General features: G+C 35.6%; 63 protein-coding genes, 1 tRNA gene, 3 pseudogenes and 2 riboswitches (1 of these 69 only partly in view). Of the genes and pseudogenes, 50 read left to right on the forward strand and 17 right to left on the reverse strand.

Annotated elements, in window-relative coordinates; translation table 11 throughout:
- Both DN410_RS15635 and DN410_RS15640 read left to right on the forward strand, forming a co-directional pair.
- Positions 1-380: the end of a DEAD/DEAH box helicase gene (locus DN410_RS15635; RefSeq protein WP_149177183.1), read on the forward strand. The gene continues 931 nt to the left of window position 1, outside the view; the window shows 380 of its 1,311 coding nt (coding positions 932-1,311); its start codon lies off the left edge, out of view; the stop codon is at positions 378-380.
- 134 nt (positions 381-514) lie between these two features.
- On the forward strand, positions 515-1,411 hold the full coding sequence (locus tag DN410_RS15640; RefSeq protein ID WP_000912452.1) for a deoxyribonuclease IV: 897 nt from the start codon (positions 515-517) through the stop codon (positions 1,409-1,411).
- Positions 1,412-1,435: 24 nt separating this feature from the next.
- Here DN410_RS15640 and DN410_RS15645 read toward each other — a convergent pair whose 3' ends face one another.
- Positions 1,436-1,690, reverse strand: coding sequence for a DUF2624 domain-containing protein (locus DN410_RS15645; RefSeq protein WP_001048965.1), 255 nt, complete (start codon positions 1,688-1,690; stop codon positions 1,436-1,438).
- Positions 1,691-1,839: 149 nt separating this feature from the next.
- On the opposite strand from DN410_RS15645, the gene DN410_RS15650 reads away from it, so the two are divergent.
- The 4 genes from DN410_RS15650 to DN410_RS15665 all read left to right on the forward strand — a co-directional run bounded on the left by DN410_RS15650 (position 1,840) and on the right by DN410_RS15665 (position 4,990).
- On the forward strand, positions 1,840-2,718 hold the full coding sequence (locus tag DN410_RS15650) for a YitT family protein (protein WP_000435965.1): 879 nt from the start codon (positions 1,840-1,842) through the stop codon (positions 2,716-2,718).
- Positions 2,719-2,959: 241 nt separating this feature from the next.
- Positions 2,960-3,730 (forward strand): metal ABC transporter ATP-binding protein, encoded by a 771-nt coding sequence (locus DN410_RS15655; protein ID WP_149177184.1) that lies wholly within the window; start codon positions 2,960-2,962, stop codon positions 3,728-3,730.
- The gene (locus DN410_RS15660) at positions 3,730-4,563 is read left to right on the forward strand and encodes a metal ABC transporter permease (protein WP_149177185.1); all 834 of its coding nucleotides are present in this window, start codon (positions 3,730-3,732) and stop codon (positions 4,561-4,563) included. The genes DN410_RS15655 and DN410_RS15660 overlap by 1 nt, the downstream gene beginning before the upstream one ends.
- A 13-nt stretch (positions 4,564-4,576) precedes the next feature.
- The gene (locus DN410_RS15665; protein ID WP_001054515.1) at positions 4,577-4,990 is read left to right on the forward strand and encodes a Fur family transcriptional regulator; all 414 of its coding nucleotides are present in this window, start codon (positions 4,577-4,579) and stop codon (positions 4,988-4,990) included.
- A gap of 80 nt (positions 4,991-5,070) precedes the next feature.
- Here the strand turns inward: DN410_RS15665 and ispG are convergent, their stop codons facing one another.
- The 3 genes from ispG to yqgB form a co-directional block, all read right to left on the reverse strand.
- Entirely contained in the window at positions 5,071-6,180 is a 1,110-nt protein-coding gene (gene ispG, locus DN410_RS15670) for a flavodoxin-dependent (E)-4-hydroxy-3-methylbut-2-enyl-diphosphate synthase (RefSeq protein ID WP_179958626.1), read from the reverse strand.
- 164 nt (positions 6,181-6,344) lie between these two features.
- Entirely contained in the window at positions 6,345-6,710 is a 366-nt protein-coding gene (locus tag DN410_RS15675; protein WP_149177187.1) for a hypothetical protein, read from the reverse strand.
- 64 nt (positions 6,711-6,774) lie between these two features.
- Positions 6,775-7,533: a protein YqgB gene (yqgB, locus tag DN410_RS15680; protein WP_000021890.1), complete on the reverse strand. Its 759-nt coding sequence runs from the start codon at positions 7,531-7,533 to the stop codon at positions 6,775-6,777.
- Positions 7,534-7,770: 237 nt separating this feature from the next.
- Here yqgB and DN410_RS15685 point away from each other — a divergent pair.
- From DN410_RS15685 to glcK, 14 genes are all read left to right on the forward strand, one after another.
- Positions 7,771-7,844: transfer RNA gene (locus tag DN410_RS15685), tRNA-Ile, on the forward strand.
- Between the two features lie 224 nt (positions 7,845-8,068).
- Complete coding sequence (sodA, locus tag DN410_RS15690; protein WP_071712990.1) at positions 8,069-8,680, forward strand: superoxide dismutase [Mn]; 612 nt, start codon at positions 8,069-8,071, stop codon at positions 8,678-8,680.
- A 118-nt stretch (positions 8,681-8,798) separates the two neighbouring features.
- A complete protein-coding gene (locus tag DN410_RS15695) occupies positions 8,799-10,076 on the forward strand; it encodes an MFS transporter (RefSeq protein WP_149177188.1) in 1,278 nt (425 codons plus the stop codon).
- Positions 10,077-10,185: 109 nt separating this feature from the next.
- Positions 10,186-12,312: a peptidoglycan D,D-transpeptidase FtsI family protein gene (locus DN410_RS15700; protein WP_149177189.1), complete on the forward strand. Its 2,127-nt coding sequence runs from the start codon at positions 10,186-10,188 to the stop codon at positions 12,310-12,312.
- Positions 12,313-12,647: 335 nt separating this feature from the next.
- Entirely contained in the window at positions 12,648-13,565 is a 918-nt protein-coding gene (locus DN410_RS15705) for a PstS family phosphate ABC transporter substrate-binding protein (protein ID WP_149177190.1), read from the forward strand.
- A 27-nt stretch (positions 13,566-13,592) separates the two neighbouring features.
- Positions 13,593-14,543 (forward strand): phosphate ABC transporter permease subunit PstC, encoded by a 951-nt coding sequence (pstC, locus tag DN410_RS15710; protein WP_149177191.1) that lies wholly within the window; start codon positions 13,593-13,595, stop codon positions 14,541-14,543.
- Position 14,544: 1 nt separating this feature from the next.
- Positions 14,545-15,411, forward strand: coding sequence for a phosphate ABC transporter permease PstA (pstA, locus tag DN410_RS15715; protein WP_149177192.1), 867 nt, complete (start codon positions 14,545-14,547; stop codon positions 15,409-15,411).
- A gap of 28 nt (positions 15,412-15,439) precedes the next feature.
- Positions 15,440-16,255 (forward strand): phosphate ABC transporter ATP-binding protein, encoded by an 816-nt coding sequence (pstB, locus tag DN410_RS15720; RefSeq protein WP_000226681.1) that lies wholly within the window; start codon positions 15,440-15,442, stop codon positions 16,253-16,255.
- A gap of 171 nt (positions 16,256-16,426) precedes the next feature.
- The gene (phoU, locus tag DN410_RS15725; RefSeq protein ID WP_149177588.1) at positions 16,427-17,083 is read left to right on the forward strand and encodes a phosphate signaling complex protein PhoU; all 657 of its coding nucleotides are present in this window, start codon (positions 16,427-16,429) and stop codon (positions 17,081-17,083) included.
- A 344-nt stretch (positions 17,084-17,427) separates the two neighbouring features.
- Positions 17,428-19,782 carry a sugar phosphate nucleotidyltransferase gene (locus DN410_RS15730; protein ID WP_149177193.1) on the forward strand — a complete coding sequence of 785 codons (2,355 nt, stop codon included), beginning with the start codon at positions 17,428-17,430 and terminating at the stop codon, positions 19,780-19,782.
- Between the two features lie 69 nt (positions 19,783-19,851).
- Positions 19,852-20,001 (forward strand): 50S ribosomal protein L33, encoded by a 150-nt coding sequence (gene rpmG, locus DN410_RS15735; protein ID WP_001265616.1) that lies wholly within the window; start codon positions 19,852-19,854, stop codon positions 19,999-20,001.
- Between the two features lie 105 nt (positions 20,002-20,106).
- The gene (locus tag DN410_RS15740; protein WP_149177194.1) at positions 20,107-20,685 is read left to right on the forward strand and encodes a 5-formyltetrahydrofolate cyclo-ligase; all 579 of its coding nucleotides are present in this window, start codon (positions 20,107-20,109) and stop codon (positions 20,683-20,685) included.
- A gap of 102 nt (positions 20,686-20,787) precedes the next feature.
- A complete protein-coding gene (locus DN410_RS15745) occupies positions 20,788-20,988 on the forward strand; it encodes a YqgQ family protein (protein WP_000253699.1) in 201 nt (66 codons plus the stop codon).
- Between the two features lie 19 nt (positions 20,989-21,007).
- Positions 21,008-21,991 (forward strand): glucokinase, encoded by a 984-nt coding sequence (gene glcK / locus DN410_RS15750; protein ID WP_149177195.1) that lies wholly within the window; start codon positions 21,008-21,010, stop codon positions 21,989-21,991.
- Between the two features lie 78 nt (positions 21,992-22,069).
- Here the strand turns inward: glcK and DN410_RS15755 are convergent, their stop codons facing one another.
- Complete coding sequence (locus DN410_RS15755) at positions 22,070-22,243, reverse strand: DUF2759 domain-containing protein (protein ID WP_000524846.1); 174 nt, start codon at positions 22,241-22,243, stop codon at positions 22,070-22,072.
- A 170-nt stretch (positions 22,244-22,413) separates the two neighbouring features.
- On the opposite strand from DN410_RS15755, the gene DN410_RS15760 reads away from it, so the two are divergent.
- Together DN410_RS15760 and DN410_RS15765 are read left to right on the forward strand one after the other, a co-directional pair.
- A complete protein-coding gene (locus DN410_RS15760) occupies positions 22,414-23,043 on the forward strand; it encodes an MBL fold metallo-hydrolase (protein WP_149177196.1) in 630 nt (209 codons plus the stop codon).
- Between the two features lie 9 nt (positions 23,044-23,052).
- Positions 23,053-24,165, forward strand: a complete 1,113-nt coding sequence (locus DN410_RS15765) for a class I SAM-dependent methyltransferase (RefSeq protein WP_149177197.1) — start codon at positions 23,053-23,055, stop codon at positions 24,163-24,165.
- Positions 24,166-24,314: 149 nt separating this feature from the next.
- Here DN410_RS15765 and DN410_RS15770 read toward each other — a convergent pair whose 3' ends face one another.
- The 4 genes from DN410_RS15770 to metI form a co-directional block, all read right to left on the reverse strand.
- Positions 24,315-24,605, reverse strand: a complete 291-nt coding sequence (locus DN410_RS15770) for an ArsR/SmtB family transcription factor (protein ID WP_000894377.1) — start codon at positions 24,603-24,605, stop codon at positions 24,315-24,317.
- A gap of 435 nt (positions 24,606-25,040) precedes the next feature.
- Positions 25,041-25,553: a cysteine hydrolase family protein gene (locus DN410_RS15775; RefSeq protein WP_149177198.1), complete on the reverse strand. Its 513-nt coding sequence runs from the start codon at positions 25,551-25,553 to the stop codon at positions 25,041-25,043.
- 169 nt (positions 25,554-25,722) lie between these two features.
- Positions 25,723-26,886: a cystathionine beta-lyase gene (metC, locus tag DN410_RS15780; RefSeq protein ID WP_149177199.1), complete on the reverse strand. Its 1,164-nt coding sequence runs from the start codon at positions 26,884-26,886 to the stop codon at positions 25,723-25,725.
- The gene (gene metI / locus DN410_RS15785; protein ID WP_149177200.1) at positions 26,883-27,995 is read right to left on the reverse strand and encodes a cystathionine gamma-synthase/O-acetylhomoserine thiolyase; all 1,113 of its coding nucleotides are present in this window, start codon (positions 27,993-27,995) and stop codon (positions 26,883-26,885) included. Before metI ends, metC begins: the two co-directional genes overlap by 4 nt.
- A 93-nt stretch (positions 27,996-28,088) precedes the next feature.
- Positions 28,089-28,198: riboswitch (SAM riboswitch) on the reverse strand.
- A gap of 202 nt (positions 28,199-28,400) precedes the next feature.
- A riboswitch (SAM riboswitch) is annotated at positions 28,401-28,510 on the forward strand.
- Between the two features lie 70 nt (positions 28,511-28,580).
- On the opposite strand from metI, the gene DN410_RS15790 reads away from it, so the two are divergent.
- From DN410_RS15790 to DN410_RS15815, 6 genes and pseudogenes are all read left to right on the forward strand, one after another.
- A complete protein-coding gene (locus DN410_RS15790) occupies positions 28,581-30,413 on the forward strand; it encodes a bifunctional homocysteine S-methyltransferase/methylenetetrahydrofolate reductase (protein WP_149177201.1) in 1,833 nt (610 codons plus the stop codon).
- A complete protein-coding gene (metH, locus tag DN410_RS15795) occupies positions 30,413-33,811 on the forward strand; it encodes a methionine synthase (protein ID WP_149177202.1) in 3,399 nt (1,132 codons plus the stop codon). Before DN410_RS15790 ends, metH begins: the two co-directional genes overlap by 1 nt.
- A gap of 18 nt (positions 33,812-33,829) precedes the next feature.
- On the forward strand, positions 33,830-34,888 hold the full coding sequence (murG, locus tag DN410_RS15800) for an undecaprenyldiphospho-muramoylpentapeptide beta-N-acetylglucosaminyltransferase (RefSeq protein WP_149177203.1): 1,059 nt from the start codon (positions 33,830-33,832) through the stop codon (positions 34,886-34,888).
- A 95-nt stretch (positions 34,889-34,983) separates the two neighbouring features.
- The gene (locus tag DN410_RS15805; protein ID WP_000817964.1) at positions 34,984-35,244 is read left to right on the forward strand and encodes a DUF3966 domain-containing protein; all 261 of its coding nucleotides are present in this window, start codon (positions 34,984-34,986) and stop codon (positions 35,242-35,244) included.
- A 93-nt stretch (positions 35,245-35,337) separates the two neighbouring features.
- Positions 35,338-35,698, forward strand: a pseudogene (locus DN410_RS15810) (nucleoside 2-deoxyribosyltransferase).
- A gap of 80 nt (positions 35,699-35,778) precedes the next feature.
- Positions 35,779-36,267 carry a hypothetical protein gene (locus DN410_RS15815; protein ID WP_149177204.1) on the forward strand — a complete coding sequence of 163 codons (489 nt, stop codon included), beginning with the start codon at positions 35,779-35,781 and terminating at the stop codon, positions 36,265-36,267.
- Between the two features lie 25 nt (positions 36,268-36,292).
- Here DN410_RS15815 and DN410_RS15820 read toward each other — a convergent pair whose 3' ends face one another.
- Positions 36,293-36,604, reverse strand: a complete 312-nt coding sequence (locus DN410_RS15820; protein ID WP_063222956.1) for a hypothetical protein — start codon at positions 36,602-36,604, stop codon at positions 36,293-36,295.
- Positions 36,605-36,856: 252 nt separating this feature from the next.
- Here DN410_RS15820 and DN410_RS15825 point away from each other — a divergent pair, with 252 nt between their 5' ends.
- Positions 36,857-37,072, forward strand: coding sequence for a DUF3912 family protein (locus DN410_RS15825; protein ID WP_149177205.1), 216 nt, complete (start codon positions 36,857-36,859; stop codon positions 37,070-37,072).
- A gap of 87 nt (positions 37,073-37,159) precedes the next feature.
- Positions 37,160-37,552: a hypothetical protein gene (locus DN410_RS15830; protein ID WP_149177206.1), complete on the forward strand. Its 393-nt coding sequence runs from the start codon at positions 37,160-37,162 to the stop codon at positions 37,550-37,552.
- Between the two features lie 75 nt (positions 37,553-37,627).
- Here DN410_RS15830 and DN410_RS15835 read toward each other — a convergent pair whose 3' ends face one another.
- The 3 genes from DN410_RS15835 to DN410_RS15845 all read right to left on the reverse strand — a co-directional run bounded on the left by DN410_RS15835 (position 37,628) and on the right by DN410_RS15845 (position 40,192).
- On the reverse strand, positions 37,628-39,022 hold the full coding sequence (locus DN410_RS15835; RefSeq protein WP_149177207.1) for an L-cystine transporter: 1,395 nt from the start codon (positions 39,020-39,022) through the stop codon (positions 37,628-37,630).
- 107 nt (positions 39,023-39,129) lie between these two features.
- Positions 39,130-39,372 (reverse strand): DUF2626 domain-containing protein, encoded by a 243-nt coding sequence (locus DN410_RS15840; RefSeq protein ID WP_000440717.1) that lies wholly within the window; start codon positions 39,370-39,372, stop codon positions 39,130-39,132.
- A 124-nt stretch (positions 39,373-39,496) separates the two neighbouring features.
- The gene (locus DN410_RS15845; protein WP_029439920.1) at positions 39,497-40,192 is read right to left on the reverse strand and encodes a helix-turn-helix transcriptional regulator; all 696 of its coding nucleotides are present in this window, start codon (positions 40,190-40,192) and stop codon (positions 39,497-39,499) included.
- A 205-nt stretch (positions 40,193-40,397) separates the two neighbouring features.
- Here DN410_RS15845 and comGA point away from each other — a divergent pair, with 205 nt between their 5' ends.
- From comGA to DN410_RS15895, 10 genes are all read left to right on the forward strand, one after another.
- On the forward strand, positions 40,398-41,441 hold the full coding sequence (comGA, locus tag DN410_RS15850) for a competence type IV pilus ATPase ComGA (RefSeq protein ID WP_149177208.1): 1,044 nt from the start codon (positions 40,398-40,400) through the stop codon (positions 41,439-41,441).
- Positions 41,434-42,465: a competence type IV pilus assembly protein ComGB gene (comGB, locus tag DN410_RS15855; RefSeq protein WP_149177209.1), complete on the forward strand. Its 1,032-nt coding sequence runs from the start codon at positions 41,434-41,436 to the stop codon at positions 42,463-42,465. Before comGA ends, comGB begins: the two co-directional genes overlap by 8 nt.
- Before the next feature lie 11 nt (positions 42,466-42,476).
- A complete protein-coding gene (gene comGC / locus DN410_RS15860; protein ID WP_001178698.1) occupies positions 42,477-42,776 on the forward strand; it encodes a competence type IV pilus major pilin ComGC in 300 nt (99 codons plus the stop codon).
- Positions 42,773-43,228: a competence type IV pilus minor pilin ComGD gene (comGD, locus tag DN410_RS15865; RefSeq protein ID WP_149177210.1), complete on the forward strand. Its 456-nt coding sequence runs from the start codon at positions 42,773-42,775 to the stop codon at positions 43,226-43,228. The genes comGC and comGD overlap by 4 nt, the downstream gene beginning before the upstream one ends.
- Positions 43,221-43,523 (forward strand): hypothetical protein, encoded by a 303-nt coding sequence (locus DN410_RS15870; protein ID WP_000829520.1) that lies wholly within the window; start codon positions 43,221-43,223, stop codon positions 43,521-43,523. The genes comGD and DN410_RS15870 overlap by 8 nt, the downstream gene beginning before the upstream one ends.
- Positions 43,493-43,960 carry a competence type IV pilus minor pilin ComGF gene (gene comGF, locus DN410_RS15875; RefSeq protein ID WP_149177589.1) on the forward strand — a complete coding sequence of 156 codons (468 nt, stop codon included), beginning with the start codon at positions 43,493-43,495 and terminating at the stop codon, positions 43,958-43,960. Before DN410_RS15870 ends, comGF begins: the two co-directional genes overlap by 31 nt.
- Positions 43,957-44,328 carry a competence type IV pilus minor pilin ComGG gene (comGG, locus tag DN410_RS15880; protein ID WP_149177211.1) on the forward strand — a complete coding sequence of 124 codons (372 nt, stop codon included), beginning with the start codon at positions 43,957-43,959 and terminating at the stop codon, positions 44,326-44,328. Before comGF ends, comGG begins: the two co-directional genes overlap by 4 nt.
- Positions 44,329-44,502: 174 nt before the next feature.
- A complete protein-coding gene (locus tag DN410_RS15885) occupies positions 44,503-45,153 on the forward strand; it encodes a 2OG-Fe(II) oxygenase (RefSeq protein WP_149177212.1) in 651 nt (216 codons plus the stop codon).
- A 121-nt stretch (positions 45,154-45,274) separates the two neighbouring features.
- Positions 45,275-45,772 (forward strand): shikimate kinase, encoded by a 498-nt coding sequence (locus DN410_RS15890; protein WP_149177213.1) that lies wholly within the window; start codon positions 45,275-45,277, stop codon positions 45,770-45,772.
- A 38-nt stretch (positions 45,773-45,810) separates the two neighbouring features.
- On the forward strand, positions 45,811-46,011 hold the full coding sequence (locus DN410_RS15895; RefSeq protein ID WP_000106081.1) for a YqzE family protein: 201 nt from the start codon (positions 45,811-45,813) through the stop codon (positions 46,009-46,011).
- A gap of 67 nt (positions 46,012-46,078) precedes the next feature.
- On the opposite strand, the gene DN410_RS15900 is transcribed toward DN410_RS15895, so the two are convergent.
- The gene (locus tag DN410_RS15900; RefSeq protein ID WP_149177214.1) at positions 46,079-46,711 is read right to left on the reverse strand and encodes a VC0807 family protein; all 633 of its coding nucleotides are present in this window, start codon (positions 46,709-46,711) and stop codon (positions 46,079-46,081) included.
- A gap of 141 nt (positions 46,712-46,852) precedes the next feature.
- Positions 46,853-46,970 (reverse strand): annotated as a pseudogene (locus DN410_RS15905) (GTP pyrophosphokinase).
- Positions 46,971-47,043: 73 nt separating this feature from the next.
- Between DN410_RS15905 and DN410_RS15910 the strand changes: the two are divergent.
- Complete coding sequence (locus tag DN410_RS15910) at positions 47,044-47,271, forward strand: hypothetical protein (protein WP_000032701.1); 228 nt, start codon at positions 47,044-47,046, stop codon at positions 47,269-47,271.
- Positions 47,272-47,375: 104 nt separating this feature from the next.
- Complete coding sequence (locus tag DN410_RS28515) at positions 47,376-47,507, forward strand: hypothetical protein (protein WP_000064669.1); 132 nt, start codon at positions 47,376-47,378, stop codon at positions 47,505-47,507.
- A 37-nt stretch (positions 47,508-47,544) separates the two neighbouring features.
- Here the strand turns inward: DN410_RS28515 and DN410_RS15915 are convergent, their stop codons facing one another.
- Positions 47,545-48,339, reverse strand: coding sequence for a YqhG family protein (locus DN410_RS15915; protein ID WP_149177215.1), 795 nt, complete (start codon positions 48,337-48,339; stop codon positions 47,545-47,547).
- Positions 48,326-50,008 carry a DEAD/DEAH box helicase gene (locus DN410_RS15920; RefSeq protein ID WP_149177216.1) on the reverse strand — a complete coding sequence of 561 codons (1,683 nt, stop codon included), beginning with the start codon at positions 50,006-50,008 and terminating at the stop codon, positions 48,326-48,328. The genes DN410_RS15915 and DN410_RS15920 overlap by 14 nt, the downstream gene beginning before the upstream one ends.
- A gap of 390 nt (positions 50,009-50,398) precedes the next feature.
- On the opposite strand from DN410_RS15920, the gene gcvT reads away from it, so the two are divergent.
- The 8 genes and pseudogenes from gcvT to DN410_RS15965 all read left to right on the forward strand — a co-directional run bounded on the left by gcvT (position 50,399) and on the right by DN410_RS15965 (position 57,098).
- Positions 50,399-51,499: a glycine cleavage system aminomethyltransferase GcvT gene (gcvT, locus tag DN410_RS15925; protein WP_149177217.1), complete on the forward strand. Its 1,101-nt coding sequence runs from the start codon at positions 50,399-50,401 to the stop codon at positions 51,497-51,499.
- A 20-nt stretch (positions 51,500-51,519) separates the two neighbouring features.
- A complete protein-coding gene (gene gcvPA, locus DN410_RS15930) occupies positions 51,520-52,863 on the forward strand; it encodes an aminomethyl-transferring glycine dehydrogenase subunit 1 (protein WP_149177218.1) in 1,344 nt (447 codons plus the stop codon).
- Positions 52,860-54,335 carry an aminomethyl-transferring glycine dehydrogenase subunit 2 gene (gene gcvPB / locus DN410_RS15935; protein ID WP_088230939.1) on the forward strand — a complete coding sequence of 492 codons (1,476 nt, stop codon included), beginning with the start codon at positions 52,860-52,862 and terminating at the stop codon, positions 54,333-54,335. The genes gcvPA and gcvPB overlap by 4 nt, the downstream gene beginning before the upstream one ends.
- 289 nt (positions 54,336-54,624) lie before the next feature.
- The gene (locus DN410_RS15945) at positions 54,625-54,828 is read left to right on the forward strand and encodes a DUF3929 family protein (RefSeq protein WP_000639159.1); all 204 of its coding nucleotides are present in this window, start codon (positions 54,625-54,627) and stop codon (positions 54,826-54,828) included.
- 70 nt (positions 54,829-54,898) lie between these two features.
- The gene (locus DN410_RS15950; protein ID WP_149177220.1) at positions 54,899-55,090 is read left to right on the forward strand and encodes a hypothetical protein; all 192 of its coding nucleotides are present in this window, start codon (positions 54,899-54,901) and stop codon (positions 55,088-55,090) included.
- Positions 55,091-55,206: 116 nt separating this feature from the next.
- Entirely contained in the window at positions 55,207-55,581 is a 375-nt protein-coding gene (locus DN410_RS15955) for a GntR family transcriptional regulator (protein ID WP_149177221.1), read from the forward strand.
- A gap of 3 nt (positions 55,582-55,584) precedes the next feature.
- On the forward strand, positions 55,585-56,457 hold the full coding sequence (locus DN410_RS15960; protein WP_149177222.1) for an ABC transporter ATP-binding protein: 873 nt from the start codon (positions 55,585-55,587) through the stop codon (positions 56,455-56,457).
- Positions 56,438-57,098: pseudogene (locus DN410_RS15965) on the forward strand (ABC-2 transporter permease). Before DN410_RS15960 ends, DN410_RS15965 begins: the two are co-directional and overlap by 20 nt.
- The last annotated feature ends 26 nt before the right edge of the window (positions 57,099-57,124 follow it).

Below are 57,124 nucleotides of genomic sequence, written 5' to 3' on the forward strand. Positions count from 1 at the left end.
ATATTGAAGGAATTAGCCATGTTATTAACTATGAGCTTCCATCAGATTTAGATTTCTTCGTTCACCGCGTTGGAAGAACAGCACGTGCAGGTCATTCAGGTATTGCAGTGACGATTTATGATCCAGCAAACGAAGAAGCATTAGATAGCTTAGAAAAACAACGTCATATCGAGTTCAAACATGTAGATTTACGTGGAGATGAGTGGGCAGATTTAGGTGAACGTCGTCGTCGTAAGAGTCGTAAAAAACCAAATGATGAAATGGACGTTATGGCAACAAAAGTTGTTAAAAAGCCGAAAAAAGTAAAACCGAACTATAAACGTAAACTTGCAACAGAACGTGACAAAGTGAAGAGAAAATATAGCAATAAAAAAAGATAAGGGACTTCCCTTATCTTTTTTTATCCCGCTATTTGCAGGGATAATAATCAGTGGGGAATGGAAAAAACAATTCACTACATATTTCTACAAATTATGCTATCATTATATCTATTGTATATTGAAGAGGTGATTGTATGTTAAAGATTGGATCTCATGTTTCCATGAGTGGTAAGAAAATGTTATTAGCAGCAAGTGAAGAGGCTGTTTCATACGGTGCAACGACGTTTATGATTTATACAGGTGCACCGCAAAATACAAGAAGAAAACCAATTGAAGAATTGAACATAGAAGCAGGAAGAAAACATATGGAACTAAACGGTATTGAAGAAATTATCGTACATGCGCCATATATTATTAATGTTGGGAATACGACGAAGCCAGAAACCTTCCAATTAGGTGTAGACTTCCTTCGCATGGAAATTGAAAGAACATCAGCGTTAGGTGTGGCGAAACAAATCGTCCTTCACCCAGGTGCGCACGTTGGTGCAGGAGCGGATGCTGGTATTCAACAAATTATTAAAGGGCTGAATGAAGTATTAACGCCAGACCAGACGGTTAACATTGCATTAGAAACGATGGCAGGAAAAGGAACAGAATGCGGCCGTAGCTTTGAAGAAATTGCAAAAATTATTGATGGTGTAAAATATAATGAAAAGCTATCTGTATGCTTTGATACGTGCCATACGCACGATGCAGGATATGATATTGTAAATGACTTTGACGGTGTATTAAACGAATTTGATAAGATTGTTGGCATTGATCGTTTACAAGTACTTCATATTAATGATAGTAAAAATGTACGCGGCGCAGGAAAGGACCGTCATGAAAATATTGGATTCGGTCATATCGGTTATAAAGCGTTGCATCATATTGTACATCATCCGCAGTTAATGAACGTGCCGAAAATTCTTGAAACACCTTATGTAGGTGAAGATAAAAAAGATAAGAAGCCACCATATAAATTTGAAATCGAAATGCTGAAAAATGGTACGTTTGATGAGGGAATTCTTGAAAAAATTAAAGCACAATAATAAGGAGGGGGACTTTTCCCCTCCTTATTTTAGTAGTTGTTGAAATAAAGTATTTACTTGTTGGGCAGTAGCAGGGGAGGTTACTTTTGCTATTTGCTTTAAGAGCTCTAGTCGTTCGTCATTATCGTAAATGTTAATATTCTTTCCTTTCATAAGTAAAACAATTTGATCGGCTTGGGCAGTCGTAATAGAAACTTCATATTCTTTACTATATTTCAATAACTCTTTTGTAGAAATATGATTTAATTTTTTATTTACAAGTTGTTTAATGAGGTTCATTGAGTTATCCTCCTTCACACGTTCTTCTATCGAAATATATGAGTACGTAGCTTGTACATATTCGTATAGAGTTTCTTTTTTTATGAGAAAAAGAAGCGTATGTTATAATATAAGGACAAAACTATAGAAAAAGAGTATAGGGAGGACTTATGGAGCAAAAGCAACATCGAAAAGAAAGTGTTATCCATCTTATTTATCGTTTAGTTATGATTGTTTTTGGGGCAGCATGTGCGGCGGTAGCAATTGAACTATTTTTAATGCCAAATAAAATTATTGATGGTGGAATTATTGGTATTTCTCTTATTTTAGATTATCTTACTCCTAATATTTGGTGGTTAAGTTTCTCAACTTTGGTTGTTGTTCTCAATATTCCGTTTATGTATTCAGGTTATAAGCAAATCGGAAAAACATTCATGTTATCTTCGGCATTTGGTATTGTAGCTTTAGCATTTATTGAATCAACGTTACATGCTGTGCCGCCGTTTACAACAGAGCCCATTTTAGCGACAGTGTTTGGTGGTCTTATTTTAGGACTTGGTGTAGGGCTTGTTATTCGCCATGGTGGATCAATGGACGGAACAGAAATTATGGGTATTTTATTAACGAAGAAATTGCCTTTTTCAGTTGGCGAATTTGTAATGTTTGTGAACTTATTCATTTTTGCATGGGCAGCATTTGTATTTGGTGTTGAACAAGCTATGTATTCTGTTATGACGTACTACATCGCATTCAAAACAATTGATACAGTCATTCAAGGTTTAGATGAAACGAAAGCCGTTTTAATTGTATCAGATCAATATGAGGAAGTATCAAATGCGATTTTGCATCGTCTTGGTCGTGGAACTACAAAGCTTGTAGCGAAAGGCGGTTACACGGATAAAGAAAAAGAAGTGATCTATGCAGTTGTAACGCGTCTGGAAGTGACAAAGTTAAAATCAATTGTGTATGAAATTGATGCGAATGCGTTTGTCACGATTATGAGTACACAAGAGACAAATGGTGGTAAGTTTAAATCGGCAATTCACTAAAAAATTTATTCAGTAAAAGCCATCACCAATCGGTAGGTGATGGCCTTATCTAATTAAAGTTTCACTTTATAGGAATATTTATCGAAAGCAGAGAATTTTTCTCTGCTTTTTGTTATAATAGTAAGGTTTCTTGAAATAAAAGATATATTTTAGGCAGATTGGTTTACAACTATAATAAGCTGTACTATAATTCAAATAGATATAAATCGGAATCATTCTGAATTAAAATAGGTGAGATGCTATGAATAATATATTGGAAATAGAAGGATTAACGTTTCGATACGAAGATCGCAACGTGTTAGAAGATATTAATTTGCAAGTTCCGAAGGGGGCTTTTTTAGGTTTAGTTGGGCCGAATGGTTCAGGGAAATCGACTTTACTTAAATGTTTATTGGGTGTTTTAAAGCCAAAACAAGGAAGTATTCGATTGTTTGGTATTGATAGTAAGAAGTTTAAAGAATGGAATAAAGTTGGTTATGTATCGCAAAAGGCAAATAGTTTTAACTCAGGTTTCCCAGCAACAGTTTTTGAGGTCGTGTCAATGGGACTTGTTTCGAAAAAAGGTCTTTTTCGCTTTCTTACGAAAGATGATAAGAAAAAAGTAGAAAAAGCAATTGCTGATGTAGGTATGAGTGAATTTCAAGGACGCAATATTGGAGAACTTTCTGGTGGACAACAACAACGTGTATTTATTGCTCGCGCACTTGTAAGTGATCCACAATTGCTTATTTTGGACGAGCCTACTGTTGGGATCGATGTGAAAAATGTAGAAAGCTTTTACGAGATATTAGAGGATTTAAACAAAAGGTTGGGCATTACGTTAGTTCTTGTTACGCACGATATGGGAGCAGTTACCGAGAAGGTAACACATGTTGCATGCTTAAACCAACATCTACATTTCCATGGTAATGTAGAGAAATTCCGAGAGTTAGAAGATGCAGAAATGTCCGTTTTATATGGGCATCATGTTCACCGTTTAGAACACGAACATGAGCATCACGGGAGGATATAATGATACAAGATTTTTTACAATATGACTTTTTACGTCACTCTTTATATGCAGGGATTTTAATAGGACTTGTCGCACCCCTTATCGGTGTGTTTGTTGTAATTCGCCGTATGTCGCTTATTGCAGATGCATTGAGTCATGTGACGTTATCAGGTATTGCGGCAAGTTTATTACTCGAAAAAACAATTTTTACAGGTGGATTTTTAAATCCTCTATATATGGGGATGATTTTCTCGATAGGTGGAGCGTTACTAATTGAGAAGTTACGAACTGTATATAAGCATTATCAAGAATTAGCGATTCCAATTATTCTTTCAGCGGGAATGGGAATCGGTGTTATTTTCATTTCGCTTGCCAATGGATTTAACACAGATTTATTTAGTTATTTATTCGGTAGTGTAAGTGCTGTTACAAGTACGGATTTAATTATTATCGGTATTGTAGCAATTGTTGTTATTGCAACGATTATTTTATTATATAAAGAGTTGTTTTTACTATCATTTGATGAAGAATATGCTGTATCAACTGGTTTGAGTGCAAAGTGGATTCACTTTATTTTTATTATTTTAGTTGCGCTTGTTATCGCGGTCTCAATGCGTGTTGTAGGTGTTCTTCTCGTATCATCTTTAATGACATTACCAGTTGCAGCAAGTATTCGTATTGCGAAAGGATTTAAACAAACCATTTTCTTTTCCATTTTATTTGGTGAAATTGCAGTAATTGGTGGAATGTTTGCTTCGTATCAACTGGATCTAGCACCAGGTGGTACAATTGTTATGATAGCGGTTCTTATTTTAATCGGTGCAATTTTATGGAAGAAGAAAAAAACTGCATAAAGTAGGGATAGGTATGAATCTAACAGAAGCTTTACGCCTAATGAAGGAAAAAGGATACAAACATACGGGGAAAAGGGAAGAGATGCTGAGATTATTCGCAGCTCATAATCGTTATTTAACTGCGAAAGATGTTTTAGAGCATATGAAGGATGATTATCCTGGACTCAGCTTTGATACGATTTATCGTAACTTAACGGTTTTTGCTGAAATTGGTGTTTTAGAGCAAACGGAATTAAATGGTGAAAAACATTTTCGTTTTACATGTTCAATTATGGAACATCATCATCATTTTATTTGTTTAGATTGTGGAGGGACGAAAGAGATTACTTCCTGCCCAATGGATTTTATGAATAAAGATTTTAACGGTTATGAAGTAACGGGTCATAAGTTTGAAATATACGGCCGTTGTCCAAAGTGTGCAAAATAAAAGCTCGTCGGTTATAGAACTGACGAGCTTTTTTGCATAGAAAAGAAGGTTGCTCACAAATGCTGTGGGCAACCTTCTTTTTATTGTTCTTGTGTTTCTTTTTCTTTTTCTTTTTCTCGTTCAGCAGCCATTTCAGCAGCGATTACATCGATTTCTTTTTTCAGTTCTTCTACCATTGTTTCCTCTGGTACTTTACGAACGACTTGCCCTTTACGGAATAATAATCCTTCTCCGCGTGCACCCGCAATACCGATATCAGCTTCACGAGCTTCACCAGGGCCGTTTACAGCGCAACCAAGTACTGCAACTTTAATTGGTACTTGAAGTGTAGAAATATATTCTTCTACTTCATTAGCAATGCTAATTAAATCAATTTCAATACGACCACAAGTTGGACAAGAAATCAGTGTTGCTGCATTAGATGCAAGACCGAATGACTTTAATAGTTCACGCGCAACCTTTACTTCTTCAACTGGATCAGCACTTAATGAAATACGTAGTGTATTTCCGATGCCTTTGCTTAAGATTGCACCAAGACCAGCGGCACTCTTTACAGTTCCAGCAAATAATGTACCGGATTCTGTAATACCTAAATGTAATGGATAATCAAAAGCACGAGAAGCTTTCTCGTATGCTTCGATTGCTAAGTTAACATCAGAGGCTTTCATTGATACGATAATATCATGGAAATCTAGGTCCTCTAAAATTTTAATATGGTGTAGTGCGCTCTCAACCATACCGTCAGCAGTTGGATATCCATACTTCTCTAAAATATGGCGTTCTAATGAACCGGCGTTTACACCGATACGGATTGGAATACCGCGCTCTTTTGCCGCATTTACAACAGCTTCTACTTTATGGCGACGGCCAATGTTACCTGGATTGATACGTACTTTATCAATGCCACCTTCAATTGCTTTTAAAGCAAGGCGATAATCAAAATGAATATCAGCAACAAGTGGAATGTTGATTTGTTTTTTAATATCAGCAATAGCATTTGCTGCGCGTTCATCTGGAACGGCAACACGAACAACTTGACAGCCAGCTTCTTCTAAACGTTTAATTTCAGCAACTGTTGCTTCAACATCATGTGTTTTTGTTGTTGTCATACTTTGTATAATTAATTCATTATTACCGCCAATTGTTAAATTACCGACTTTAACTGGACGTGTTTTTGTACGATGAGTCATTTCATTCACGAATAGATCGCTCTCCTTATAAAAGAAGTTTCTTATTTAGTCCCTCATATCAATGATAGTATACGTGATACAGGGCTATAGAAACCGAAGTGCTCGGTTTCACTTTTACTATTGTATCAGCGCCTTTATGTAATTGACAAGGATTAAGTGATAGCTTATTGATATAACGGGAATTTATAAGACTTTCCAATTTGTATTTTTGTAGCAGTGGTACTTTTATTTAATTGTTTAAAATCATCAATCACTTTTTCAATAGAAGGAATTTTTTTCTTATTAATTTGTTCTGTAATCGAGAGGACTGTTTCACCAGTTTTTACTTCGATTGTTTTATAAGCTACATCAGTTTCTTTTTCTGCTTTGGTATCTTTATCCTGTTTTGTATCTGTGTCTTCTTTTTTTATCGTTTGAGCAGCGGTTGTTTTTTTATATGAACTTAACATCGGTAAAGTGCCGATTTTTATGTCGTAATAAAATATATAGCCGAGAACAAGCACGAATAAGAATATACCTAATCTTTTCATATTCTTCACTCCTTTGCTAGGAATATATGCTTGTCCAAAAAAAAAATGCCTATTTAGGCATTTTTTATTTTTCTTTCGGTTTGGGCACTTCTTTAATCGTTAAGTATAGAACGATTAAAACAACTGCGATATAAATGAACGTTGCCCCAGGTACGACGATTTTGAATAAATCCATAATCATGAAGAAAATGGTTGGGATTGTGTAGCTGTATGCAGTTAGTGTCCAAACTTGTTTATAGGATAGTTTACGTTGACCGCTCATAGCAGAACCGATGAACGCAAGTAAAGTCACGCCTACGAAAGTGATGAATAATTGGAATAGGTACACTAAGAATCCAATAACAAATAATAAAATTGGATAAATATTATCGAATAAAGAAATAAATTCTTGTAGATCTTTTTTCTCAAGAGATGCACCTAACAAATCGTTATAAGAATACGTTTGTGTTTGACCATTTCCCGTAGAGACTACTTTATCTTTTAAAACAAATAAACCTGTTTTATTTTGATATTTTTCTAGGTCTGTTGAATTTGGATCAAATACGAAAAGTGCATTTCCTTCTTCTTTTTCAATAGGTTGATCAATATCGGCTTTTAGTTCGCCATTTTCAATTTTAAAATCAGGTAAATCTTTATCGATGACTTGATTTACCATGCCTACACCATCTTGGATAAAACTACCGTACAAAAAAGTTCTTGGAATAGTAGTAATTAAGCAAAGTAGCATAATATACAAAATGGTTTTACCGATTTTTTGAAAACGGAATAGCGCCATATCTTTAGGCGAGTATACACTTTTTGCAAATTGGGTAAATATGGACATAGATTCACTTCCTTTATGTATGTATAAAATCATTGTAACGTACGAATCTAGGGAATCTCAAGTTATATTATATATAGCCGAGAGAACTGAATTTCTCTTTTATTAATTTTCTACTTTTAAAAGGGAAAAATACAATTGACACTTTTCTTTTGTATATGGTAAATTTATCTTACATTTCTTAAAGAATATATCCGATAGGAATTCAGTTATTTGATATATTGTTACATACATAATCGTGGACCCTTAGCTCAGCTGGTTAGAGCAGACGGCTCATAACCGTCCGGTCGTAGGTTCGAGTCCTACAGGGTCCATATCCATTTCATAAGTTTATTACGTTAGCAGGAAGCTTCCTTGTAGAAGGAAGCTTTTTTTTACGGAATATATGAGCATTTTAATTGAAAAGAAGTGGGAATTTTGCTACTTTAATGGTAGCAAGACAATGTGATTTATTTGTTTGCACCCTATGGCAATTAGGGTAGAATGAAGTTGTATGTCGCAAATTAGTGGCAATACATAAACTGGGAGGAATATAACAATGGCAAAACACGAATTACCAAATTTACCTTATGCGTATGATGCATTAGAGCCTCACTTTGACAAAGAAACAATGAACATCCATCATACAAAACATCACAACACGTATATTACAAACTTAAACGCTGCTTTAGAAGGTCATGCAGAATTAGCTGACAAAAGCGTTGAAGAATTAGTTGCAAACTTAAATGAAGTACCAGAAGCAATCCGTACAGCAGTACGTAACAATGGTGGCGGACATGCGAACCATACATTCTTCTGGACAATCCTATCTCCAAACGGTGGCGGACAACCAGTAGGCGAACTTGCAACTGCAATTGAAGCGAAATTTGGTAGCTTCGATGCGTTCAAAGAAGAATTCGCAAAAGCTGGCGCAACTCGCTTCGGTTCTGGTTGGGCTTGGTTAGTAGTAAATAACGGTGAGATTGAAGTAACAAGCACTCCAAACCAAGATTCTCCTCTAACTGAAGGTAAAACTCCAGTTATCGGTTTAGATGTTTGGGAGCATGCTTACTACTTACATTACCAAAACCGTCGCCCAGACTACATCGGTGCATTCTGGAACGTTGTAGATTGGAACGCTGCTGAAAAACGTTACCAAGAAGCAAAATAATTGTAACAATTATAGAAAAAAGCTAGGAGAATGCTCCTAGCTTTTTTTCTGTGCTTTCCTTTTACATAATTGGGCTTTTCTTTGGAAGACTAGAACATGAAGTAAAGGAGAGTTGTGTATGAAGTGGAAACATATAATTGGTGACGTTGAAGTGAATCGGGATTTAGTGTTATTGCTCCTTATTGGAGGCTTATACACGCTCGCAATTTCTTTGTCGAATACATTTGTTAACATTTATTTATGGAAACAAACACAAAATTATGTGAATCTTGGCTTGTATAACTTGGCCAGCGTTGTATTACAGCCTCTCACATTTCTTGTAGGTGGGAAATTTGCGAAACGTATTGATCGCTCAATCTTGTTACGAATAGGTGTGGGAACGTTAGCTGTATTTTTTATCGTTGTTTTAGTAGCAGGAAAAAGCGCTTCTCACTATATTTTATTAATGGGAGCTCTCTTAGGAGTCGGATATGGTTTTTACTGGTTAGCGTTTAACTTATTGACATTTGAGATTACAGAACCAGAAACAAGAGATTTCTTTAACGGGTTTCTCGGGCTCCTTGCATCCTTCTCTGGAATGATTGGACCAATAGCAGCAGGATATACAATTTCACGTATGGAAAAATGGAGTGGTTATACTGTCATATTCTTTCTTTCATTAGTGTTATTTGCAATTGCAGTCGTTTTAAGCTTTTTTTTATCTAAGAGGGAATGTGAAGGACGTTATGAAGTCGTGCAAGTATTGAAAGAGCGACGGATTGATAAAAATTGGGGGAGAATTACACGGGCTCATTTTTTTCAGGGGTTGAGAGAAGGGACGTTTATTTTTGTCATTTCCGTATATGTTTATTTAGCAACTGATAGTGAGCTCGCATTAGGGAAATACAGCTTAGTAAATTCTACAGTATCATTTATATGTTACTACTTAGTTGCTCGTATGTTAAAGAAAGAGTGGCGAAAAAAAGCAATTTTACTTGGAGGCATTATTTTATATGCTGTCGTATTTTTAGTTATATTCAATGTTACATATACAAAATTACTTATTTATGCGGCATGTATCGCGGTTGCATACCCTATTTTACTCGTTCCGTACGGATCAATGACATATGATGTAATTGGTAGAGCGAAAAATGCGAGAGAGTGGCGTGTAGAATATGTAGTTGTCCGAGAACTATGGTTAAATGCCGGTAGAATTTGTTCTATTTTAAGCTTTTTGTGTGCGGTTCTATTTTTTTCACCTGAAAAAAGCTTGCCTTTCTTATTATGCATTTTAGGTGCTGGACATTTTCTTATATATTTTGCAGTTAAAAATGTCAAATATGAAGAGGGAAATGCGGGGAAAACAAGTGTTGTAGCGCAAGGGAACGCGCAAAATCAAACAGAACCAGAAGGTTAACTTCTCGTTTATTTTATGCTAGAATAGAAAAAGATGTAAGACAGCAGTGAGGACACCTGTATGAAGGTGTCCCTTTCACATTACATAGCTGTTGGTAGAGGGGGTTTGTATGAGTAAGAAGCAGAAGCAACAAAAGAAAAAGACCCACGTTCCATTTCGGTTAAACGTGCTGTTTTTTTGCGTGTTTTTAATGTTTTCCGCGGTTATTGTAAGGCTTGGGTATGTACAAATTGTTCGCGGTGAGGAATATAAGAATGAGGTGGAGAAGAAAGAGAACTCTACAGTAAGTAATCCAGTACCGCGTGGGAAAATATTTGACCGTTATGGGCGACCTGTAGTAGATAATGCAGCCGTTCGTACAATTACATTTACAAAGATGAAGGGATCAACTGCAGAAGATCGCTTGAAAACAGCGGAGAAATTAGCAGAGTTGATTGAAGTACCGACAGATAAATTAACAGATCGTGATAAAAAAGATTATTGGCTTGCTATACACAAAGAGGAAGCGAAAGAAAAAATTACGAATAAAGATCGTCAAGAATTGAAAGATAACAAAATTGATGATAAACAATTAGATGAGCGTCAACGAAGTCGTGTGACAGAAGAAGAAGTGAATCAATTATCCGCAAAAGATCTAGAAATATTAGCGATTAAAAGCAAGATGGACGGCGGATATGCAATGACACCTCAGGTTATTAAAAAAGATGCTACAGAAGAAGAATATGCGATTATTAGTGAAAATCTAGCAACATTACCAGGTGTAGATACGAATGTTGATTGGGAACGAAAATATGCGTATGATGGTGATTTGTTCCGAAGTGTACTTGGGGGCGTAACAACTTCTGACGAAGGTTTACCGAAAGAGCGATTAGATTACTACCTTGTTCGTGATTATAACCGAAATGATAGAGTAGGAAAAAGTTATCTTGAACAGCAGTATGAAGATAGTCTGCACGGTACGAAATCAGAAGTGAAAAATATTACAGATAAAAACGGTAATATTTTAGAAACGATTAATGTATCACAAGGACAACGAGGCAATGATCTGAATTTAACAATTGACATGGAATTACAAAAACGTGTAGAAGAAATTATCACTAAAAATTTATTGAAATATAAAGGCGGACAACCTCTTTTAGATCGTGCATTCGTTGTAATGATGAATCCGAAAAATGGTGAAGTTTTATCTATGGCTGGGAAACAGTTAGTGAATGAAAATGGTGAAACGAAAGTACAAGATTTCGCATTAGGAACGATGACAAGCTCTTATCCGATGGGATCGACAGTAAAAGGTGCGACAGTACTTACAGGATATCAAACAGGCGCGATTCAACCGGGATCAGTTCAACTCGATGAACCGATCGTATTAAAAGGAACGCCGAAAAAATCTTCTTGGAAGACGATGGGATATATTAATGATTTGACAGCATTAAAAATGTCTTCTAACGTATATATGTTTAAAACAGCGATGAATATTGCAGGTGTTCCATATGTAAGAGGTGGTACGTTAGATATACCACAAAAAGCATATGATACGATGCGTTATTATTTTGGACAGTTTGGACTTGGCGTGAAAACAGGTATTGATTTACCGAATGAATCTGCTGGACAAAAAGGTAGAACAGACAATATTCCAGGTTTCTTATTAGATTTATCAATTGGACAGTATGATACGTATACACCGCTTCAATTAGCGCAGTATGTTTCAACAATTGCAAATGGTGGTTACCGTATGCAGCCGCAAGTTGTGAAGGAAATTCGTCAACCATCGGCGAAACCAGAAGAAGTTGGAAAAGTTGTTCAATCTATGGAACCGAAAGTATTAAATCGTGTTGATATGCCTGAATCACAAATTAAACGTGTGCAAGATGGATTTAAGCAAGTGTTTAACAGCCCGGGTGGTACGGCGTTAAGTTACTTCTCGACTGCAAAATATACAGCTGCTGGTAAAACAGGTACAGCTCAAACAGTGTATGGCGGAGATAAAGAGATTGGTAGAAATGCAAAAGGTGAGCGCAAAGAGACATATAACTTAACATTAGTAGGCTATGCGCCAGCTGATGATCCAGAAGTAGCGTTCTCTGTAGTTGTACCTTGGGTAGATGATAAATCAGGTATTAACGGTTATATTAGCCGTGATATTATGGACGCTTACTTTGAGTTGAAGAAGCAAGAAAATGGCGAAGCTCCAAAAGATGAAAAAGATAATAAAAATAAAGAGCAAGATGCTGAATAAAATAGTTGTAAAAAAGCACACTATCTGAAAAGATAGTGTGCTTTTTTTTATAGTTTATGCATATCGTGTAATAAATGTGGACAAGTATAAACGATTAAAAAAAGTACGCAATCTCACAAATGATACTTGTATATTGTGTGATGGGAGGATAACGATTTTACGGGCTAATAATTAGTGTGGATGAACAGTTTGCTATGGATTAAAATTTCACCTTATGTTGGTTCTTGTGGAACTTTACAAAACTTTTACAAACAATTAAAACCGAATTAATAGTTTAGCAGTATTCTTATATCTGTAATCCTGTTATTTCCGGTTACTTCTAGGAGGAAGAACACGTGAAATGGATGAGTACGTCGATTAAAGTTTTCATATTACCGATATGTTTCCTTTGTTTTAGCATGACTACTGCATTTGCTGTGAGTGAAATGGGAGAAGTGAGAGTTGATGGATCCTCAACAGTTTTTCCTATTATAGAAGCAGTAGCGGAGGAGTACACAAAGGTGCATCCAAACGTGAAAATTTCGATCAGTGTATCTGGAACAGGAGGAGGATTTAATCGTTTCAGTAAAGGAGAAGTAGATATAAATAATGCTTCAAGAGTAATGAAACAAGTGGAAGAAAATGAAATGAAGAAAAACTCCGTTCAGTTTACACCGTTTGAAGTCGCTTACGACGGTCTTACGATCGTTGTAAATCGTCAAAATCATTGGGTAGATGATATGTCGGTAGACGAGTTACGTCTACTGTGGAGTGAAGATGGAAGAGAGAAGCGATGGTCACAAATTCATTCATCATGGCCACGTGAACAGGTGAAGTTTTATGCGCCAGGTGTAGATTCTGGTACTTATGATTATTTTCAAAATGTCATCTTACAAAAAAGTCGCATTGTAAAAAAAGTCTCTTTGTCTGAAGATGATCAAGTTATTATGCAAGGAGTAATGAATGATAAAAATGCCATTGCTTTTGTAGGATATGCTTATTATATGGCCAATCGAGATAAGGTGAAAGCGATAAGGGTAAATGGTGTATTTCCGACGAAAGAGACCATTCAATCAGGTAAGTATAAGCCTTTATCTAGATCGCTATTTACTTATGTGAATGATGCATCAATCCGAAATAAAATGAATGTAGCAAGTTATGTTGAGTTTATGATTCAGCATGTTGGTAACCTCGCTGAAGAGGTAGGATATGTAAAATTACCAAAAGAAAAATATAATGAACAGCTGCGAATGTTAACAGAAATAAAAAGGTAATGTCAGGGTGGAAAGGGGTTTTCATCTTTGGCTCATAATGACAAAAGTCAAATTACATTTTCTGTACAACATTTGATTGAAAGAAATACAAAACAAAGAAAAAAAACGCAGCGAATCAATCGAATGGTTCCGTTATTACTAAAAATAATTGCTAGCGTGTCTATTGTGACGACACTTGGAATTATTTTTACGCTCGCCAATGAAACAATGATGTTTTTTCAAAACATACCATTACACTCCTTTTTGACGGAGAAAGAATGGTTACCTTTTTTTGAAGATCCTAAATTCGGTATATTACCACTTATATGTGGAACGGTCCTTGTAACAGTAATCGCTATGTTCGTAGCAATTCCTATTGGTTTAGCTTGTGCCGTATTTTTAAGCGAATATGCTTCAAATGGTGCACGGAAAATATTAAAGCCAATGTTAGAACTATTAGCAGGCATTCCGACAATTGTATATGGCTTTTTTGCATTAACAATTATCACGCCGCTTTTACAACGGATTATACCAGATTTACAATTTTTTAATGCGATTAGTCCAGGGATTGTGATTGGATTTATGCTGATACCTACAATTGCATCTCTGTCTGAAGACGCGATGAGGGCTGTAGCGAAAGGGACAAAAGAAGCTTCGTTAGCACTCGGAGCAACTCGCTTTGAGATGGTAAAACAAGTAGTGTTTCCTTCGGCTTTTACAGGGATTATAGCGGCGATTATATTAGCAGCTTCCAGGGCAATTGGTGAAACGATGATCGTTGTAATTGCAGCCGGATCCACACCGAATATATCGCTCGATCCGACACACTCTATTCAAACGTTAACAGCCTATATTGTGCAAGTGAGTTTAGGTGATGCTCCGCATGGAACGATTACTTATTACAGTATGTACGCTGTAGGCGCAACGTTGTTCTTGTTTACTTTTATAATGAACATCATTTCGCAGTCTATTATGCGCCACTTTAGGAGGGTGACATAATATGCGAATGTTGAATCATAAAAAAATACAAGAAAATATGGCATCACGTTTTTTAAAAGACCGAATTTACAAATTGTCATTTTATATAGCAATTTGGTTTTCAATAGTAATCCTGTTTATTTTGCTTTTTCAAATCTTTGAAAAAGGTATAAGTTATCTTTCAATAGATTTTTTTACAAACTTCGCTTCACGTAATCCGAAAGAAGCTGGGATTGCTGCAGCTTTGTCAGGAACAATATTATTTATGAGTATTGTTATACCAGTCTCCTTTATATTCGGAGTCGGGACTGCTCTTTATTTAGAGCAATATGCGAAGGAATCTATATTTAAAAAGGTAATAGAAATTAATAATCAAACGTTAGCAGGAGTACCTTCCGTTGTATTTGGATTACTCGGCTTAACTATTTTTGTATATGCTCTTCATCTAGGTGAGAGTATCATTGCGGCGGCACTGACGATGAGTTTACTCGTCTTGCCGACAGTTGTTGTAGCGAGTCAAGAAGCGATACGATCTGTACCAAGTTCATTATTAGAAGCTTCTTACGGATTAGGTGCTACGAAGTGGCAAACGATGCATCGGGTTGTATTGCCGTATGCTTTTCCAGGGATTATAACGGGTTGTACGTTAGCCATATCAAGAGCAATTGGTGAAGCGGCACCGCTGTTAGTTATCGGAGCACTTGCATTTGCAAACTATGTTCCATTTAGTATGTTTGACCGGTTTACAGTTTTACCAATTCAAATTTTTAATTGGATGAGTAGACCACAAGAAGAATTTCAGTACGTAGCAGCAGCTGGGATGATTGTTTTATTAGGTTTGTTGCTCTTTATCAATATATTTGTCTTATGGTTACGAAATAGAAAATAAGTTGGAAGTGGATGAAAGGGGAATTCAAATGGTAGCAACAGTAGTAAATGTACAGGTGAAAAACGAAGAGAAAATTGAGACTGCACCAAAGAAAGTAGTATTTGATACGAAAAACTTAAATTTATGGTACGGGGAAGATCATGCTTTAAAAGATATTAACTTAAGTATTCATGAGAATGAAGTTACAGCAATTATCGGTCCAAGTGGTTGTGGTAAATCAACGTACTTAAAAACATTAAATCGTATGGTAGAGTTAGTACCGATCGTTCGAACTACAGGTGTAATTGAATATAGAGAACGCAACATATTTGATAAATCATATCCAGTTGAAGAATTACGAACGCATGTAGGAATGGTATTCCAAAAGCCAAATCCATTTCCAAAATCTATTTATGAAAATGTAGCATACGGACCGAAAATCCATGGTATTCGTGACAAAAAAACATTGGATGAAATTGTTGAAAAAAGTTTACGTGGAGCAGCGATTTGGGATGAGTTGAAAGATCGTTTGCACGATAATGCATATGGTTTATCTGGTGGACAGCAACAACGTTTATGTATTGCACGTTGTTTAGCGATTGAGCCAGACGTTATTTTAATGGATGAGCCAACGTCGGCGTTAGATCCAATCTCAACATTAAAAGTAGAAGAACTAATTCAAGAGTTAAAGAAAGACTTTAGTATTGTTATCGTAACGCATAACATGCAACAAGCAGCTCGTATTTCAGACAAAACTGCTTTCTTCTTAAGTGGAGAAGTTGTGGAATATACAGATACAAACAAATTATTTACGACACCTTCAGATAAACGAACAGAAGATTATATTACAGGCCGATTTGGTTGATGTCGCTAGCAAGGCTAAGAGTAAATGCCCTCTTAACAGAGGGTATTTCTTATTTTTACCTCATTTAAATAGAGAATGAATACTTCTCCTATCTTAAAGCATATTACAGGCGTAAGGGGCTACGTAGGGGATTTATATATAATGGCACATAATATTGAGGGGGAAGAAACAATGGTAAGAGAACAGTTTCAATGGGATTTAAAAACGTTACAGCAAAAGGTAATTGAGCTGGGTGAGCTAGCGAGAGAAGCTTTATTACTTGCGATGGAAGGTTTGCATACAAGAGATGTAGAGAAAGCGTTAGAGGTTATAGACGGTGATTATCGTATGGATAATTTAGAAGAGGAAATAAATGATCTTGCACTTATGCTTATTACGAAGCAACAGCCTGTAGCGAGTGATTTACGAAGAATTTTTATTTCAATTAAAACAGCAACAGATTTAGAGCGTATTGCAGATCATGCTGTAAATATTGCGAAATCTACAATTCGTCTCGGGGAAAAAGAAGTGACAGTTAGTTTGCAAAATCTTGACGAAATGTTTGAGAGTGCTCATAAGATGTTAAATTTGGCATTAGAAGCATATGAGCAAGAAAATTTAACTATTGCAAAACAAATTGCTGAAATGGATGATTCAGTTGATGAAATATATGGAAAGGCAATCCGTGAATTTATATCTTCAATTCCGAAACAACCAGAAACAATTACGCAAATTACACAGTTATCCTTTGTGGCAAGATACATTGAGCGTGTAGCAGATCATATTACGAATATTGCTGAAAATGTATTTTATTTAGTAAAAGGAAAGCATTATTTATTAAATGAATAAATAAAAAAAGCAGGTGAAACATCATCTGCTTTTTTTAGTCAAAACATGACAAAAAAAGCTCGTTGTTTCCTTTAGTTTATGATGATAAGATGTATCATAATGTAATCGAAAAATTAGTACGTATAGGTTGGTTACATAGTGAACATTATTTTACTAAGTTAATAGTAAGCGCTTTCTTTTTTGGTGGAACATAAAAGGTACATTTATATAAGAAGTCTTAATCAGCGTTTTCCCCCAGTGGTGATTCGTTGAAACAATTAAACTTAAGCTAGTTAATGCGGGGTAGAAAATATACATAACGTATATGAAGTTACTGAACATTATATAAGTGGAGGCTGAAGTATATGAAGGGGGTTATTTTAGCTGGAGGAAAAGGAAGACGCCTTAGACCATTAACATGTAATACTCCAAAACCGATGTTGCCATTATTAGAAAAACCAGTATTGGAATACAATATTGAATTATTACGTCAGCATGGTATTCGTGAAATCGCAATTACAGTTCAATATATGAGTACAGCCATTAAGCAATATTTTGGTGATGGTAGTAAATGGGGAGTAAATTTGTACTATTTCGAAGATTCTCCTCCGCTTGGAACTGCCGGAAGTATTAAACAAGCGGAAAAATTTTTAGATGAAACATTTGTTGTGATAAGCGGGGACGCATTAACTGATTTTCAATTATCAGATGGAATTGCGTTTCATGAACAAAAGAAAAGAATGGTAACTATGTTTGTGAAGGAAGTAGAAAATCCACTTTCCTTCGGTTTAGTTGTAATGAACAAAGAACAAGAGGTGACACGATATATAGAAAAACCGAGCTGGAATGAGGTAGTCTCTAATATTGTGAACACAGGGATTTATATTATGGAGCCACATATTTTTTCTTACATACCGCCTAAGCAGTTTTTTGATTTCAGTCAAGATGTGTTTCCGTTATTGGCAAATAAAAACGCGTTATTTGCCTATTTATCAGAAGGTTATTGGTTAGATATCGGTACATTTGATCAATATCGCCAAGCACAATTTGACTTGTTAACGAAAAAATTGCAAGTACCTATTCCGTATACGGAAGTGTTACCGATGGTATGGATGGGAGAAGGTGTGACGATTGGGAAGGGAACGAAAATTCATGGGCCGTCTTTTATTGGTGCAGGAGCAACGATTGGTGCAGGAGCTGTAATTGAGCCCTATTCTATTATCGGAAAAAATAGTGTTATTTCAAGTTATTCTCATCTTCAAAAAAGCATTGTTTTTGCAAATACGCACATTGGAAGGTATTGTGAGCTATTAGAAACGACAATAGGAGAGCACACAATAGTTGAAGATGATGTCACACTGTTTCAACGAAGCATTGTAGCGGATCATTGTCATATAGGGAAAAGTACGATAATTAAGCAAAAGGGAAAACTATGGCCTTATAAGGCGATTGATAGTCATTCGATCGTAGCATCGGCTGGTGTGCAAGAAAGTGAAAAGAGTGCAGGATGGTTACAAAAAAGTCGCATTGTAGGAAGAGGTAATGTTGAGATTACTCCTCAATTCATTGTGAAGGTTGCGATGGCGTATGGATCTCTTTTTGCGAAAGGGGAAAGTATATTAATTGGAAGTCAAGAAAATATCGAGACAACTTCTTATAAAAATTTATTCCTTCATGCTATTCATGGTATCGGGATTCATACGATGGAATGCAAAGAAATGAACGAGTCACTTTTTCAATATAGTATTCAAAATTTGCAATGTGCAGGTGGGGTTTTCGTTCAAGTGGAAAATGAGAATGAGGTTGTTATAAAGTTGTATGGTAAGGATGGAATGCTGTTAACGTATAAGCAGCAAAAGGCGATAGAGCAAGTATATATGTCTGAGTCGTTTTATTACGTATGTGAGAAAGAAATGGGACGAAATAATTTGGTCCACGTTTCGTTACAGGATTATATAGAAGCAGTATTAGAGCACATTGATATTGAGAAAATACAAACACAGAAGTTCCATCTTTTAATTAATAAGAGAAATGATATGTTACAACAGTTACTTATGCTCTTTCTGCAAAGGCTTGGGTGCACAGTTACATGGATTTATGCGGGGGAACAAAAAGATCATGTGAAAGCTTTGATGAAATCAAGTAAAGCAAATATGGCACTTATGTTTTCAGAGCAGGGAAATTATTTTGAGTTATATGATAACCATAGTAATATTTACCAAGGTACAGATTTTGAAGAAGTAGATATTCCAGATTTATTACTTGAATCAACAGGAAATATTTACCCGATGTCTTTGAAATTAGGAGAGTGTTACCTACTATTTTATACGCATGATGAAAACAAGTCTTTTCAAGTAAGATGGAAGCGAGATATTTTATACCGAATTGGAAAATTATTCGAGTTAATAGCACTGCAAGGAAAAACGTTTCGCAGCATAGTAGAGCAATCCCCTCCGCTCTATTTACTTTATGATGAAGTTGTATGTTCATGGAGTGAAAAAGGGAAAGTAATGAGGAAATTATTGGCTGATATGGAAAGGAAGGAAGAAGGGATATTTGAAGGAGTACAATTCAAATATGCAGAAAAAGAGTGGTCGTATATCGTTTCTGACATAAAACAACCAAAATTTTTAGTGTATTCACATGCTAGAAACCCAGTGATAGCAAGGGAAAACATGAAAAATCTTATAGAAAAAATTAGACAATATCAAAAGGTGTAGAATTTTTATTTTAAAAGTGGTATTATAGTATAGTCTGATTTAAGTTATTAGTACTGGAGGGAAATAAGAATGCGTGTGAATATTACTCTAGCATGTACAGAATGCGGAGATCGTAACTATATCTCAAAGAAAAACAAACGTAACAACGCTGAGCGTATCGAGCTTAAAAAGTATTGCAAGCGTGACAAGAAGTCTACGTTACACCGTGAAACAAAGTAAGCAGTAGGAATATTTTCCTACTGTTTCTTTTTTTTATTCGATTCCTAAATTAAAAGTGATACACTATCATCGTAGAGCAAAGTATCACTGTGAGGGGGAGAATGTGTGAAAGAAGAGAAAATACGTTTGCGTAAACAAATAATAGAGCACATGAATTCTTTATCAGAAGAACAGTATACAACTTTATCAGAGCAAATTGCAGTTTCGTTGTATGCGCAAAAAGAGTGGGTTGAAGCTAAAACAATTGGTATCACTCTTTCAATGGAAAATGAAGTGAATACATATCCTATTATCGAAAAAGCTTGGGAAGAAGGAAAGAAAGTTGTTGTTCCGAAGTGTAATAAAGGGACAAGAACAATGACCTTCCGTCAAATTCGTAATTTTGATCAATTAGAAACTGTGTATATGAATTTACGTGAACCGATTCCGGTGCTTACGGAAGAAGTGGATGCGGATGAAATCGACCTTCAAATCGTGCCAGGTGTAGCTTATACAGAGCGAGGAGAGCGGATTGGATATGGCGGTGGCTATTATGATCGTTATCTCTTGCACTATAAAGGGAAAACGCTATCATTAGCTTATGACTTTCAAATGGTACAACGCATTCCAGTAGAGCCATTTGATAAAAATGTAGAAAAAATTATTACAGAAAAAGGAACAATAGTCATAAATGGGCTTGTATAGACAAATAAAAATTGACGAGACTTTTTATTCTTGATTATAATAAAATATGTGAACGTTTTCTTATTATAATTTTTATAGTAAGTGAGCATAGAGGGTGATGAAATGGTATCTATTTATGATATTCAGCAATTGCTAAAGAAATTTGGTACGATTATTTATACGGGTGATCGAATTGCGGATTTACAATTAATGCAAGATGAATTGCGTGAATTAAATCAATCACAGCTAATCGATCCACAGGACTATCAAACAGCTTTATTTTTATTGAAGCAAGAAATTCAAAAAGAGCTAAATAAGAATTAGATAAAGGTAGGTAAGCAACATGGAAGAGAAATGGTTAGTTGGTGTTGACCTTGGTGGTACAACGATTAAATTAGCAATTATTAATGTGTACGGTGAAATTTTACATAAGTGGGAAATCCCTACGAATACAAATGAGCAAGGAAAACATATTACACTTGATGTAGCGAAAGCTATTGATAAGAAGTTAGAAGAGTTAGGCGAATTAAAAAGTAAGTTAATCGGTATTGGTATGGGAGCTCCTGGTCCTGTACATGTGGCATCTGGAATGATTTATGAAGCGGTTAACTTAGGGTGGAAAAACTATCCATTAAAAGATTTATTAGAAGTAGAAACAGGATTACCTGTTGTGATTGATAATGATGCAAACTTAGCAGCGCTTGGTGAAATGTGGAAAGGTGCTGGCGAAGGAGCAAAAGATTTAATTTGTATGACACTTGGCACAGGTGTTGGCGGTGGTGTAATCACTAATGGTGAGATTGTACACGGCATAAGTGGTGCTGCTGGTGAGATTGGACATATTACAGTCGTTACAGAGAATGCTTTCCCATGTAATTGCGGAAAGTCTGGTTGCTTAGAAACAGTAACATCTGCAACAGGTATTGTACGTGTTGCTATGCAAAAAATACAAGAGACTGATAAAGAGAGCATGTTACGTTCTATGTTAGCAGAAGAAGGGCGTATTACATCAAAAGATGTGTTTGAAGCGCATGGCCAAGGTGATGAACTAGCGGGTGAAGTAGTAGAGAAAGTAGCTTCTTATTTAGGATTAGCTGTAGCGAACCTTTCTAGTACGTTGAACCCAGAGAAAATTGTTATTGGTGGAGGCGTATCTAAAGCTGGAGATGCACTATTAGAACCAATTCAACGTTATTTCGAGCAATATGCATTCTCACGCGCTGTAAAGAGCACGAAGTTAGCTATTGCGACACTTGGTAATGATGCAGGTGTTATCGGAGGAGCTTGGCTTGTAAAAAAGCACAAATACGAAGCGAAGATGATATAAGTTGTGAAATATAAAAAGGAAGGGGAAGCCCTTCCTTTTTTTGTGCAAAATCTTGATGAAGAATAACATGTACATGAATTAAGCTGCTGGAGGGTACCCGTTATAGAGAACAGTCATAATCGTAAACCATCCGAAAACGAGTACAGTTGCAATTGCAAAGCCGCCCGCGAAAAAGTTCTTCTCGCGAAGTGTTCTAAGCGTAGCAAATACAGCTAACAGAGTGACAAGCGCAAAAATAATAACAAGGCCCATACTATATCCTCCTCTGTCTACCCATTCCTTAATATGAGTTTTTAGAATATTTACTCTTTTATATTGTACATGTTTTAAAAATGATTGTCGAGATAACATCCTTTCTTTTCCTCAGAGAAAGAAATGTTGTATCATTAAAAGTAAGTTTAATAACTGGAGGAGATTTTCATATGAAATGGACACAAATGCCGTTAGGCCCATTACAAACAAATGCTTATATTTTAACGAACGATCAAAATGAGTGTATTATCTTTGATCCTGGTCACGAAGGAGAAAAGCTCGTGACATATTTGCAAGAAGAACAAATAAAACCGCTTGCGGTTTTATTAACACATGCTCACTTTGATCATATTGGTGCTGTCGATGCGGTAAGAGACGCTTTCCATATTCCTGTATACGTACATAAAGAAGAAGCAGATTGGCTAGGGGATGCAACTGTAAATGGCTCTCAAATTTTTATGATGAACCGCAGTATTACAGCCAAACCAGCCGATCATATTATTGATGCAGAAGGTGCGTTAACAATTGGTTCATTTAGCTTTGAAATCTTTGAGACGCCAGGACATTCTCCAGGAAGTATTTCTTATTATTGTAAAGAAGCGAATGCGGTGTTCTCTGGAGATGTATTATTCCAAATGAGCATCGGAAGAACGGATTTACCTGGTGGAAGTTTTGCTGAATTAATTGGAAGTATTGAAGAGAAATTATTTGTATTACCAGATGAAACAGCGGTGCTATGTGGACACGGTCCTGAGACAAGTATCGGTTTTGAAAAAGAAAATAATCCATTTTTACAATAAGGAGTCATGATGGGGATGGAGCTCATTTTAAGAGAATGGATGGGGAAAGAGAAAGATTATTCCATTTCATATAGTACGTATATGAACCTTGTATTATATACAGAAGGACATGGCTATTATATGAAAGAACGTGAAAAGATTGGAAGACAAGGGGATTTTTTTACAAGTAGCAACGTATCAGCTGTTTTTGCAAAAACCTTTGCTAAGTTTTTTATTCGTCTTGTGGAAAACGGTGAAGTTGCTCCAAATATTTGTGAGATCGGTGGGGGAACAGGAAAGTTTGCCTATGATGTTTTACAAGAATGGAAGCAACTATCTCCAGAAACCTTTATGGATGTAGGCTATTCAATAATCGAAGTGAGCCCTTTTCATAGAAAATTACAGCAGGAAAATCTTCTTTCATTTGATAATGTGTCGTATTATACCTCCTATAATGAAATGGGAGAATCATTTGAAGGGATCCTTTTTTCCAATGAGTTATTTGATGCATTTCCTGTTGAAGTAATTGAGAAGAGAAATGGAATGTTGTATGAAGTACGTATTACATACAATGAAGAAGGGAATCTTGCGGAAGTATGTAGACCTTTAGAGAAAAGAATCGGCCGATATTTACTGAAATATAACATTCATATTGCTGAAGGGCAGCGTTTTGAAGTGCCGATCGCGATGGAAGGGTATATAAAAGAAATTGCGAAATGGTTTCGAAAGGGAATATGTATTACAGTTGATTATGGCTACACAAAAGAAGAATGGATGCACCCTGCACATCGCGAAGGCAGTTTACGAGGGTATTATGAGCATAAGCTAATACGTAATCCTTTAGCATACCCAGGTGAAATGGATCTGACTACTCATATTCATTGGGATGAGCTGAAGGAGATTTTTAGCCTGCAAGGAATGAATGTAGTATGGCATAAAAAGCAATCTGAATTTTTGCTAGCGGCAGGAATATTAGAACAGCTTACGAGTCATCAAGATCTGGATCCTTTTTCAGAAGCTCAAAAACAAAATCGAGCAGTCCGTTCTATGATTTTGAACGGAGGATTAGGGAGTGCTTTTGATGTTGTGATACATACGAAAGATATGCAACATTTACAGTTGAATCAGTATGTGACAATATAAAAAACAAGACACAGTATATATTTCTGTGTCTTGTTTTTTAATACGACCGTTAATTATGTAGCATCATATATTTTCTCTCATGATATATATATATTAAAGATATGAGATGAAAAATATAGAATACGTTCTTTTTCTCTGTCTATTAGTCCCTAACCTAATAATACGCGAACGAGTTGAATAATTGTTTCGTTTTCTACTTTGTAGTAAATTTCTAATCCTTTTCTTTCACTAGAAACGATTTTAGCACTTTTTAACTTTGCTAAATGCTGTGAAATCGTAGATTGTGGCATGTTTAAGCCAGTGTACATTGTAGAAACGTTGCTTGGACCACGCTCGATTAATCCTTTTACGATACATAAACGAACAGGATGAGCAAGTACTTTCAATAATTCTGCGTTGCTTTCATATAGTTCTAATTCTTTTTGAAAGGTTTCTAACATGTTCTTTTCCACCTCCGTGTGAGCTGTTATACCATACTATACATACCAAAAAATTAACGAAAAGAAAACAGTTGTTGCAGAAAAAAATTCCTAAAGTAAAGAAATTGTAAGAAAAGAGACTCGGATGTAAATAAAGTAGATAAAATTGCATGGTTTTGTAAAATGACATTTTTGGGTGAAAATTTCGATGCGTTTTAAAAATTGAAAGATATAGATATATTTGTAACACAATCTTATCATGATTTTCTTATTCTTTCAAATGAATATACTAAATTTTTAAAATAATATGACAAAGGAATTATAATGATATATATAGAATATAAAACAGGTTAAAAGAAAAGAAGCTGAATGTAGTCAGCTTCTTTATAGTGATAATGAAATGTTTGAATGTAGCTGATAAATTTTAAAAGTATTAAGACATTGGGGTTATGTATTTTAGTGTTCATCTTTCATTAATTTTAGAAATCTGAGATTCCACATATTCTCATAAAACTCAATTGTTTCTTTTGCGGACATGAATGGATTATTTAACGTTGAGGTTGTTTTCTGTACCATGAAGTTTTCATATCCCAGTCCGTGAGCAAATTTAATTGTAGCATCCATACAGTACTCTGTTTGGGCACCACAAAACTCAATACGATGTACAGATAATTGATCTAAAATCTCTTTTAAGTTTGTTTTATAAAATGAATTTGCATGTGTTTTTCTTATAAAAAAATCTTTTTCTTGAACATCTAGATCGGCATGTATAGCCCAAATCTCTTTTTCAGGTACTAAATCATCATCACAATGTTGAACGAAAAGAATTGGTTTATTTGAGTTTCTGTATGAAGAAATTCTGTTATTTACTTTTGTAAGTAAGTTTTGTAAGTCAAATAAATGCTCTTCGCTATAACATACCCCATTTTGTAAATCGATAACGATTAAAATATCTGCACAAGTATTCATTATTTTTACCCCTTTTTTAATTCTTAATATATCAATTAATCCATTACTTGGAAATAGATAATGAACTTTTATTTTTTATGAACTATACAGACAGAACAGCATTAAAATGAATATGGTAGATAGCATAAATAGAAGATATGAAAACTTAATTTCATATCTTCTGTTTGTCCTATGCATTTACAGGTTCTTCTACATAAGAAAGGGCATTTTCGAAATCGGATATTAAATCATTAACATTTTCCAGGCCGACGGATAACCGAAGTAATGAATTGGAAATACCTCTTTCATCACGAGCTTCTTGCGACAGTGCTGCATGTGACATTTTAGCTGGGTAGGAAAGGATCGATTCGACAGCTCCTAAACTAACTGCAAAAACAGGTAATTTTACTTTTGATAAAAATTGGCGGAGTGCATCTTCTGACTGCAAAGTAAATGATAAGACCGCTCCAGCTGACGTCGCTTGTGATTGCTGAATATCAAAACCAAGATGTGTTTGTAATCCTGGATAATAGACATTTTGAACTTTAGCGTGATCTTGTAAATAATGTGCAATTTTATTGGCGTTTGCAGCTGAATGCTCGAGACGTACATGCAATGTTTTTAGACCGCGAAGCACGAGAGAGCAATCTTGTGGTCCTAAAATAGCACCAAATGCATTTTGTAAAAATCCAAGTTTTTGAGCGAGTTCAGCATCTTTTACGACTGCTAATCCGGCAGTAACATCACTATGACCAGCAATAAATTTTGTAGCACTATGCAGAACGACATCGGCGCCAAGGTCAAGTGGCTTCTGGAATAAGGGTGTCAAAAATGTATTATCAACAAAAGTGAGAGCGCCAACAGATTTTGCGAGTTTAGAAACTTCGCGAATATCTGTCACTTTTAAAAGTGGATTAGAAGGTGTTTCTACATAAAAGAGCTTCGTATTTGGTTTAATGTTTTGCTTTATTGCTTCTACATTTGTCATATCAACAAATGTATGTGAAACACCATAACGAGAGAGCACTTCAGTTATAATTCGGTAAGTGCCTCCATATACGTCTTCTGAAATGAGTACGTGATCGCCTTGTGAAAGTAGTAGAAAAGCAGTAGAAATAGCTGCAATGCCGGATGCGAAGGCGAATCCCTTTGTTCCCCCCTCTAATAAAGCGATAATATCTTCAAGAGCTTCACGAGTTGGATTGCCTGACCTGCTATAGTCATATTTTCCGAACGTATCTACATCAAACTGGTGAAATGTAGATGTGTTATAAATGGGAACGTTAACAGCACCAGTTTGCGCGTCATGTTTATATTGATTGTGAAGTAAGAGTGTATCTATAGAATAACTCATATTCTTACACCTTCTTTTACAATTTTAATGGCTTGCTTTAAGTCTTGAATTAAATCATTACTATTTTCAATGCCAACGGAAAATCGAAGAAGACGATTGCATACACCGTTTGCTGTTCGAATTTCTTCAGGAATATCAGCGTGTGTTTGTGTTGCTGGATAAGTCATTAAACTTTCTACACCACCAAGACTTTCAGCAAATGTGATTAAGGATAAAGATTGTAAGAATGGATTGATCCATGTTTCATCTTGTAGACGAAATGAAATCATACCGCCTCTTCCTGGGTAAAATACATCTGTCACACCGTCTTCATCATTTAAATAAGCAACAACAGCTTTCGCATTTTCTTCATGTTGTTTCATGCGAAGCGCTAACGTTTTCATACCACGAATTAATAGCCATGAGTCAAATGGGCTTAAGACAGCACCGGATGCATTATGATAATGAGCGATTTCCTCACAAAGTTCCTTTCCTTTTGCAACGACAAGTCCGCTTAGTACATCGTTATGACCACCTAAATATTTCGTTGCACTATGAAGTACGATATCGGCACCTTCTGTTAATGGCTGCTGTATATAAGGCGTGTAGAATGTGTTGTCTACAATAAGAAGTAGTCCGTGTCTTTTGGCTACAGTTGCGACAGCCGCAATATCAGTAACTTGCATTAATGGATTAGTCGGAGTTTCTATGAAAATAGCCTTCGTTTCAGTTGTGATAGCTTGCTCAATTTGTTTAATAGATTGTGTATTTACGTATCTACATCGAACGTTCCACTTTTTTTTATGCTCAGAGAATAATCGATAAGTGCCCCCGTATAAATCTTCGGATACAATAAGTTCGTCTCCAGAGCGGAATAGGGAAAGGACAAGAAGAACGGCTGCCATCCCTGAACTACAGGCATAACCTTGTTCGCCATATTCTAAGTCTGCGATTGCCTGTTCTAAAAGACCACGAGTTGGGTTGCCAGTTCGTGAATAGTCAAAACCAGTAGATTGACCAATCCCTTCGTGACGATAAGCGGTTGAGAAATAAACAGGTGGATTAACAGTTCCTGTTGTAGTTTCGCTACGATTTCCGATTTGTGCTAGTTTTGTTTCGATAGTTGACATGTAAAAATTCCTCCTTTTTAAATTAACAATTATGTGAATATAAAATAAAAAAAGCCTTCTAAGAAGAAGGCTTTCGGTTTGAATAGAGTCTTCTTCTCATCTGTCAAATCGTTCACAATTTGCTGGAATTAGCACCTTATTAACAAATGTTAATGGTTGCTGAGGCGTCATAGGGCCAGTCCCTCTACCTCTCTAGATAAGAATGTTCGTATGAAATTTTATTATGGTTTTAACTTTACAACAAAAGATAATTGAATTGCAACTTTATTTTAAATAATTTTTATTTTTCCACAAGTATCATTGACTTTTCTATTTGTGCATGCTAAATTTATTAAAAAATTAACAAACATTGTTAAAAGGAGAACGCATTTCCTTTTAGCTACATAAATAAAATATATAGACAAACTCTTATTGAGAGCGGTGGAGGGAAAGGCCCTGTGAAACCCGGCAACCTTCAAACAGTATGTTTGAAACGGTGCTAATACCTGCAAAACGAATGTTTTGCATAATAAGAGGCGGAACAATTATGTCCCCCTCTTCACGGTGAAGAGGGGGTTTTTATATTGATAGAAATGAGGGAGATTCGTGAAATTATTAGATTTATTATCAAAAGGAATTGTAATAGGTGATGGTGCGGTTGGAACGTTATTGCATTCACATGGTTTGCAAAGTAGTTTTGAAGAATTAAATGTATCTGATCCGGATTTAATTATATCGATTCATAAACAATATGTAGCTGCTGGTGCAGATGTGATTCAAACAAATACGTACGGAGCAAATGAAGCGAAATTACGTATGTATGGTTTAGAAAATCAAGTTACTGAAATTAATAGGGCAGCAGTAAAACTGGCGAAAGCATCTGTAACAGAAAAAAATGCAATTTTAGGAACAATTGGAGGTATGAAACATATCGGAGCTGTTACAACGACTGATATGGAAAGGGAGTTTATGCTACTTGAGCAGGCAGGTGCTTTACTAGAGGAACAGGTTGATGGACTGCTATTAGAGACTTTCTATGATGAGTTTGAATTACTTCATGCTGTTAAGGTGTTACGACAACAAACGAATATTCCCATTGTAGCTCAATTAGCGTTACATGAGGCAGGTACGACTCAAAATGGAAATGATGTAAATGAAATATTAAAACAGCTTGTAGATTATGGTGCAAATGTTGTTGGATTGAATTGCCAACTAGGACCACTTCATATGACAGAAGCTTTGAAAATGATATCGATCCCTCAAAATGGCTACTTGTCAGCATATCCGAATGCAGGTCTTCCGAATTATGTGGAGGGGCGTTACGTATATGAGGGAAGCCCAGCTTATTTTGAAGCGATGGCACCGAAATTTATTGAGCAAGGTGTTCGGTTATTGGGTGGTTGTTGTGGTACTACTCCAGAACATATTGAAAGTATGAAGCGTGCTACTCTAAATGTTACACCTGTAATAGAAAAGGACACGATTCAAAGACCAAAAGTAGTTCATACACACGAGAAACGTTCGAAAGCCCACGTTACTTTAGCAGAGAAGGCAAAGAAACAAACGACAGTTGTAGTGGAATTAGATCCACCGAAAACGTTAGACACACAGCGGTTTTTTGAAGGGGCAAGAGCGCTGAAAAGAGCTGGAGCGGACGCTATTACTCTAGCAGATAATTCATTAGCATCGCCTCGCGTTTCGAATATGGCGATGGGTGCATTATTAACGAAGCATGATATTCCAGTATTAACGCATTTAACGTGTAGAGACCATAACGTCATTGGACTACAATCTCACTTACTAGGTTTATCGGCTTTAGGTATGGAAGAAGTGCTAGCTTTAACTGGTGATCCAGCACGCGTTGGTGATTTTCCAGGTGCCACTTCTGTATATGATTTGTCCTCTATTGAGCTCATTAAAATGATTAAAGAAATGAATGATGGACGTTCTATTTTGGGGAAATCAATTGGTCCAGCAACAAGGTTCTCGGTCGGAGGTGCGTTTAATCCGCATGTAAGGCATTTAAAAGCAGCAGTAAAACGAATGGAACGAAAAATAGATGCTGGAGCAGAATACTTTTTAACGCAGCCGATTTATGATGTTGCCTTAATTAAAGAAGTATATGAAGCGACAAAGCATTTGGAACAACCTATTTTTATTGGGATTATGCCGTTAGTAAGTAAGCGGAATGCAGATTTTCTGCATTTTGAAGTGCCTGGTATTACTCTCCCAGAAGAGATAAGACAAAGAATGGATGGACATGAAACGAAAGAGGCAGCTATAGAGGAAGGGATTCGTATTTCACAAGAGTTAATCGATACGGCGATGAAATACTTTAACGGTGTTTATCTTATTACACCATTTTTAAAGTATGAAATTACAGAGCATCTCGTGAAATATGTAAGGGAAAAGCAAGAAGTGAAAGAGGGTATTAATTGATGAAGTGTATAGAAGAAAGATTGCAAAATAACATTTTAATATTAGATGGTGCAATGGGGACAATGATCCAACAAGAGGACTTAACTGCGGAAGATTTTGGGGGAGAAGAGTACGAAGGGTGTAATGAATATTTAGTAGAAACAAGACCAGATGTTATTTTAAAGATTCATAAAGCCTATATTGAAGCTGGAGCTGACATCATTGAAACAAATACATTTGGTGCGACGAACATTGTATTAAGTGATTATGAGTTGTCTCATTTAGATGAAGAGCTAAATGAAAAAGCAGCACTCTTGGCGAAGCAAGCTGTTACAGAAAGCGGGAAGGAAGTATATGTGGCAGGTGCGATGGGGCCGACAACGAAAGCGATTAGTGTTACTGGTGGGGTAACGTTTGAAGAACTAATTGAAGCCTATACGCGGCAGGCGAGAGGATTGTTGAAGGGAGAAGTTGATGTATTACTCGTTGAGACGAGTCAAGATATGCGTAATGTGAAGGCTGCTTATATTGGAATTCAAGCGGCCTTTGACGAACTAAATAAAATTGTACCTATCATGATTTCGGGAACGATTGAGCCAATGGGAACAACTCTGGCTGGGCAAACAATCGAGGCTTTTTACTTATCGATAGAACATATGAAGCCATTATCTGTTGGATTAAACTGTGCGACTGGCCCGGAGTTTATGAGAGACCATATTCGTTCACTATCTGATTTGTCGGAGTGTTACATTTCTTGTTATCCAAATGCAGGTCTTCCTGATGAAGATGGACATTATCATGAATCTCCATCTTCTCTCGCTGAAAAAGTGAAGCGATTTGCCGAGGAAGGATGGGTTAATATTATCGGTGGTTGTTGTGGTACAACACCAGAACATATAAAAGCAATGAAATCCGCACTAGCATCGCTTAAGCCTCGTGAACATCATGAACGAGAAGGTCATGGGGTTAGTGGGTTAGAGGCACTGCAATATGATGACTCTATGAGACCATTATTTGTTGGTGAAAGAACAAACGTTATTGGATCACGTAAATTTAAAAGATTAGTAGCAGAAGGGAAATTTGAAGAGGCTGCTGAAATCGCTAGAGCGCAAGTGAAGAAAAATGCTCATATTATTGATATTTGTATGGCGGACCCGGACCGCGATGAAATAGAAGATATGGAAAACTTCTTGGCAGAAGTTACGAAAGTGTTAAAAGTACCGATTATGATTGACTCAACAGATGAAAATGTGATGGAGCGAGCTCTTACTTATATTCAAGGAAAAGCTGTTATTAATTCAATTAATTTAGAAGATGGAGAAGAGCGATTTAAAAAAGTGACACCGCTTCTTCGTAAATATGGTGCTGCAATTGTAGTTGGAACAATCGATGAAGACGGCATGGCAGTAAGTGCGGAAAGAAAACTAGAAATTGCGAAAAGAAGTTATGAGTTATTGACGACGAAGTATGGTATACGCCCATCAGATATTATTTTTGATGCACTTGTATTTCCTGTAGGTACAGGTGATGAAGAATATATTGGCTCGGCGGCCGCGACGATAGAAGGAATTCGCCTTATTAAAGAAGCATTACCAGAGTGTTTAACGATTTTAGGTGTAAGTAACATATCATTTGGTTTGCCACCAGCTGGCCGCGAAGTATTAAATTCCGTCTTTTTATATCATGCAACGAAAGCAGGGTTAGATTACGCAATTGTGAATACGGAAAAATTAGAACGCTATGCGTCAATTCCAGAGGAAGAAAAACGCCTTGCAGATGCATTATTATTTGAAACGACGAAAGAGACGTTGGAAGAATTTACAAACTTTTACCGAGTCGCGAAAAAGAAAGATGTCGTTGTGCAAGAAACGTTAACTCTTGATGAACGACTAGCAAATTATATTGTGGAAGGTACGAAACAAGGGTTACACGAGGATTTAAGTCTTGCACTTGAAGAAGGAAGGAAACCTCTTGATATTATTAATGGTCCACTTATGACAGGAATGGATGAGGTGGGACGATTATTTAATAATAATGAATTGATTGTTGCTGAAGTACTGCAAAGTGCTGAAAGTATGAAAGCAGCTGTAAGTTATTTAGAGCCTCATATGGAATCTAGTGACAGTGCGAAAAAAGGGAAAGTATTATTAGCGACTGTTAAAGGGGACGTACATGATATTGGGAAAAATCTTGTTGAAATTATTTTATCAAATAACGGATATGAGATTATTAATTTAGGAATCAATGTACGTTCGGATCGGATTGTTCAAGAAGTACAAGAAAAGAAGCCTGATATTATAGGTCTTTCTGGCTTGCTAGTAAAATCCGCACAACAAATGGTAACAACTGCTGAGGATTTAAAAGCGGCAAATATCGATATTCCAATTGTTGTAGGCGGGGCAGCGTTAACGAGAAAATTTACAGATAATCGAATTTCTCCATCCTATAAAGGGCTCGTATGTTATGCGAGCGATGCGATGACAGGTCTTGATATTATTAATAAGCTTCAAAAAGAAGAAGAGCGTGAGAAGATGAAACAAGATAAAAAAGAACGTCATCTTCATATTGTAACAAAAGAAGAGAAGAAAGTAGAAATTCCAGCAGTAATTGAGCCCTTACCGAAGGCAGAGGTTATCGTGCCTGATTCAACAAAACGAATTGTGTTACGCGATATTCCAGTTGCACATCTCGCTCCATTTTTAAATAGACAAATGCTACTTGGACATCACCTTGGATTAAAAGGAAGTGTGAAGAAGCTTTTGCGAGAGGGAGATAAAAGAGCGCATGAATTAAATGATTTAATAGACGAATTATTGCAGGAAGGACAATCTTGGTTAAAGCCAAAAGCTGTGTATCAATTTTTCCCAGCGCAAAGCGACGGACAAAACATTGTAATATATGATCCAGAAGATCATACGCGTGTTATAGAGCGTTTCACATTCCCAAGGCAAGGAAAAGCACCATATCGTACTTTAGGTGATTATTTGCGACCGGTTGGAGATGAGATGGACTATGTTGCTTTCCTATCTGTTACAGTTGGGGAAGGCGTTCGGGACATTGCTGAAGAGTGGAAAGCGAAGGGTGATTATTTACGCAGTCATGCCATTCAATCGTTAGCGCTTGAACTAGCAGAAGGACTTGCTGAAAAGACACATATGCTTATTCGTGATCGCTGGGGTATTCCAGATTCACCAGAACTGACGATGGAAGAACGTTTCCGTACAAAATATAGAGGGATACGTGTGTCCTTCGGTTATCCAGCATGTCCAGAACTTGCGGATCAAGAAAAATTATTTCGCCTTATTCACCCAGAAGAAATAGGTATTTCATTAACGGAAGGATTTATGATGGAGCCAGAAGCATCTGTAACAGCTATGGTATTTTCTCACCCTGAGGCAAGATATTTTAGTGTATTATAGTGTAGAAGGGGGAGACGTATGAAAAAAATAGTCTTTACAGGTGGCGGTTCAGCAGGGCATGTAACACCTAATTTAGCCATCATTCCACATTTACAAGAACAGAATTGGGATATTTCTTACATTGGTTCTCATCAAGGAATTGAGAAAACAATTATAGAAAAGGAAGGCATTCCGTACTATAGTATTGCAAGCGGAAAGCTACGCCGTTATTTTGATTTGAAAAATATAAAAGATCCTTTTCTTGTAATGAAGGGTGTTATGGATGCGTATGTAAGGATTCGAAAACTAAAACCGGATGTGATTTTTTCAAAAGGTGGTTTCGTATCTGTACCAGTCGTAATTGGAGGATGGCTAAATAGAGTACCAGTTTTATTACATGAATCTGATATGACGCCAGGACTAGCAAATAAAATTGCGCTCCGTTTCGCTTCGAAAATATTTGTTACATTTGAAGAAGCTGCGAAACATTTACCGAAAGAAAAAGTAATTTATACAGGATCTCCTGTACGTGAAGAAGTACTAAAGGGAAATCGTGAAAAAGGTTTAGCGTTTTTAGGTTTTTTACGTAAAAAGCCGGTTATTACAATTATGGGAGGAAGTTTGGGCGCAAAGAAAATTAATGAAACGGTTCGAGAAGCGTTACCAGAACTTCTGAAAAAGTATCAAATTGTTCATCTTTGCGGAAAAGGTAATCTTGATGAAAGTTTACAAAATAAAGAAGGATATAGACAATTTGAATATATACATGGAGAGCTGCCAGACATATTAGCGATAACAGATTTTGTTATTTCACGTGCGGGCTCTAATGCCATTTTTGAGTTTTTAACATTGCAAAAGCCGATGGTTTTAATTCCATTATCGAAATTTGCGAGCCGTGGAGATCAAATACTAAATGCAGAGTCTTTTGAAAGACAAGGATATGCTTCCGTATTGTATGAAGAAGATGTGACTGTGAAAGCACTTATAAAGCATGTCGAAGAATTAAATCAAAATAATGAGATATACAAAACAGCATTAAAAAAATATAATGGAAAAGAAGCAATTAAAACAATCATTCAACATATTTCAGAGGCATGATGAAACAATCATGTCTTTTTTAGTAGGATGAAAGATTCCAAGAAATGATATTTTTATGTTACAATAACAAATGGTTAATAGGGAAGTTCCAATTAATGAAGCGTGAAAATACGAATGGATTAGGAGTGACTGTGTTGGAGCTAAGTCTCTATGAAAATACTGCACTTATTATATGCTTTGTGTTGTACGTTGGTAGTGTTATTGTTTATATTTCAAGGAAATTTTCGCAAGAAAGAGAACTTGAAAAATCAGAAATAACAGCTGAACTAGAAATGTTAGCTGATGAAAGTTATAAAAAGCAAAAAATAAAAGAAGATCATGAAGCATCCCATCATTTAAACGCAAATAAGTTTTAAAGGTGGGGATTTTTTTTGAAGTCGTTTTTTATTATGTGTATAGCAAGTAACGCTAAAAGGAGTTTCCCATACATAATCAAGGAGTGTATATAAATGAATTTTTATATCGCCTCAGGATTCAAAAATAAACATCTTGTTCGTTCGATAGCAAATGAACTAAAATGTGCAGGATGGTACCATACATATGATTGGACAAGAAACGAAAGAGCAGTTGAGAGAAATTGGTCAGTCAGAAAAGAATGCTATTAAAGAAGCCGATGTTTTTCTACTTATATTAGATGGCGGAAATGGAAGTCATACAGAGTTCGGAATGGCGATTGCGCTAGAGAAAAAGATATATGTATATCATGAAGGAAACCCGTTGCAAACAACGTTTTATCATTTGCCAGAAGTAAATATTTTTGAAGGAGATGCAGCTGAATTTGTATCTCATGTTATGAATCATGTGAAATAATAGTAACTGCCTAAAAGGTTATAAAAGTGATCTTTTGGGTACAGTGATGATAAGAAACGTATATAAAGGAGTTACATAATATGAAATTAGAAAATGGATGGAAAACGAGCTTTTTAGAAGTCGTACAAAAGAGTGAATTTAAGAAAGATGCGCTTCGTAGTCAATTGCTTTTTGCAGATAGCGAAGAAGTAGAAGAGCTTGTTGATGATTATGGATACGAAGAGATTATTGAACGCGAACATGACGATGAATTAGCAGAAGTTTTAGGTGAAGAACTGTTCAGTGAGATGGAGAGATACGTATTTTTATCTTCACAACCAGAAGAGAAACTCATTTCATTTGTAAATGGATTAGGTTTTCATGTGCTAGATTGGATTGTGCTTCTTGAAACAGAATTTGGCATTGATAGTGCACACTTTACGTCGGACGCCGTGAAAATGTTAGAAAAGCGCTTTAGACAATTTCCATACATAGAGGATAAGACAATTTTTGATATGACATTTGGAGAAGCCATGGATGTATTAGAGTCCATTACAGGATTACAACTGAAAGAAAAGATGAATGTATAATGTAAAAAAAGAACGTGGGCTTTTTTTACATTATAATAATTTTGTCATCTAGTTTTGTTTGTCCGCTAAGAAGTGCGTTTAAATATTCCACTTTTCTTATACAGGCTTGTATATGTCTTTCAACCTCTTGTAATTCCCCTTGGTGATGCGTTTCAATTGGGTGAATTTGTACGTTGAATTTTTCAAATTGACTACTATATGTTATTTCTGCATAGCCGCTCATAATATCGGTTTCGTTATGAAATAAAAATTGCTTCGTTTTGTCACAGAATGATACATCTTGAAATCCATATACTTTTAATGCTTCAATTACTTTTTTAATCATTTTTGTATTCATTTTTTAACCCTCTTTACGAAGTTCTACTTATGTATTATAACATAAAAAATTACATAGAAAGCGCTTCCAAGTGTATTTTATTATAAACTTTACGTTTCAATCATAAAAATGAAACAAAGAAAAAATAATTGTAAAGAAGGAAGGACTCTTTTATTGTTTTGTCATATATATAGAGAAATAGTGCAAGGAAAGGAAATTTTCCGAAGTTGAGTTCGTATTTCCAATTTGAGCGCAATAAAAGAGGTGAGGATCTTGAACTTTGATATTGTAGGACAAAAAGCATATATAAAAGATGGGCCATATCGGAACCGAATTGGAATTGTAAAGAAAAATGAAGAACAAGAAAGCCCGCACTTTGCTATCGTAATTGGAGAGCAAAGTGTTGAGGTAGAGCTAAAGGATATCGTATTAGTTGGAGTAGACGTAGGACAATTTCATACATGGTGCGAGCAAAATGGTTATTTGTAAAAGGGACGGGCTGTGAGATAATGAAATCTATTTGAGAAAAGAGAATATGTTATTGTATTCTCTTTTTCTATGTGTAAGGAGACAAAGATGAAGTATAAAAAACAAGATTTTACATTGGAGCTAAAAGAGAAAATTCAGTGTATGGAGAAGGAAATAGAGCGAATATCATTTCAACTTTTTGGAGAGTATTCATATTTGTATATAGAGAAAAATATGAAATTAGATATGGGACTTGTTAAAGGTAAAGAGCATCCCTTTGAGGTGGGTTACTATTCATCAGTTGCGATAGCTGTATTAGATGAAGAACAAGAGATGATTGGATTTCATAACATTTCAATTTGGAAATGCGAAAGCATCTTTTTAGGAATACCAATTCAATCAAACATTTTGGGAAGTAAGAAAGTAGGAGAACTTGTTGATGAATCTTGTTATGAGATTGAGGAAGAGTTAAAAGAGCAACTAAAAGAATACTTGGAATGATAATTCTCAAGATACGATGTATAAAGGGAGAACGGAATAAAAAGACGCTAACAATTGTATGTTAGCGTCTTTTTATTATGAAGCAATTTCACCAGTTTGTGTATCATCTTGATTGTACGTATCTTGATCTAATTCACCAAGCCATTTACTAGAAATAAGGCCTGCTGTCATAGAGCCACTTACGTTAAGAGCTGTACGACCCATATCGATTAATGGCTCAACTGAGATAACAAGAGCAACAATACCGATTGGTAAGTTCATTGTAGATAGTACGATTAATGCTGCGAATGTTGCACCGCCACCAACGCCGGCAACACCGAATGAGCTAATTGCAACGACAGCGATTAAAGTTAAAATAAATTGTGGTTGTAAAGGATCGATTCCTACAGTTGGAGCGACCATCATTGCAAGCATTGCTGGATAAATACCTGCGCAACCGTTTTGTCCGATAGATACTCCAAATGATGCTGCGAAGTTTGCAATCCCTTCAGAAATACCAAGTTTTTCTTTTTGTGCTTCAATATTTAATGGCATTGCACCAGCACTAGAGCGAGATGTGAATGCGAATGTTAATACAGGGAACACCTTTTTCAAATATTGAATTGGATTTAAACCAGATAGAGCAATTAATAATAAGTGGATAACGAACATTACGATAAGTGCCACGTAAGACGCTAACACGAAGTTACCAAGTTTTAAAATAGCATTTATGTCGCTACCAGCAACTGTTTTTGCCATAAGAGCTAATACACCATATGGAGTAAGACGTAAAATTAATGTTACCATACGCATTACAATTGCATATACAGCATCAAGCATTTTCTTAAATAGCTCTGCTTGTTCTGGATATTTTCGTTTTACACCTATAAAGGCTATACCGATAAATGCTGCGAATATTACAACAGAAATTGTTGATGTTGGACGAGCACCTGTTAAATCAAGAAACGGATTTGTAGGTAATAGTTCTAATAATTTATCTGGAATTGTTGTCTTTTCAATTGAAGTAAATCTTTCCTCAACTAATTTCAGACGAGCAGATTCTGCATCACCTTGTTGTAGGCCTGTTGCTGATACATCAAATCCTGCACTTGCAGCGATACCGACAGCTGCTGCAATTCCTGTAGTAAGAATTAAAATTCCGATAATAAGACCACTAATTTTACCAAGGTTTTTCGTTAATTGTAACTTTGTAAATGCTGAAATAATAGATACTAAAATAAGTGGCATAACAATCATTTGAAGTAATTTCACATAACCGTTACCGATTAAGCCAAACCAAGTATTCGATTCAATAATTACTTTAGAAGTTGGCTCATAAATAAATTGTAATATAAGACCGAATATAATTCCGACTCCTAAAGCAGTAAATACACGTTTATTAAAAGATACATGCTTACGTTGCATATAGTATAATACGCCAACTAAGATGAGCATGACTGCAACGTTAATTCCGACAAGCAGTGTATTCATGTCAATTCCCCCTAATTCCAATCTGTTATATAGAATATAAGGTAATAAAACCTATAAGTCAACTAGGAAATTGCGGAATTAAAAAAAAGATGGCAAAATGCCATCTTTTAATGTCCAGCCCCAGGGACAAGTAAAAACGTCGTGTAGTATGTAAATCCTATGAAGAAAACAGTTAAATATGCCCCGAATACGTATATATACATACGCTCTGTTAATTTTAAATAGCTTAAAAGTACGAAGAATCCTGTTTGTCCTAAAAATAGTAGTGCGGCCTGTTGCATATCCCCTACGTAAAACATAACCGAGAAAATTCCAGTCCAAAAGCCGAGAACGCGAAACATGCGCTCCATGCCATCTCCCTCCTTTTCTAAAAAAGTAAACCTCTCCTCATTATAGTTTATTTTTCTTACTATTGTAAATATTCGTTCATATAAAAAGAAGCCAATTATTATTGGCTTCTTTTTATACGGAAAATTAAATTGTTAGTTTATAATTACAAGATTTACATCCATCCAGTAAACTATCATTTCGTGTTAATTCCGTGTTAGGGAATAGGATTTCAAAAATCCCTTTCATCATATCTCCGTGCATATTACAAATTTCAGTTGGATGATGAACAGCAACTTCTTTAAATGGACAATTGTGTACATCATAGAAAATTTTCGTTCCATCTGCACTTAATTCAAATGCCGGTGATAAGCCGGCTGTTGAGAAAGCTTCTTTTGCAATTTGAATTTTTTGTTCCACTGTTAAAGCATCTTCGCTCACATTTAAACGCTGCATATGTTGTTGCATTAATTCGGCCCCGAATTGTTTTCCTGTTTCGTATAGCGCTTTTTCACCAGCAGCACCAAGGCTAAGTAAAGAATTAAACGCTATTCTTGCTAACAATTGATAATCACGGAATGGAAATTGTAATTGGATAACATCTTCAGACAATACATATAATCTGCTTGGTCTTCCGCCTTTTCCTGTTTTCTTCGTTTCAGATTTCAGCATATGAACATCTTCTAATTTAGATAAATGTAAACGAGCTACGTTCGGATGAATTTCAAATTCATCTGCAATTTCTTGTACTGTTACGTAACTATGTTTTTGAGAAATATATTTATAAATGTAATAACGAGTTGGGTCAGATAATACGCCTGTAATTTTTAAAGCTTGTTCCATGAGGATCTCCACCTTTATCACTTTATCCAAGATAATAACATTATAATACAGATAAACATGTGTATAGGTAATTTCAGACAATAATTCAGAAATTGTTCATAATTTCACAAACATATTTTTCCTTTTTCATCTAATGAAAATGCAAAAGTTCTAATTTTTCTTGTGTGATTTTTCATGCTATATACATAGTGAGGAGGGAAAAATGATGAATGGAATTGAAAGTTTTGCGAATACGATTTTGAAAGAAGCATGTAGGGTACAAGCATCGGATTTACATATTGTGCCCCGGCAGAAGGATGTAGTGATTCAATTGCGTATAGGGAAAGATTTAATGACGAGACAGTGTATCGAAAAGGGATTTGGAGAAAAACTCGTTTCGCACTTTAAGTTTTTAGCATCTATGGATATAGGGGAGAGACGGAAGCCGCAAAATGGTTCATTGTATCTACAAATTGATGGGCAAGAAGCATATTTACGTCTTTCAACACTCCCAACAGTATATCAAGAAAGTCTCGTTATTCGTCTTCATTTACAAGCATCTGTTCAGCCATTATCTCATCTTTCATTATTTCCAAGTACAGTTAAAAAACTGCTCTCTTTCTTACATTATTCTCATGGATTACTCGTATTTACTGGACCGACTGGTTCTGGGAAGACAACAACAATGTACGCATTATTAGAGGTAATTAGAAAAAAGAAAACACGTCGTATTGTTACACTAGAAGATCCAGTTGAAAAGAGAAATGACGATTTATTACAAATTCAAATTAATGAAAAAGCAGGTATCACATATGAAGCTGGTTTAAAGGCAATTTTACGTCATGATCCAGATGTTATTTTAGTGGGGGAAATACGTGATGAAGAAACAGCGAAAATAGCTATAAGAGCAAGTCTGACTGGGCATTTAGTAATGACGACATTGCATACTAACGATACGAAAGGAGCGATACTAAGGTTTATGGATTATGGCATTACGAGGCAAGAGATTGAACAATCTTTATTGGCTATAGCTGCACAGCGACTTGTTGAATTGAAATGTCCATTTTGCAAAGGGAAGTGCTCAACTGTATGTAAATCAATGAGGCAAGTAAGACAAGCGAGCATTTATGAGTTGTTATATGGACATGAGTTAAAACAAGCGATTAAAGGAGCGAACGGAGAATATGTTACGTATAAGCATGAAACAATAGAATCTTCAATACGAAAAGGATACGCTTTAGGTTTTTTAGAAGAAGATGTTTATGTTTAAGAAAACATGGCGTTTAAGTGAGCAAGTAGTATTGTTGAAAAGGCTAGGTGAATTGTTAGAAAAAGGATATTCTCTTTTACAGGCATTAGAATTTTTGCGATTTCAATTCCCTTTAGAAAAGAAAGTGCAATTGCAGCACATGATTGAGGGATTAAAAGGTGGGAAAAGTCTGCACGATTCTTTTCATCAATTAATGTTTCATCAGGAGATGTTAAGCTATTTATTTTATGCCGAGCAACATGGTGATATTTCTTTTGCGTTGCAACAAGGGAGTGCACTTCTTTATAAGAAGGATAAGTATAGGAAAGATATGATGAAAATAATGCAGTATCCAATGTTTTTAGCATTTTTTTTAATGATCATGATCATTGTATTTAATCGCATCTTATTACCACAAGTTGAAATGGTTTATAGTGCGTTTAGTTCTACAGTTCCGCTACTTACAGAACAAATTTTAGGTGCAATTAAACTACTACCTTACATCATTATTAGCATCATTTTTATTGTTATTATCGGATGTAGTCTATATATGTTTTATTTTCGGAAACTACCACATATGAAGCAGGTAAAAGTCATGCTTCGTATTCCCCTCATAAAAAAATTTCTTATTTTAAAGCATTCGCATTATTTCTCCACACAATTGAGCGGATTATTGCATGGTGGACTATCCGTACTAGAAGCTTTAACGATAATGATGGAACAAAAATATAATCCGTTTTTTCAGTATGAAGCGGGCCGAATTGAAAGGCAATTAATTGCAGGAGAACCGTTACAATCTATTATTGCTAAAAGTGGGCATTATGAGAAAGAACTTTCGTATATTATTACGCATGGACAAGCAAACGGCAATTTAGCAATTGAATTAGGTGACTATAGCGATCTTATTATAGAAAAGATCGAGCAGAGAATTAAACGTATATTAGTTATCATTCAACCGATTTTGTTTACATGTATTGGTGGAATAGTCGTTCTTATGTATTTAGCAATGATGATGCCGATGTTTCAAATGATGAGTTCTATTTAGGAGGCATTTATATGCAGAATGAAGAAGGGTTTACTCTGTTAGAAATGTTATTAGTTATGGTTGTTATAACTGTATTATTACTATTAATTATTCCGAATGTAGTTACACAGCGCTCATCCGTCCAAGGGAAAGGGTGTGCGGCCTACGTGAAATCGATAGAAGCACAAATACAAGTATACCAATTACAACATAATAAAATTCCGTCATTAACAGAACTAACAAATGAAAAATATATTACAGATGATAAGTGTCCGAATGGTGAATCCATTCATATTTCAAAGGATGGTGCAGTATCAACAGGGAAATCGTGAAACAAAAAGGATTTACTCTCTTAGAAATGCTGCTCGTACTATTTTCAATATCTGTACTAAGTATGATTACGTATTTAAATGTTCATTCATTATATGAAAGGCAAAAAATTGAACAATTTTTGAGACAGTTTTCGAATGACATATTATACATGCAGCAATTAGCGATAAACCGTCAAAAACACTATACATTACGATGGCATAAAGAGAGAAGTATGTATTATATAGGGGAGTCAGGCTCGACTCAATTTATTATCAAGAGAGAATATGACAATGATATACAAATTAATTTGCATACGTTTCCAAATCCAATGACATATAATCCGAGCGGGAATATCAATAGAGGTGGTACGATTTTGCTTTCGTATCGAAATTATAAATATGAAATTGTATTTCAACTTGGTAGAGGGAGATTTACGTATCGTGAAATGCCAAAAAGGGTCGGTAATGGCTGAGATGCTTGTGGCGTTAAGTTTATTAATGATGGCGGTATCGTTACTCCTACCGCAAACAGTATTGGTTATGCAAGAAAGAAAAAATATACAAATTCATTATAAGGCGTTTGTATTATTAAAAAATGAATCAGCTTTATATATGTACGAGAACGAAGAAAAGCGAATGAAAGAAAAAGTCATAAACGGAATTGTATATTACACATATTGGGGAGGAAAGGAAGTTTGTGCTATGTGGAAAGATATGAAAAAAAGAACGATGGAACAATGCTTTTATGTAGGCGAAAAAACAAATTAGAGGCGGGCTTTACATTATTAGAAATGATCGTATGTTTGTTCCTTGTATCGATGTTTTTTTTACTCTTGCCACGCCTTCATTTTATAGGGCTGGAGCATTCACAAAAAGGGTTAAGTGATTGGGAATGGGATGTGTTTATAGGTCAAGTACAATTGGAGTTTCGTGGAGTATTGTTTGGGGAACATATAGCTTTTGATAATAGAGATAGTATTTTGCGCTTTCGGCTGCGTGATGGGGAACAAGTGACGTATGAAAAAATAAATGGTCAACTTATAAGGAAAATAAATATGCGTGGAAGGGAAGTTGTATTGCAAAAGGTTGGAATGATTTCGTACAAGTTAACCCCTCATTTATTATTCATATATGTGGAAGATGCTAGCGGAAAAATACATGAAGGTGTGGCTGTAAGATATAGTGTAATGAGCATGGAGACATGAGAAGCCAAGATGGATTTACAATGCCCGGAACAATCATTTTTCTTCTTTTTTTAACTTCTTTTTTTGTGTACGAAACGAATATGTTGCTTACAGATAAAAATTTTTATATGGAAATAGAGCAAAAGTTTTTGGTGGAGGAACTAATTAATCGAGCTATTGCTGATATAAAAGTAGACTTACAGAAGACAGAGCGAGATGGTACATTTTTCTTTCAATATGAAAAGGGAGAAGCGAGTGGGAAGTACCGCTTTGAAGATGATACGGTTTTCATTTCCTTGCAGTGCGAAATAAAACAAAAAAATTTCTATATGGTAAGCTTTCGATATAGAAAAAAAGATGAGAAAATATTCGATTGGATAGAAGGATGACAGGTGAAATATATGAAGTTAAACCATGAATTTCCATTGTAAAGAGCGTCAATTTCTTTGAATAAGTGGATAAATGTAACAATCGAAAGTTTAAATTTTCTCAAAAAAGAGAAAGGTAGAAAGAATATGATATATTCAAGCTATCCAATCATTATTTTTAGGGAGAATAGGGAAATGACAAACAACAATCAAATAGGTGAAAACAAGGAACAAACTATTTTTGATCATACAGGAAATGCAATTATGACAGAAGATAGGGAAATACACATTATTTCAAAATTCGAAGAACCTCTTATTGTCGTACTAGGAAATGTATTAAGTGATGAAGAGTGTGATGAATTGATTGAATTGTCTAAAAGTAAGTTAGCACGTTCTAAAGTTGGTTCATCACGTGATGTAAATGATATTCGAACGAGTAAAGGTGCATTTTTGGACGATAATGAACTTACTGCGAAGATTGAAAAACGAATTTCATCTATCATGAATGTTCCTGCGTCGCATGGAGAAGGATTACACATTTTAAATTATGAAGTGGATCAACAATATAAAGCACACTATGATTATTTTGCAGAACATAGTAGATCAGCTGCTAATAATCGTATTAGTACGCTTGTGATGTACTTAAATGATGTAGAAGAGGGCGGAGAAACATTCTTTCCGAAATTAAATCTTTCTGTGAATCCTAGAAAGGGAATGGCTGTATATTTTGAGTATTTTTATCAAGATCAATCGCTAAATGAGCTTACGTTACATGGAGGAGCTCCTGTAACGAAAGGCGAGAAATGGATTGCAACGCAGTGGGTGAGAAGAGGTACTTATAAGTAAAAGTGTGTATGTGACGTTTTGTTCTTCATTGTATAAGGAGAACAGAACGTTTTTTTTGTTAAATAAAATAACATCTTTCGTTATAATAACAAATAACAAAGGATGATTGAGAGGAACGAAAATGAAATCTATATACATAACCGGTTATATGGGAGCTGGGAAAACAACAGTTGGAAAAGCGTTAAGTAAAGAACTTCATATCGATGTTGTAGATACAGACCAAAAAATTGAAGAGAAGCAGGAGAAGGCAATTCGTGATATTTTTGCCGAAGAAGGAGAAATCGCTTTTCGGGAATATGAAAGTGAAATGCTACGTTCACTACCGGTTCATAATGTAATTATTACAACTGGTGGAGGAATTATTGAACGGGCGGAAAATCGAAAGTGGATGAAGGAAAATGGAACTGTTGTGTATTTATATTGTGATCCACATGTAATTGCAGAGAGGCTTCGTGAGGATACGACCCGTCCCCTATTTCAGAAGAAAGACATAGATGCATTTGTAGCTAAATTTGAATCACGACGAGCTTATTATGAGGAGGCAGAGATTTATATTGATACGACAAATAAGTCGATAGAACAAATTATGAATGAACTAAAGGCGAAGATTAATGTATAAAAAAGTGGACATACTAATCAAGTAGAGGTGATGATAATATGTCTACTAATGATTATGTTCGCTTTGTGACACAGCAGTTTGTGTCGTATATGGATGCTCCAAAAGAAGATCGTAAACAAAAGAAAGAACAACGCCGTGCTGAAAAAGAGCCATTTATGAATAAGTGGTTTGGTGTTATGCCGCTTAGTGCTGCTTTGTTTTATCGCAACGTAAAAAATAAAAGAAAAAAATCAAGTTAACGATTTCGTAATATGTGTAGCAATATGAAAATCCCCTAGTAGCATCATACTACTAGGGGATTTTTATTTACTGCACAGGTTCTTGTTCTTCAGTAACTGCATGTATTTTATTGTTCACCCATACGAACCCTATTCCGATACAAATAGAAATGCCCCATCCGACAGCAGTCATAATCGCTCTCATTTCACCGTAGCCATCTACACCGAAAACAGAGATGAAATAAATTTTTAAAAAGCTTTTTAATATAAATTGCAGGCCGAAAAATAGTGTTAAATATTGCAGTGCTGGATATATACGGCTATCACGATACAGCTCGCGGCTTTTATCACGGTCATGGCCTTGTAATGCTGCAATATCTGCTGCGAAATATAACATAAGTGGTTTTTTTATAAATATTGTACATATGACGATAATACCGAGTACGATGTGATAGTACGCATCGTTCCACAACATTCGTTCAGCTGATCCAGATAATAAATCTACCGTTGTATTAGAAATGAGTGTAATTAAAATAAAGAACCCTGTTACGTTAAACTGTTTTTCTTTTTTAAAGGTATACAGTGTATAAATAATCCCCGGAACAGAGGAAAGTAACATCGCGTAATAAGGATCGATATAAGGTTTTGCAAATTTCCAAATGAGGAATGGGATTACGAGATAAAAGACAAGATCTAATATAGCTTTTTTATTTTGATTCATACAAATCCTCCTTAAGTCATACATATATTTTATAATATAATTTCTGAAAATTGTATAAGGTTTAATGGGAAAAGAAAAAATATATCATTTTTTGAGGGAGTAGTAGATTGAAAAAAATTGCCCCTAGCGTAGTAAGTTTTTTTAGTATATAATAAAGGAAACGCTTTCATTTTTGAGTTTGTTCACAAAATGGACGGAAAATCACATATTTACTATCGATATGTTGCTTTATAATGAAACTAATTAAATATACATGCATACAATATTGTGAAATAAATAACATAAATAATCTATATAAATGTAAACGTTATCAAAAGAGAGAGGTGGAGACAATGAGTAAATTTTTCTTCAATCATAATCCAGCAACAGTAGAGGATGGAAGGCTTGTTAAGTATGCTGAAATTATTTATGGAGAAGGTGGCCGTTCTGTACTAGAAAATTTAATGGTGAAGGCATCTATCAGATTACGTGATCGTTATCCGAATAAATCTGACGAGCAGATCTCGAACCTCGTAAATAAAGGCATCCATGATATGTTTCAAAAATACGTGAATGAGTAAGAAGTAAGAGTAGCTAATGGCTGCTCTTATTTTTTTGTATAAGGATTGTATCTCTAGCTGAAAATAAACATGTATTTTGAAAGACATAAAAAGGAGTGGAAAAGATGAGTAATGGAATTGGCCGTTCAAAAGAAAATCTTCCAACTGATGCAAATCATGTGAGCGCAAAGGATCGTGCGTATCAAAAACGTATGGCAAAGCAAAAACAACAAGAGCGTAATGGTGATAGAGGATAAATCAAAAGAAAGCTCCTTCTAAAGCAGAAGGAGCTTTTTAAGAGAGAAAATGATTAGCGGTAATATAAAAAAGACCACCGTTAATAATTTGCACTGTAATGCGTGGTTCATATTGTTCTTGCAAGGCTTGTTTTTCAATTTCATAGCTTTCGGGAAGTTCATCACTTTCTTCATAAAACCGATTTAAAAGATCTAAATCGTGATTCCAGCGCACTCTTGCTTCTTTTGCCCACGTATGGTCATCTTCTGCAATAATATTTTTTAAAGCATCCTCTATACGTTGTAAACCGCTTTGCGGTTTAATAATAGGCGAGAGCGTAAAACAAAAGTCAGGTATTTTCGGCGTAAGTTTAATGTTAGCTAATGTTTCATGAAAGTTTGCAATCATTGTGCCAGAAATGAGATGAATCCCAATGGAGTGAAGGATGTCTTTTTTTCGATCACATTGATAGGAAACTTTAATATTTACACCTAGCCACGGATGGAGTGGTGTATGTGTTGCTCCGCTATGCCTTACTTCCTCATATAGACGTATGTAAGAGCCTAATTCTTTTGTCGTTTGAAAAATTTGATGAAGACGTGGTGAACCGTAGTGAATAAGCTCACCATCGTTTTCTTCACTTTCTGGATTTGTAATAAGAGTAAGGCGCATCGGATTCGGTACGCCCCCTGTTTTCTCAAGATAGTGCCAATAAAAAGGGCGATTCATTAATAATTTATCCATCTCAATTGTTAACTGCACGTCTAATAGATGAGGGGAACGGTTTAAAATTTCACAGTTATTCGCCTCGAAAAAATTGTATAAGTAATTATGAATTTCATGTTGCTGCATAGCCTTGCACCTCAGCTTCATTTCGTTTCGCAAAGTCGATAATAGATGTTAAGTTATCCATCTTAATTCGAATTTCACCTTCGCTTTTTGATTGCGCAAAAATTTCTTGAATATGTGCGTCGATGTTTTTCATATTAATTCTTGTTAAAATTTCATCGAGTTCACCGATAACACGCTCAAATAAATTGATTTTTTCATATAACAGTTTCAAAATATGTTCTTCAACAGTATGCTTTGTAGCTAAGTTATAAATATGAACATCATTTTTTTGACCAAGGCGGTGAATACGTCCAATTCTTTGTTCAAGGCGCATTGGGTTCCATGGTAAGTCGTAATTAATCATATGGCTACAAAACTGTAAGTTAATACCTTCTCCACCAGCTTCCGTTGCAATTAACACTTGAGCACGGTTTTGGAAAAGTTCCTTCATCCAATCTTTTTTCCCTCGTTTAAATCCGCCTCGGAATGGTACAGAAGAAATGCCGTGTTGTTGTAAAAACCATTGTAAATACATTTGTGATGCTCGGTATTCCGTGAATATGACGACTTTATCATTGATTTCTTGTATAAGCTCTAGAGCTTTAGTTGCTTTTGAGTTAAAAGGAATATGATTAATTTTATCCATTAGCACATCAATATGCGGGTCCTTTATGTAATGCTCATTTTCCTTCTGTCGTTTTTCTACATGTTTTTTTAATGAATAGTAAACAGCCTCACGACTACTGCACGCCTCCCGTTTTAAAGTTAATGATGAGAAAGCAGATGTGAAGGCATCTTGTCCTCGCCAATTTTCAATATCGTTATACAAAGCTTGTTCTTCTTCGTTAAACTCAACAAAAATTGTACGTACATGCCTCTTTGGCCAATCAATGCCAGTGTTATGGCGTCTATTTCGGACCATTACTTTGTTAATGAGAGCTTTTAAGTCCCCATCTGATTCGGCTGAACGATTTTTTGAAGCGTAATATTCTTCGAAGTTTGATTGATTTCCTAAATGTCCTGGCTTTAATAAAGAAACAAGATTGAAAATTTCATCAATCTTATTTTGAACAGGAGTTGCGGTTAGTAATAAACAAAACTTCTTTTTTAATCTCTGTGCAAATTCATAGTTTTTTGTTTTATTATTTTTCAGTTTATGTGCTTCATCGATAATAATAAGGTCATATTCTAAGTTTAAAACGATATCGCGATGCGGTGAACGCTTTGCAGTATCAATGGATGAGACAATCACATCAGCTTGCTCCCATGAATAGCTTTTCTTTTGCGCTACTGCTGGAATGAAAAATTTTGTGTTCAGTTCGTATGCCCATTGTGACACGAGAGAAGCTGGCACAAGTATGAGTACCTTTTTTACAAGCCCACGCACCATATATTCTTTTAAAATAAGTCCAGCTTCAATCGTTTTTCCAAGACCTACTTCGTCTGCTAATATCGCTTTACCGTTCATTTGTTCAATCACATTTTGAGCAACTTCTAATTGATGAGGAAGCGGTGTGAAATGGGATAAATGTTTCGGTGCTTGTAGTCCATCGAAAGTAGGAACAAGTAATGATTTTTCTGTTTCATAAGCTAAATGGTATAAATCCCAGTTTGTCCAAGGACCATCTTCATCAATTCTATTTAAAAAATTGTTTTGCCACGTCCGATCTACGGAAATATCAACATTCATTACGACTCTCCCACCTTTTATAAACTAAAGAAATTATTTTTAAGTGTATGATGATTCGCCTTGAAAAAAGGCATGATTATCGTTATTAAAGGCGATATGACAGACAATAATAACGTATTAAATCTTAAAAGCTGTATTTAATAAGTTTAAGTGTAAAAAATTCTAAATTATTTTTTATGCTAGAATATTGATGAAATATAGCGAATGATGTTAGGATAATGGTGTGAAATGTGTGGAATCTTTCGTATTTTATCCAAGAAAGTGATTTTTTATTTACGCTTTCATAAAAAAATATAATGAGATTCCGTATATCCTATCTTTTCAGAATGAAAATGTTTAGGTAAGGGAAACAACTTTTATTGATTTGTCAGAGCATAAGGGGGAGAGAGCATGATTACATTACAACGTACACCGTTATTTGATGTATACGCTAAGTATGGTGGGAAAACAATCGACTTCGGTGGTTGGGAATTACCAGTTCAATTTTCAAGCATTAAAGAAGAGCATGAAGCTGTACGTACAGCGGCAGGTTTGTTCGATGTATCTCATATGGGAGAAGTTGAAGTAAAGGGTGTAGATAGTTTAGCATTTTTACAACGTGTTGTTACAAATGACGTATCTACCTTAAAGGTAGGGGGCGCACAATATACAGCTATGTGCTACGAAAATGGTGGTACAGTAGATGATTTATTAATCTACAAACGTGGTGAAGAAGACTATTTATTAGTAATCAATGCATCAAATATCGAGAAAGATTACGAATGGTTAGCAAGTCATGTTATTGGCGATGCGACAGTAGTCAATGTTTCTAGTGAAGTTGCACAGCTTGCAATTCAAGGACCAAAAGCAGAAGGCATTTTACAAAAAGTTGTGTCAGAAGATTTGAAAGAAATTAAGTTCTTTAAATTTAAAAACGATATTCTTGTAGATGGAATTCCTGCACTTGTATCTCGTACGGGTTACACAGGTGAAGATGGATTTGAAATTTACTGTAAGAGTGAAGATGCTGCAAAACTTTGGGAGAAACTTCTTGAAGTGGGAGCAGAAGAAGGCTTAAAAGCATGTGGTTTAGGTGCTCGTGATACACTTCGCTTCGAAGCAACATTACCACTTTATGGTCAAGAATTATCGAAAGATATTACACCGATTGAAGCTGGAATTGGCTTTGCGGTAAAAACAAATAAAGAAGCAGACTTCTTTGGAAAAGAAACGCTAAAAGAGCAAAAAGAAAACGGTGCATCTCGTAAATTAGTCGGCATCGAAGTAATCGAACGCGGTATTCCTCGTACGCATTACCCTGTATTTATTGGAGAAGAAAAAATCGGGGAAGTAACGAGTGGTACACAATCTCCAACGTTAAAGAAAAGCATTGGTTTAGCACTAATTGATGTAAAATACGCAGCAGTTGATACAGAAGTAGAAATTGAAATTCGTAATAAACGCGTCAAAGCAGTAGTTGTTCCAACACCATTTTATAAACGTTCAAAGTAACGGGGAGAGGGGTAGATTTCATGTTGCATCGTTATCTTCCAATGACAGAAGAAGACAAAAAAGAAATGTTACAAACGATCGGCGTTCAAACGATCGATGAGTTATTCTCTGATATTCCAGAGAGTGTTCGTTTTAAAGGGGAATTAAAAATTAAAGAAGCAAAATCAGAGCCAGAGCTTTTAAAAGAGTTATCTCAAATGGCTAGCAAAAATGCGAATTTAAAAGAATACGCTTCTTTCTTAGGAGCAGGTGTATACGATCATTACGCTCCAGTAATTGTTGATCATGTGATTTCTCGTTCAGAATTTTATACAGCTTACACGCCATACCAACCAGAAATTTCACAAGGGGAATTACAAGCAATTTTTGAATTCCAAACGATGATTTGTGAATTAACAGGAATGGACGTAGCGAACTCTTCTATGTATGACGGAGGTACAGCTTTAGCTGAAGCAGCAATGCTGGCAGCTGGCCATACTCGTAAAAAGAAAATTCTTGTATCTAGTGCCGTGCACCCGGAATCAAGAGCAGTACTTGAAACATACGCAAAAGGTCAACATTTAGAAGTTGTTGAAATTAATCATAAAGATGGTGTAACAGATTTAGACGTATTACAAAGTGAAGTAGACGATACAGTTGCTTGTGTAATCGTTCAATATCCAAACTTCTTCGGACAAGTTGAAAAATTAGCTGATATTGAAAAAATCGTTCACCAACAAAAATCATTATTTATCGTTTCTTCAAATCCATTATCATTAGGCGCATTAACACCACCAGGAAAATTTGGTGCTGATATTGTAATCGGTGATGCACAACCATTTGGTATTCCAACGCAGTTTGGTGGACCACACTGTGGTTACTTTGCAACAACGAAAGCATTTATGCGTAAAATTCCAGGACGTCTTGTTGGACAAACTGTAGATTCAGATGGTAAACGTGGATTTGTATTAACGTTACAAGCGCGCGAACAGCATATTCGCCGTGATAAAGCGACGTCAAACATTTGTTCAAACCAAGCGTTAAATGCATTAGCAGCATCAGTTGCAATGACGGCACTTGGAAAACAAGGTGTGAAAGAAATGGCGCGTCAAAATATTTCTAAAGCACAATACGCAAAACGTCAATTCGAAGCGAAAGGCTTCACTGTAACATTTGCTGGGCCATTCTTCAATGAGTTCGTTGTAGATTGCAAACGTCCAGTAAAAGAAGTAAACGATGCATTAATCCAAAAGAATATTATCGGTGGTTACGACCTAGGCCGTGATTATAAAGAGTATGAAAACCATATGCTTGTAGCAGTAACAGAGCTTCGTACAAAAGAGGAAATTGACACACTTGTAAACGAAATGGGGGCTATCCAATGAAGAACCAAGACCAAGCACTTATCTTTGAAGTGAGTAAAGAAGGACGCGTAGGATATAGCTTACCCAAATTAGATGTAGAAGAAGTGAAACTAGAAGATGTGTTCGAGAGCGATTATATTCGAGTAGAAGATGCTGAGCTACCAGAAGTATCTGAACTTGACATTATGCGCCACTATACAGCACTTTCAAACCGTAACCACGGTGTTGATTCTGGCTTCTATCCACTTGGATCTTGTACGATGAAATATAATCCGAAAATTAACGAAAACGTAGCTCGTTTTGCAGGATTTGCAAATATTCATCCACTTCAAGATGAAAAAACAGTGCAAGGTGCAATGGAATTAATGTACGACTTGCAAGAGCATTTAATTGAAATTACCGGTATGGATACTGTTACTTTACAACCAGCAGCTGGTGCGCACGGAGAATGGACAGGCTTAATGTTAATTCGTGCATACCATGAAGCAAATGGTGACTTTAACCGTACGAAAGTAATTGTTCCTGACTCTGCTCACGGAACGAATCCAGCATCTGCAACTGTAGCTGGTTTTGAAACAATTACAGTAAAATCAAATGAAAATGGTCTTGTTGACTTAGAAGATTTAAAACGTGTTGTAAACGAAGAAACAGCGGCACTTATGTTAACAAATCCTAATACATTAGGCCTATTCGAAGAAAATATTTTAGAAATGGCAGAAATTGTCCATAACGCAGGCGGTAAATTATACTATGATGGTGCAAACTTAAATGCAGTATTAAGCCAAGCACGCCCAGGAGATATGGGATTTGACGTTGTGCATTTAAACCTTCATAAAACATTTACAGGTCCTCACGGCGGCGGTGGCCCAGGTTCTGGTCCGGTAGGTGTGAAAGCTGATTTAATTCCTTACTTACCAAAACCAATTTTAGAGAAAACAGAAAATGGTTATCACTTCAACTACGATCGTCCAGAAGCAATTGGGCGTGTGAAACCATTCTATGGTAACTTCGGAATTAACGTTCGTGCGTACACATATATTCGTTCTATGGGTCCAGATGGATTACGTGCAGTAACGGAGTATGCTGTATTAAATGCAAACTATATGATGAGAAGATTAGCTCCGTTCTATGATCTTCCGTTCGATAGACATTGTAAGCATGAATTTGTATTATCAGGTCGTCGTCAAAAGAAACTTGGTGTACGTACACTAGATATTGCAAAACGTCTGCTTGATTTCGGTTACCATCCACCAACAATTTACTTCCCATTAAACGTGGAAGAATGTATTATGATTGAGCCAACAGAAACAGAATCAAAAGAAACATTAGATGGTTTCATTGATAAGATGATTCAAATCGCTAAAGAAGTAGAAGAAAATCCAGAAGTTGTACAAGAAGCACCGCATACGACAGTCATTAAACGTTTAGACGAAACAATGGCTGCACGTAAACCAGTTTTACGTTATGAAAAGCTAGCTCCTGTACAAGTTTGATGAGAATAAAAAAGAACTCGCTACATGCGGGTTCTTTTTTTGTTTGGAGAATTTGTGCAGAAATAGTGAAGGAAATGTTAAAAATTTAATTTTTTTGTTTCATATTGCTGTAAAGATGTAGTTTTATAGGTGGTTTTGTTGAAAAAGTCGGTTTGATAAAAGTATTTATTTTTGTTAGAATTTTATTGAAATTAAGAAGATGTAATGAGATAGGAATGACTCATTTTTATTTATATGTGAAAAAACGAGCAAGCTTGGGGGTGAAATTGTGGGATATCGGTGTTATAGAATGATATACCATTTAGAAAACGGAAAAACGATTAAAGATGTAAAAGAATTTTGTTATCGAGACCAAGGAAAAGTACTAGAAAGAGTAGCGCATCGTGTAATGGATAATAGAGAAGTGACCGCGATTGATAAGCAAGGAACAATCATTTCAATAGCATGTGAGGACATCATAAAGGTGGAACTTGATTACATAACTGAAAGTTAACCTTGAGTCATATCGAATTATTCGATAAAATATACTGTTGAATGGTGAAGTGAGAAGAGAGGAGTTTATCATGGGTAGTTCAAGACACTTTTATATGTTTATCTTAGCGTTTGTTCTTGTTGTAGCATTAACGATATATTTAATTGTTGATAGCAGCTGGTACAACACAGTTCATCCGGCATTCCTTCTGTTTATGTATATAGGAATTGCGGTAGTGAGTTTCGGAATGAGAGACGAGATGTTAGATCGCTTTGAAAAGTGATACATATACGAAAGACCAACAGGAAAATGTTGGTCTTTTTTTCTTGCCAAAAATAGGATGGTGTGTATATACTGTGTATATAAGATATATACAGTATATACACACTGGAGGAAAACATGAATATTATTATTTCGAATTCTTCCCAAGACCCTATTTATGTGCAAATAAGAAAACAATTAAGCCAGCTTATTTTAAATGGTAGTTTAAAGGGTGGAGACCAATTACCGTCTATTCGTAGCTTAGCGAAGGAATTACAAATTAGTGTAATTACAACGAAGCGTGCGTATGAAGAGCTTGAAAAAGAAGGATATATAGAAACGGTCGCTGGGAAGGGGACTTATGTTTCACGCAAAAATAATGAACTACTAAAAGAACAGCGGCTACGTCTATTAGAAAATAAAGCTGAAGAAATTGTGAAAGAAAGTAAAGTGTTGCAGCTGTCGCTTGAAGAATTACAACAGATGATTGCGTGTTTATACGAGGGGGAATAAGGGATGTTAGAGCTAAAAAACGTTTGTAAAAGTTATGAAGATTTTGCAGTGAAAAATATAAGTTTTACATTACCACGTGGATATATTATGGGATTTGTCGGACCGAATGGGGCCGGGAAAAGCACGACAATCAAAATGATTATGAATTTAATTAGAAAAGATAGTGGCGATATAAAAATTTTTGGCAAAGACAATAAGAAAGCCGAAAAGGAAATAAAACAAAATATCGGTTTTGTATATGATGAAAATCATTATTACGAAGATTTAACGTGTGAACAAATGAAACGCATTATTGCACCGTTATATAAAAAATGGGACGAAAAGCAGTATCAATCGTATATGCAGAGATTGCAAGTCCCAAAGTATAAAAAGATTAAAGAGCTATCTAAAGGGATGAAAATGAAGTTTGCAATTGCCATCGCGCTTTCACACCATGCAGAGTTTATCATTATGGATGAACCGACAGCAGGATTAGATCCAGTTGTTCGAAGTGAATTACTTGATATGTTGCAAGAAATTGTAATGGAAGATGAAGTATCTGTACTATTCTCAACGCACATTACAACAGACTTAGAACGTATTGCAGATTATATTACGTTCATCAATGATGGAGAGATTATATTTACTGGTGAGAAAGATGAATTAATGGAGAACTACGTAATCGTAAAAGGAAGTAATGATTTATTGGATCGAGAAGGAAAAGAACTATTTGTTGGATTACGAAAAAATAAGTTTGGTTTCGAAGGTTTAGCGAAGGATAAACAAGCAATTATAGATTGGTTTGGAAATGAGGTTGTAATAGAAAAGCCTACATTAGATGATATTATCGTTTATACCGCGAAAGGAAGAGGTGCCTATGCGACAGCTCATATATAAAGATTTGTTTTTTTTTTCGGGGGATATGGTTCGTGTATCTTATAATACCTTGTATATTCTTTTTATTTGAACCTAGTGGTGAAGTGCTATTTCCTATGAGTTGTGTATTTATAACTCTTTCCTCAGTTACGATATTAGTCGTAGTAGATGAACGGAATACAAGTGACATTATGATTAATAGTTTACCTTTAAGCAGAAAGGATATCATTATTGCTAGATATATTTCCAGTGCAATATTTATTGTAGTTGGTATGTTCTCTACTATGTTGGTTGCTTTTCTTATAAGAGGTATCGCTGTTATTGGTGCACACTATCCTAATTTGTATATTGAGATTTCATGGTATGAAGTAATAAATGGAGTTGTTTACGCCATATTTTTGGTTGTCACATTTTTCCCTAGTTATTATGGTACAAAATCAAAGGTAGTAAGAAGTATAGTGTCAGCAGCCTCAGTAGGAGTAGGGGGGATACTTTGGATATTTATTAGTGATGGGCTGAATGAAACAACACCTTCATTCATTGAGTGGATTATGAACCCTATGCATATTGGTGTATTTATAGCTGGATGCATTACATTAGTTGGTATTTATATCGCTTCTATGTTTCTTACAATTAAAATGTATGGAGCGCGTGATTTATAGAAGAGGCTCTTTTCATAATAGGGGGT

The organism is Bacillus sp. SH5-2, assembly GCF_008368905.1.
Classification (GTDB): domain Bacteria; phylum Bacillota; class Bacilli; order Bacillales; family Bacillaceae_G; genus Bacillus_A; species Bacillus_A luti.

Excerpts from the sequence above, each read along its gene's own strand:
- DN410_RS15640 (WP_000912452.1), top strand. The coding sequence starts at position 515 with ATGTTAAAGATTGGATCTCATGTTTCCATGAGTGGTAAGAAAATGTTA.
- DN410_RS15645 (WP_001048965.1), bottom strand. The coding sequence starts at position 1,690 with ATGAACCTCATTAAACAACTTGTAAATAAAAAATTAAATCATATTTCT.
- DN410_RS15650 (WP_000435965.1), top strand. The coding sequence starts at position 1,840 with ATGGAGCAAAAGCAACATCGAAAAGAAAGTGTTATCCATCTTATTTAT.
- DN410_RS15655 (WP_149177184.1), top strand. The coding sequence starts at position 2,960 with ATGAATAATATATTGGAAATAGAAGGATTAACGTTTCGATACGAAGAT.
- DN410_RS15660 (WP_149177185.1), top strand. The coding sequence starts at position 3,730 with ATGATACAAGATTTTTTACAATATGACTTTTTACGTCACTCTTTATAT.
- DN410_RS15665 (WP_001054515.1), top strand. The coding sequence starts at position 4,577 with ATGAATCTAACAGAAGCTTTACGCCTAATGAAGGAAAAAGGATACAAA.
- ispG (WP_179958626.1), bottom strand. The coding sequence starts at position 6,180 with ATGACTCATCGTACAAAAACACGTCCAGTTAAAGTCGGTAATTTAACA.
- DN410_RS15675 (WP_149177187.1), bottom strand. The coding sequence starts at position 6,710 with ATGAAAAGATTAGGTATATTCTTATTCGTGCTTGTTCTCGGCTATATA.
- yqgB (WP_000021890.1), bottom strand. The coding sequence starts at position 7,533 with ATGTCCATATTTACCCAATTTGCAAAAAGTGTATACTCGCCTAAAGAT.
- sodA (WP_071712990.1), top strand. The coding sequence starts at position 8,069 with ATGGCAAAACACGAATTACCAAATTTACCTTATGCGTATGATGCATTA.
- DN410_RS15695 (WP_149177188.1), top strand. The coding sequence starts at position 8,799 with ATGAAGTGGAAACATATAATTGGTGACGTTGAAGTGAATCGGGATTTA.
- DN410_RS15700 (WP_149177189.1), top strand. The coding sequence starts at position 10,186 with ATGAGTAAGAAGCAGAAGCAACAAAAGAAAAAGACCCACGTTCCATTT.
- pstA (WP_149177192.1), top strand. The coding sequence starts at position 14,545 with ATGCGAATGTTGAATCATAAAAAAATACAAGAAAATATGGCATCACGT.
- pstB (WP_000226681.1), top strand. The coding sequence starts at position 15,440 with ATGGTAGCAACAGTAGTAAATGTACAGGTGAAAAACGAAGAGAAAATT.
- phoU (WP_149177588.1), top strand. The coding sequence starts at position 16,427 with ATGGTAAGAGAACAGTTTCAATGGGATTTAAAAACGTTACAGCAAAAG.
- DN410_RS15730 (WP_149177193.1), top strand. The coding sequence starts at position 17,428 with ATGAAGGGGGTTATTTTAGCTGGAGGAAAAGGAAGACGCCTTAGACCA.
- rpmG (WP_001265616.1), top strand. The coding sequence starts at position 19,852 with ATGCGTGTGAATATTACTCTAGCATGTACAGAATGCGGAGATCGTAAC.
- DN410_RS15745 (WP_000253699.1), top strand. The coding sequence starts at position 20,788 with ATGGTATCTATTTATGATATTCAGCAATTGCTAAAGAAATTTGGTACG.
- glcK (WP_149177195.1), top strand. The coding sequence starts at position 21,008 with ATGGAAGAGAAATGGTTAGTTGGTGTTGACCTTGGTGGTACAACGATT.
- DN410_RS15755 (WP_000524846.1), bottom strand. The coding sequence starts at position 22,243 with ATGGGCCTTGTTATTATTTTTGCGCTTGTCACTCTGTTAGCTGTATTT.
- DN410_RS15760 (WP_149177196.1), top strand. The coding sequence starts at position 22,414 with ATGAAATGGACACAAATGCCGTTAGGCCCATTACAAACAAATGCTTAT.
- DN410_RS15765 (WP_149177197.1), top strand. The coding sequence starts at position 23,053 with ATGGGGATGGAGCTCATTTTAAGAGAATGGATGGGGAAAGAGAAAGAT.
- DN410_RS15770 (WP_000894377.1), bottom strand. The coding sequence starts at position 24,605 with ATGTTAGAAACCTTTCAAAAAGAATTAGAACTATATGAAAGCAACGCA.
- DN410_RS15775 (WP_149177198.1), bottom strand. The coding sequence starts at position 25,553 with ATGAATACTTGTGCAGATATTTTAATCGTTATCGATTTACAAAATGGG.
- metC (WP_149177199.1), bottom strand. The coding sequence starts at position 26,886 with ATGAGTTATTCTATAGATACACTCTTACTTCACAATCAATATAAACAT.
- metI (WP_149177200.1), bottom strand. The coding sequence starts at position 27,995 with ATGTCAACTATCGAAACAAAACTAGCACAAATCGGAAATCGTAGCGAA.
- metH (WP_149177202.1), top strand. The coding sequence starts at position 30,413 with ATGAAGTGTATAGAAGAAAGATTGCAAAATAACATTTTAATATTAGAT.
- murG (WP_149177203.1), top strand. The coding sequence starts at position 33,830 with ATGAAAAAAATAGTCTTTACAGGTGGCGGTTCAGCAGGGCATGTAACA.
- DN410_RS15805 (WP_000817964.1), top strand. The coding sequence starts at position 34,984 with ATGAAGCGTGAAAATACGAATGGATTAGGAGTGACTGTGTTGGAGCTA.
- DN410_RS15815 (WP_149177204.1), top strand. The coding sequence starts at position 35,779 with ATGAAATTAGAAAATGGATGGAAAACGAGCTTTTTAGAAGTCGTACAA.
- DN410_RS15820 (WP_063222956.1), bottom strand. The coding sequence starts at position 36,604 with ATGAATACAAAAATGATTAAAAAAGTAATTGAAGCATTAAAAGTATAT.
- DN410_RS15830 (WP_149177206.1), top strand. The coding sequence starts at position 37,160 with ATGAAGTATAAAAAACAAGATTTTACATTGGAGCTAAAAGAGAAAATT.
- DN410_RS15835 (WP_149177207.1), bottom strand. The coding sequence starts at position 39,022 with ATGAATACACTGCTTGTCGGAATTAACGTTGCAGTCATGCTCATCTTA.
- DN410_RS15840 (WP_000440717.1), bottom strand. The coding sequence starts at position 39,372 with ATGGAGCGCATGTTTCGCGTTCTCGGCTTTTGGACTGGAATTTTCTCG.
- DN410_RS15845 (WP_029439920.1), bottom strand. The coding sequence starts at position 40,192 with ATGGAACAAGCTTTAAAAATTACAGGCGTATTATCTGACCCAACTCGT.
- comGA (WP_149177208.1), top strand. The coding sequence starts at position 40,398 with ATGAATGGAATTGAAAGTTTTGCGAATACGATTTTGAAAGAAGCATGT.
- comGB (WP_149177209.1), top strand. The coding sequence starts at position 41,434 with ATGTTTAAGAAAACATGGCGTTTAAGTGAGCAAGTAGTATTGTTGAAA.
- comGC (WP_001178698.1), top strand. The coding sequence starts at position 42,477 with ATGCAGAATGAAGAAGGGTTTACTCTGTTAGAAATGTTATTAGTTATG.
- DN410_RS15870 (WP_000829520.1), top strand. The coding sequence starts at position 43,221 with ATGGCTGAGATGCTTGTGGCGTTAAGTTTATTAATGATGGCGGTATCG.
- comGF (WP_149177589.1), top strand. The coding sequence starts at position 43,493 with ATGCTTTTATGTAGGCGAAAAAACAAATTAGAGGCGGGCTTTACATTA.
- comGG (WP_149177211.1), top strand. The coding sequence starts at position 43,957 with ATGAGAAGCCAAGATGGATTTACAATGCCCGGAACAATCATTTTTCTT.
- DN410_RS15885 (WP_149177212.1), top strand. The coding sequence starts at position 44,503 with ATGACAAACAACAATCAAATAGGTGAAAACAAGGAACAAACTATTTTT.
- DN410_RS15890 (WP_149177213.1), top strand. The coding sequence starts at position 45,275 with ATGAAATCTATATACATAACCGGTTATATGGGAGCTGGGAAAACAACA.
- DN410_RS15895 (WP_000106081.1), top strand. The coding sequence starts at position 45,811 with ATGTCTACTAATGATTATGTTCGCTTTGTGACACAGCAGTTTGTGTCG.
- DN410_RS15900 (WP_149177214.1), bottom strand. The coding sequence starts at position 46,711 with ATGAATCAAAATAAAAAAGCTATATTAGATCTTGTCTTTTATCTCGTA.
- DN410_RS15910 (WP_000032701.1), top strand. The coding sequence starts at position 47,044 with ATGAGTAAATTTTTCTTCAATCATAATCCAGCAACAGTAGAGGATGGA.
- DN410_RS28515 (WP_000064669.1), top strand. The coding sequence starts at position 47,376 with ATGAGTAATGGAATTGGCCGTTCAAAAGAAAATCTTCCAACTGATGCA.
- DN410_RS15915 (WP_149177215.1), bottom strand. The coding sequence starts at position 48,339 with ATGCAGCAACATGAAATTCATAATTACTTATACAATTTTTTCGAGGCG.
- DN410_RS15920 (WP_149177216.1), bottom strand. The coding sequence starts at position 50,008 with ATGAATGTTGATATTTCCGTAGATCGGACGTGGCAAAACAATTTTTTA.
- gcvT (WP_149177217.1), top strand. The coding sequence starts at position 50,399 with ATGATTACATTACAACGTACACCGTTATTTGATGTATACGCTAAGTAT.
- gcvPA (WP_149177218.1), top strand. The coding sequence starts at position 51,520 with ATGTTGCATCGTTATCTTCCAATGACAGAAGAAGACAAAAAAGAAATG.
- gcvPB (WP_088230939.1), top strand. The coding sequence starts at position 52,860 with ATGAAGAACCAAGACCAAGCACTTATCTTTGAAGTGAGTAAAGAAGGA.
- DN410_RS15945 (WP_000639159.1), top strand. The coding sequence starts at position 54,625 with ATGATATACCATTTAGAAAACGGAAAAACGATTAAAGATGTAAAAGAA.
- DN410_RS15950 (WP_149177220.1), top strand. The coding sequence starts at position 54,899 with ATGGGTAGTTCAAGACACTTTTATATGTTTATCTTAGCGTTTGTTCTT.
- DN410_RS15955 (WP_149177221.1), top strand. The coding sequence starts at position 55,207 with ATGAATATTATTATTTCGAATTCTTCCCAAGACCCTATTTATGTGCAA.
- DN410_RS15960 (WP_149177222.1), top strand. The coding sequence starts at position 55,585 with ATGTTAGAGCTAAAAAACGTTTGTAAAAGTTATGAAGATTTTGCAGTG.